Here is a 55,707-nt window from a genome sequence, read left to right on the forward strand (position 1 = left end):
TACATATACAGTGACTATAGATTTATCTAAAATAGGTAAGGATGGAGATATAGAACTTGATAATAAAGAGAAATGTAAGAGAGTAGTAGAATTTTTAGAAATAATAAAAATATTGAATAGAAATATTAGAGGTAGACAAGAAAATTTATCTCCTCTATTTGTAGTAGGAGGAGTATATGAAATAGCAAATCCATTTTTCTTAGGTAGAATTAAATTAAAAGGAGATAAAAATGGATTTAAAGTAAATAAGCAATCTATAGAAGAAGTAGTTCGAGGTACTTTTTTAGGAAAGGGTCTAAAAGAGTTTACCTATGTGGGTATGGTAGATGGAGCATTTACAAATAAAGAAGAGTTTAAAGAGTTATTTGAAGATAATTTTTTAAGTGTAGATAAATTTTTTGGGCAACTAGTTAAAGAAGTAAAGGACTATTATGAGGTGAATTAATATGAAGGTTTTGAAATTAGATTTATTTCAAGAAACTGCATGCTATAAAAAACCATTTGCTATGAAGATTACAGAGACTTATCCACTGCCACCATATTCTACAGTAAATGGATTAATTCACAAAATATTAAATGCTACAGAGTATATACCATTTAATATAAGTGTACAAGGAACATATGAAAGTATATTTAATAATTATCAGACAACATATTTTTATAAAAAGGATAGTGTTACGTCTATGCCAATGAACAGTCATATGTTATTGAATGTAAATTTGATAATTCATATAGGTGGAGATTTTGAATTATTAAAAAATTTATATGATAGTTTATTAAATTGTGGTGAGCATTTATCATTAGGTAGAAAAGAGGATTTAGTAAGAATTAATGATATTAGATTTGTAGAAGTTAATAAATTTGAAGTAGATGAGGACATACAGTTAGATGATTATGAAAATTATAGGTTATCAAAATATAATATAAGAATGCCTATATATATACCAAAGTCAAGTTTACAAGATGAATATATAGAGGGCATAAGTTACAGGCTTAATAATTACTATGATAATAATGCTAAGGAAGATAAAAAAAGAGTTTGGAATAAGGTAGATAGTTATTATGTTGATGATGGAATTCCTATATCAGTTGGAGATATATTATTAGATAATGAAGGAGATTTGTTATATTTTAATAATATAAATTGGGAGGAAGAGTATGTTATATGCTAAATCTAATCCAGTGGAAACGCTGAGAGAACACACTGATGAGCTTTTAAAACAAATGAACATGTTAAGAGAATACTATGGAACAAATATAAATAGTATAAATTTTCTCAAGAAAGATAAGTTTTGGCAATTACTTGATTTTGTTATAGAATTTCATGATATTGGAAAAGCATTTTCTCCATTTCAAAAACTAATAAGAAGTAGAATGTATATTGAAACAAATGAATCTAAAATAGTAACTCATTTAGAAAATAATATAGGTCATAATTATCTTTCTCCTGCATTTATTGATTATAGTTGTATAGACAGGTCAAAAGATAGAGAATTGAGAGCAGTATTAAATCAAGTTATTGTATATCATCATGAAAGAGATACATTTATAGATAAAGATTTTAGAAATTTAATACAAAAAATATTAGATGAAGATTTAATAAATAAAGTTTATGAGTTACAACATGAATTTAAAGTTAGATATCCAATAAGAACAGAACAATTAAGTAAAGCGTATCTACAGAGTGTAATAAAAAGAATAGATAAAAATCACAAATACTATCATTTATATATTATGTTAAAAGGTATTCTTCACAGGCTAGACCATAGTGCTTCTGCTCATGAAGTTGTGGAATGCAATAGTGTTATAAATATAGGAGAACACACAGAGAATTATTTAATGAAAGAATTTGGTAGTTTAAGAGAAGCTCAATCATTTACTAAATCTAATAGAGATAAAAATATAATATTGATAGCCTCTACAGGTATAGGGAAAACAGAAACCGCTTTAATTTGGATAGATAAAGATAAGGCATTTTTTACACTACCACTAAGGGTAAGTATAAATGCTTTATTTGATAGGACTAAAAATATAGCTGGATTAGAAAAGTCAAATGATACATTCTTAGGATTGTTACATTCAACAGCAATAGATTATCTGGAAGAAAGTAATCAGGAAGATTCAAATGAGATTGTAGATTTAGCAAAGCTATTATCTTGCAAGTTGACATTTTCTACAATAGACCAAATATTTAAATTTCCTTTTTTATATAGAGGGTATGAAAAAGTATACTCAACATTAGCATATTCAAAAGTAGTAATAGATGAGATACAAGCATATTCACCAGAAATAGCAGCTGTATTGGTAAAAGGTATAGAGATGATACATAAGATAGGTGGAAAATTTATGATAATGACAGCTACCATGCCAACTATATATATAGACGAACTAAGAAAAAGAGGTGTAATGGATAGTAATATAGCTAAATCAACATACAATACAAAAAAAATAAGACATTGTATAGCTATTGTAAAAAATTCAATAGATGAAAATTTAGAAAAAATAATACAAAGTGGAATGAATAAAAAAGTTTTAGTAATAGTAAATACGGTTAAAAGCGCTGTAGAAAAATATGAATCAATAGAAGAGATAGTTAAGTCAAAAGGAATAGATATTAATGTGAATCTTCTACATTCTATGTATATACAAGAAGATAGAGCAAAGTTAGAAAAATATATAAAAGAATTTGCAAGTAGTAATAGTAAAGGAATTTGGATTACAACACAATTAGTAGAAGCATCCCTTGACATTGATTTTGATGAGCTTCATACAGAGAATTCAACACTTGATAGTCTATTTCAACGATTTGGGAGATGTTATAGAAGCCGTGAGTATAAAGAAAATAGCCCAAATATATTTATATATACAGAAAAAGCTACAGGAATAGGCAGTATTTATGATAAGGATATTGTAGAAAAAGGACTTGAGTTATTGAAAGCTTCTATAAAGAACAAAGAGTTTTTTAAGATAACAGAAGATGATAAAGTAGAAATGGTTGATAAACTATATTCTAAAGAAAGTTTAGAAAAAACTGATTTTCAAGAAAAATTTAATCGTGCTTTAAATATATTAGATACTATAACACCCTATAGCTTAGGGTCTGATGAGGCACAAAGTATACTTAGAAATATTGAAGCATATACAGTAATCCCAGAGGATATATATAATAAAATTGAAGAAACTTTAATAAAAGATTATAAAGATTTGGGGCAAGAACTTACAGAGGCATATAGTAATGAAGACAGACAATTAATACATGAAATAAAATCTAAGAGAAAAAAAGTTAGAAGAGAAATAGTTAAAAAAAGTGTAAATATACCAAAATATAAAGCTAAGCAAAATATAGTGGACATAGATGTAAAAGGTCTGGAAGATTTAAAGATACTTTTATATAAATATGATATACATGAAAATGAACATACAAAACAGATATTTGGTAAAGGTGTGCTTATAGATAAGGAAATAGACCAAATTATTTGATTTTTATATTAACAATGTGGCTAAAATTTACTAAAGAAGGTGAGTTTGTGCCAATAGATTTAGAAGTATTAAAAGTTCAAGGTGTAAAGATAAATTATTATTATGTATGTAAAAGAAAACTATGGTTATTCTCTAAAGGAATAACTATGGAACAAAATAGTAATAGGGTATTATCTGGAAAGATAGTACATGAAGATTCATATAAAAGAATGAAAAATAAAGAAGTGCTGATTGATGATATTTTAAAACTAGATATATTAAAGGATGAGTATCTAAAAGAAGTGAAAATAAGTTCAAAGATGAAAGAAGCAGATGAAATGCAGTTATACTATTACTTATACTATTTAAAGAATAGTATGGGTATAGAGAAAAAAGGAACTATAAATTACGTTAAGGAAAAGAAGCAAGAAGAATTGATATTGACAGAGGAAAAAGAAAGAATTATTGAAAACACACTTATAAATATAAATGAAATAAATATGAAGTTATCTCCTCCAAAAATTGAAAAGAAATCTTATTGTACAAAATGTGCTTATTATGAATTTTGTTTTGTAAAGGAGGAGTAACAATGTATAGAGATTATTATATTATAAGTAATGGTAATATAAAAAGAAAAGAAAATACAATTTACTATTATAATTTGGAAGGTGAGAAAAAAATATTACCAGTAGAACAAGTTGATGATATTCATATATATGGCGAAGTTGATTTAAACACAAAACTGATAAATTATATAAGTCAATATGGGGTTATGCTTCATTTCTATAATTACTATGGATATTATTCAGGTACATATTACCCAAGGAAGAAAAATGTATCAGGATTCAGTTTAGTATGTCAATCAGCCTGTTATTTAGATAAAAATGAAAGACTATATTTAGCAAAATCCTTTGTGGAAAGTGCGTCATACCATATTTTAAGAAATATGAGGTATTACAAAGTTGATGAAAGCTTAATTGATACTATAAAAGATGAACTAAATAGTTTGAATGATGTCAAAGAAATATCAGAACTTATGGGTAAAGAAGGTAGAATAAGAAAAACATACTATAAATCATTTAATCAAATATTGAAAGATGATTTTGAGTTTTATAAAAGAGAAAAAAGACCTCCCAAAGACCCAGTAAATGCTCTTATGTCTTTTGGAAATAGCATAATGTATACGAATGTTTTAAGTGAGATATATAAGACACAACTTGACCCTACAATAAGCTTTTTACACGAACCATCAACAAAGAGATTTTCTTTAAGCTTAGACATTGCAGAAATTTTCAAGCCTATTATAATTGATACAATAATTTTTAGCTTGATTAATAACAAAAGAATTAATAAGAGTGATTTTGAATATCAGGACAAAATTTGTTATTTAAGTGAAAAAGGAAAGAAGAAATTTTTACAAGAATTTGAAAATAAGATGCAAACAACTATAAAACATAGAAATCTTAATAGAAAAGTTTCATATAGAATGTTTATAAGGTTAGAATGTTATAAATTGATTAAACATTTTATCAATGATGAAAAGTATAAAGTTTTAAAGGCATGGTGGTAGAGAATGTTTGTTATTGTTACTTATGATGTTGTTGAACCTAAATCACTAAACAGGATTAGAAAAATACTCAGAAAATATTTGACTTGGACACAGAATTCTGTTTTTGAAGGAGATATTACTGATGGAAAGTTACATAAATGTATTTCTGAAATAGAAAAGGTTATTGATAATAGTGAAGATTCTATTTATGTTTATGAGATAAAAAATCCTAATTCAATTAAAAAGAAATGTTATGGTATTGATAAGTATTCTGATGAAATGTTTATATAGGTTTGCAGTGAGCGAAATTTATGCTAAAATAGGGTTTAACAGTTGGAATATAAGGCATTGAGAGTGTGTGATAATTATTCTCAATTGCACTGCTGTTCGCTCACTGCAAAATTTGATATTTTTATTTAATTGTAATTGCTTGAGTATAGTATTTTCAATGTACTCAATTAGACCTATTTTGGGGTTTTATATTAACTAAGTGGTATGTAAAGATGGAAATGTAAGAGGGGGAGTATTAGATGATTTCAAGTTTTATATTAACTAAGTGGTATGTAAAGATAGAAGTTAACCCTATTCTAAAACGAATATTAAAGTTTTATATTAACTAAGTGGTATGTAAAGACTTCTGATTTGGTGACTGACTCCATGTCAAGTCTCGTTTTATATTAACTAAGTGGTATGTAAAGAGGAGCATCAAAATCAGATGTAGAGAAAAAATTTCCGTTTTATATTAACTAAGTGGTATGTAAAGAAACTACTGACAACATAAAAAGACCTCTAAACGTTGGTTTTATATTAACTAAGTGGTATGTAAAGTCGTTTGCGAGGAAGTTTATCATGTTAAAGTTGTGCGTTTTATATTAACTAAGTGGTATGTAAAGGTTCCACCAAAACCGGAACAGGTAGTCAATCCGGAGCGTTTTATATTAACTAAGTGGTATGTAAAGATTATTAAAGTGTTGGAAATTAAAAAACGCTCTTTTGGTTTTATATTAACTAAGTGGTATGTAAAGTAGCTTGCAACATTTTCTCATAATCACTTATTTCTCGTTTTATATTAACTAAGTGGTATGTAAAGACAGCAAAAAAAGGTTTAAAAAAATCAGAGAATAAGGGTTTTATATTAACTAAGTGGTATGTAAAGACGAGTCAAAAAAAGATGAAGCTAAAAATGTAATGGTTTTATATTAACTAAGTGGTATGTAAAGGCTAATAAATATTTTAATAAATTAGGAGAGCATAAGGTTTTATATTAACTAAGTGGTATGTAAAGCCCTGCATACGCCCAATTAATCTTTGAAATTTCAAGTTTTATATTAACTAAGTGGTATGTAAAGAAAATGCCGACATACTGGGCAAAGGAAGTTATCCTAGTTTTATATTAACTAAGTGGTATGTAAAGTTAATATCACTCAACGCACGTGTACTTTCTTCTTGTGTTTTATATTAACTAAGTGGTATGTAAAGTGTATAGAGTGTAGATATTCAAGCAAATGTTTTGGAGGTTTTATATTAACTAAGTGGTATGTAAAGTCACTTATATACAGTTTAAATCCATTTATAAGCTCAGTTTTATATTAACTAAGTGGTATGTAAAGTTGATATACTTTATAGTAACTTACATCTTTAACGTCGTTTTATATTAACTAAGTGGTATGTAAAGTAATTAAATCCTTTTAAATCCGTTCCTCCGGAATAAGGTTTTATATTAACTAAGTGGTATGTAAAGTTATGTTTACTGTAATTATATCTGTAATATCTTTGTTGTTTTATATTAACTAAGTGGTATGTAAAGGGGGAAAATCTATCCAGGCTTTGCTATTTACAAGGTTTTATATTAACTAAGTGGTATGTAAAGTGTCCCCTTCTGTATTAAAAGAATAATACATGACTTGTTTTATATTAACTAAGTGGTATGTAAAGAAGGATTATTTTAATTATATAGTTTTTTTAGATGAGTTTTATATTAACTAAGTGGTATGTAAAGTGGATTGGAAAGTAGAAGAAGTTTCAAAGCTATTAGGTTTTATATTAACTAAATAATATCTAAATAAAACATACATATTCTATAAATAATAATAAGAAAGCAATAAAAAAATGAGGTGAAATAAAATTTATGATAAGAAAATCAAATAACAAAGATATAGAAAAAATAATGGAAATATGGGAAGAAAGTACAATCAAAGCACATGATTTTATAAATAAAGATTATTGGAAAAATAACTACAATACTGTCAAAAACGAATATATGCCTATATCTGAAACTTTTGTATATGATGACGAAGAAGAAATAAAAGGATTTATAAGTATTATAGACAATGAATTTATAGGAGCATTGTTTATAAGTACAAATTATCAAAACTTAGGAATAGGAAGTAAACTTTTAGACTATGCACTTAAAGAATATAAAAATCTAAGTTTAGCAGTATATAAAGATAATAAAAAGGCAGTTGTATTTTATAGCAAAAAAGGTTTTAATATAGTAAAAGAACAAATAAATGAAGATTCAGGATTTAAAGAATATATAATGGAATATAGTAAACAACTTTAGTATATTCACATTAGAATAGTAATAAAAGAATTTATTACTCGAATAGATGTATTTTTATAATAGTAAACTTTAAAATCATGAATTATATATGCTTGTAATTTAATCAATATTACAAAATATATAACTATGGGAGGATAAAATAATGAATAAAAGAGCATTTATGTATTATTTTAGAATAAGAGGATAGTGCACAAATTGTGGCTATTTTACAAAAACCTATAACATAATTTTATATAAGATAGAAAAATATACCTTATATAAGTAGCCATAATTTCGTGCTGTTTAAATTGAATAGTAATACTAAAACTATTTATGATAAAGAATTATTTGAATCAAGACATGAAATATATAATTCTAAAGTATATGATAATTTAATAGAAGAAACAAAGTATGTAATGCATAACCACATTTTAGATGCTGGATGTGGAGAAGGATATTTCTTAAATAAATTATATGAAGATAAAAATATTAAATATAATTTCTCCTGCAAATTATAAGGAATTTACAAGGGCTTTAAATGATGATGGAATAATAGTAAAGATTGTCCAATAATCAAATTATTTAAAAGAAATAAGGAAAAGTATACAGGGAAATATAAAGAATAATGATTATAATAATAAAAACATTGTAGTTGGATTTAAAAAACACCTTGATGTAATTTATGAAAATAGAATCAATTATAAAACTGATATCAATATATTAAATTTAATGAACTTAGTTAAAATGACTCCTTTAACATCAACATCAGATGAAGAAGAGATTTTAAGGTTGATAGAGTCAGGGATATCTAATATAACAATTGATTTAAGAGTTATGGTCGGTACATTAAAGAGATAGAAAATAAAATTTGTCCAAAATTAATAAAAATTATATTACTAAAAATTGCTATGAAATTAGTTTAATAATATCTAATTTCATAGCAATTTTAATTACTATTAAAGTGTCTATGCAAAAAGCATTTAAATTATATCTCCAAATATGTCCACAAAAATTTCTATAATAATATTTAATAACATAGTATTCTTATTTGAAATTATTTTTAAAATATAAAATATTAAAGCTTAAAATATTCTCGTTGAGAAGAATCTATTTCAGAACCACAATTGCTACAACAATAAGACGTTGAAACATACCCAAATTCTTCAGTATTCTCATTAAACTCCATTTTTTTCTTTGCAATAATTCCTACTTTAGTTAAGCTAGAACCACAATTATCACAGTTTTGAATTTTACATATACTATACAATTTGTCAGTAGTTACATTCTCTATTAATTTATCACAATTACAACATTTAATAGAAGAAATCTCATTAGATACTTCAATCGGTTCAGCATCTTGAAAAGAAAATTTATATGTTATATCATTTGACACTCTATAGCCTGTATCAAAAATATTTGTATTACAATTTGGACACATATATTTTGGAATATATACATCTTTTTTTTCAAAAGTGTCCTTTTCAGTATTGCGATTTGAATCATCTAAAGAGGAGTTTTCACCTATGGTATATTTTTTATTTAAGTTTAAAAGGTAATTGTAAATCTTTTTATCTTTATTTTGTTTTGCTGTGTATAAAAAATGACTCATTATATCTGGATAGTCTTTATTTTTTGATGGCATATTTAAATCTATATAATTGTTTTCAATTGCAAAAGATAGTATATTGTAATAATCATATTTTACTGCAAAAAATAATAACATTTCATCAAAAACTTTATCTATTATCTTATCAGAAATACTTATCCAAAAATCTGGGGATTCTAGATAAACTTTTTTACTAAGTTCATCTAGTTCTTTATCTATGTTGTTTAATTGATTTTCATTAGTTTTCATATTGTCACTTCCTTGTTAATTTATTATATGAAATAAAATCTCATATAAAATATATCATATTATAATTTACAAGTATAGGGCAAATAGATTTGTTTATAAGTAAAATTTTATAAATAACCATTAAAACATAAAGGATTAGAAGCAAGTTTACTTATAAGTTGAATGTAAACCTATACAATATTTTAGGTTGACAAAAAAACAGCTTTCTTTTATACTAAAACAAAGCTTTAATAGAAGATTTGTATATGTACATATAAACTAAATTGAATAAGACATATGAAGGGAATTATGAAAATGAAAAATAATAGAGTAAATATTCAAGATTTAACTAAAATGTCAATATGTGTAGCATTATTATGTATATCATCATACATATATATACCATTACCATTTACACCAGCAGGAGTAACAGCACAAACAATAATGATAAATCTAATAGCTTTAATATTAACACCAAGACAAGCATTTAGTACAGTTGGTGTATACATAATGATAGGTTTAATTGGAATACCTGTATTTGGAGGAGGAGCATCTGGAATTGGTAAATTACTAAGTCCAACAGGTGGTTTTTATTTTGGATTTTTATTTGCAGCACTAATTATTAGCTTATTAAAAGGTAAAAATAATGATATTAAGAGATATATACCAATAACAATTTTTGTTGGTATGCCTATTATATATTTTATGGGAACAGTATTTATGTGTTACTTTAATCAAATGACGGTAGAAGCAGCACTTTTTGCAGCTGTTGTACCATTTTTAATTGGAGATACAATAAAAGCAATTATTGCATCTTTTTTAGGTGTTAAATTAAATAACGTACTAAAAAGAAATCTATGATGAAGAGAGGATATAATGTATGGAAGATGTTTTTATACTAGGAGGATTAAGAAGTCATATTGGTCTAAAAAATGGAATTTTTCAATGTGTTCAACCAGAATTACTAGGAGCAAAGGTTTTAAAACACCTAATTGAAAAGTATGAGATTGATAAGATTGATGAGATTATATGTGGAAATGCAGTTGGTACAGGAGGAAATATCACAAGATTAATGACTTTAACAGCGGGAATAGAAAGTAAAGTTCCTGCTTTTACTGTAGATATGCAATGTGCTTCTGCTATGATGAGCTTAGATATAGCATTTTCAAAGATTAAATCTGGGCAATGCGATTTAATTATTGCAGGAGGTTTTGAGAGTAGTTCTCTACAACCAATGCGTACATATCATAAAAACGATAGGAGGTATAATATTAATAATCCAAGCTATGCAGTTGCTCAATTTTCTCCAGATAATAATAGTGAGAATAGTATGCTTGAAGGTGCAGAAAGAGTGGCAAAGTTATATAAAATTGAGAAAGCAGAATTAGATTATTGGGTGAAAGAAAGTCATAGAAGAGCAAAAAACACAAGAGAAGAAAAATTTCTTGAAGATATTATATTTCCTATAGATAGCAATACATATGATGAAGGTATACGTGATAAAATGAGCCAAAGATTATTAGATAGGATACCTTCAATTTTAGGAAAGGGAAGTATTACAAATGCAGCAAATGCATGTCTTATTAATGATGGGGCTTCATTTCTTATTCTGTGTTCTAAAAAATATTTAGAGAATACAAAAAAGAATCCAAAGGCTAAAGTTATCAATTCTTGTACAATAGGAACAGAGCCACAATTAAGTCCAACATCTGCTATAAAAGCTATGGAGAGGCTTTTGGATATAGAAAAGCTTAACTATATGGACATATCTGCTATTGAATTTAATGAAGCATTTGCAGTTATAGATGTTTTATTTCAAAGAAAATATCCAGAATTAATTGATAGATATAATATATTTGGAGGGGCTTTAGCATATGGTCATCCATATGGTGCTTCTGGTGCAATTATTGCGTTACATCTTTTAAAAGCACTTGAAAAGACTAATGGGAAGTATGGAATTTGCTCTATAGCAGCTGCTGGAGGATTGGGTTCTGCTTTATTGATTGAAAGGGTGTAGATTATGAATTACTATGAACTTTTAAAAGTAAAAAGAAACAACTATAAAGATAAAGATTTTTTGATTATAGATGGAGAAAAGTATACTTATGACAATATATTAAGAGATAGTGAGGAGATTGGGAGACAGATTTCTATAGGTGAAAATATTCCTGTTTTAATTTATTCTAAAAATATAAAGTTCCAATTAGTAAGTTTTTTAGGTGTTAACTATTCAAATAATGTTCCTATCATTTGTCATTATAATCTTTCTAAAATAGTATTAAGTGATATTTTAATAAAGAATAATATTTCAATTGTTATATCCGATGAGAATATAGATATAAATGATTTATCTAATGGTAGTTGCAATAGAATATTAAAGGTAGCTAATTCTTCTACAGAACATTATAGTATAAATGTATATCAATATAATAATATTTTAAACTATTTAGATAAAGAGATTTGTATGGGAGCTTTATCTTCAGGCTCTACAAATGTACCAAAAGTATTATATAGAACATATGAAAGCTGGGCTGGATTTTTTCCTATACAAAATGAAATTTTCCATATTTCTGAGGACTCTATTTTATTTATCAATGGAACACTTAGTTTTACAGGAAATCTAAATTCTATAATGTCAGTACTATATGAAGGTGGTAGTGTTGTAATAAATTCAGGTTTAAATTGTAAAACATGGATAAATGTAATAAAACAATATAATATAACTAATATATATCTTATACCTACAAAGCTTCAGTTACTGGTTAAATATTTAAGTGAGATAATAGTTAAAGTTAGAAGTGTTTTTACAGGTTCTCAATTGTTGTTTGAGGATACAGCAATAAAAATAAAAAAATATATGCCAGATTCTGAAATCATTTTATATTATGGAGCAAGTGAATTAAACTACATTACATATTTGTGTTATGATGAATTGATTGAGAAACCACTAAGTGTAGGTAAACCATTTCCAAAAATAGATGTATATATTAAGGATGGAATAATTTTTGTAAATACCAAATATGCAGTATATAATGCATCAGAGCCTTATTCTGTCAATGACATTGGATATTTTGATGATGATGGATATTTGATATTTGAAGGAAGAAGTGATGATGTTGTAAACATTGGTGGATTTAAAGTCAGTTCTATCAAACTTGAAAATATAGTAAAAAGAATTCCTCAAGTTGAAGATGCAGTTGCATTACCTTATTTAGATACTATAAGGGGAAGTCAAATTGCATTATTTGTAACAACCATAGGTAAGATTACAAAAAAGGATTTATTGATTAAGATTAGAAATTATTTAATTAGAAATGAAATTCCAAGAAAAATTATTTTTTTAGATTCATTACCATATACATCTTCTGAAAAGATAGATAGATTGGCACTATTAGAAATGTTAGAAGTATAATATTTAATAATTTTAGTGAACCAATATATTGATAAAAACATATTGTATATAGTAAAGGAGGCTTACAATATGTCAAATCAATACGATATAACTGTTATAGGCGGAGACCTGCGACAAGTGTACATGGTAAAAAAACTAATTAATAAAGGATATTCTGTAGTTATATATGGAATAGCAAATGAAATTATAAATGGAATCGCTGGAAAAGCAACTTCACTAGCTGAAGCACTATCCAAAAGTTCCATTATTTTATGTCCAATTCCATTTACAAAAAATCAATTTAGTATTGAAAATACTGATGGTTGTCTCGATGCTACTATTGATAACTTGTTAATTAACTTATCTCCTAATCAAATACTATTTGGAGGAAACATACCAACTAAAGTTTACAAATTTTGTGAGCAACACTCTATTCAGGTTTATGATTTTATGAAGATGAATGATGTTGCTATTTTAAATGCAGTTGCTACAGCTGAAGGAGCTATAGCAGAAGCGATTAAAAGAAGTCTAATCAATATGCACCAAAGTAACTGTCTAGTACTAGGCTTTGGAAGGTGTGCACAAATACTTGCTAAAAAATTATATGCTTTAGATGCAAATGTATGTGTTGGAGCAAGAAATAATGATGCAAGGAGTACGGCTAATGCATTTGGGTATTCTAGTATTTCTTTAAATCAACTTGATGAAAATCTTTCAAAGTTTGATTATATTTTTAATACCATACCAGAATGTATTTTAATAAAAGAAAAATTAGAAAAAGTATCAAGAGAAGTAACTATTATAGATATAGCTTCTTCTCCTGGTGGATTAGATTATTCTGTTACACAAAATTTAGGTATTAATGCAAATCTTTGTCTTGGGCTTCCTGGTAAATACTCACCAAAGACATCTGGTGAAATTCTTGTTAACGCTATAGAAAATATTATAAATGAAAGAAGGGATTAGAGATGAGACTTGAAGGACTTACAATTGGAGTAGGATTTACTGGTTCGTTTTGTACTTATGATAAAATATTTATAGAGTTAGAGAATTTGGTAAAAGCAGGAGCAAATGTACACACTATATTTTCAGATGTATCACAAAATATAGATTGTAGATTTGGAAATTCTGAGGAATTTATGAAAAAAGCATATGAACTGACAGGAAATAAACCTATTGTTACAATTGAAGAAGCAGAACCATTTGGACCTAAAGGAATTGCTGATATTATAATAATAGCCCCTTGTACTGGAAATACTGCTGCTAAGCTAGCAAATGGCATTACAGACTCTCCAGTATTGATGGCAGCAAAAGGTCATCTTCGCAATGATAAACCACTTGTAGTATCAATATCAACTAATGATGCTCTAAGTTTTAATTTCAAAAACATTGGAACTCTTCTTAACTCTAAAAACATATATTTTGTACCTTTTGGTCAAGATAATTGTAATGCAAAGCCTAATTCTATGATTGCACATACAGAGTTAATAATTCCAACAATAGAGCTTGCTCTTGATAATAAACAGTTACAACCTGTTATAAAAAGTCCACATCAATAGATTAATGATTGTAATATGATATACATGTATATTTAGTAATATTAACAAAGTCCAGCAATCTTATTTGCTGGACTTTAACTTGTAACATATTAAATATATTTTATTTCACAGTATATAAAAATTATCGGTGTATATATCTCTAATTATAATACATATTATAACTGTTTGTATATCTCAGAGTATTTAATTTACTCTTTAAGTCTTTATTTTCTTTTTAATGTATTTTTTTTTTATAACTTTTATACAATACTATACTTGAAAAAAATCTTTTAATTTTTTCATTAAAAAAATGAAAATATAAGTGTTAAAATAATAACGTTATCCTTAAGCGTTGAGATGAATTTATTCACGATTTATATAAAAAATAAAGTAATATATAATTAATCTAGATATTTGTAAAGTATATTATTATTAATATAAATAATATAATACTAAACAAAAAATAAAATGTTAAAAAAATAACTTGAAAATGCAAAGATAACATGCTATACTGTTAATAAATTAACAGAAAAAGAAGATTATACTATTCTAGGAGGGCATTGAAATGGCTAATAAAGAACAGACTATAATAGAAAATAAAAGGGGAGAAGAAGCTATGGCAGATAATGCATGCGTTGTAAATAATGTTGAAAATTTAGTTAAAAAATTAGCAAAAATTAGAGAAGCTCAAAGAATCTTTGCTACATACACTCAAGAGCAAGTAGATAAGATTTTTTTAGCAGCATCTTTAGCAGCTAATAAGCAAAGAGTTCCTCTAGCTATAATGGCACAAAAAGAAACTGGTATGGGAATTGCTGAGGATAAAGTTATAAAGAATCACTATGCATCAGAATATATATACAATGCATATAAAGAAACTAAAACTTGTGGTGTTATAGAGAGAGATGAAGCCTTTGGTATGACTAAAATAGCTGAACCAATAGGAGTTGTTGCAGCAGTTATACCTACAACTAATCCAACTTCTACTGCTATATTTAAATCACTTTTAGCTCTAAAAACTAGAAATGGAATAATATTTTCTCCACATCCAAGAGCAAAAAATTCTACTATAGAGGCAGCAAAGGTAGTTCTTGAAGCTGCTGTTCTGGCTGGAGCTCCTGAAGGTATAATCGGATGGATTGATGAGCCATCTTTGGAATTAACTACGACTGTTATGAAGGAAGTTGACTTAACTCTTGCTACAGGAGGCCCTGGAATGGTTAAATCAGCATATTCATCTGGAAAACCAGCTATTGGAGTCGGTGCAGGTAATACACCAGCAATAATTGATGACAGCGCAGATATAAAAACTGCTGTAAATTCAATTCTTGTATCTAAGACATTCGATAATGGTATGATATGTGCTTCTGAACAATCAGTTATAGTATTGGAAAATATATATAATGAAGTTAAAAAAGAATTTAAAGAGCGTGGTGCTTACTTATTAAATAAAGAAGAAACAGAAAAATTAAGAAATGTAATTTTAGTAAATGGGGGATTAAACTCTAAAATCGTTGGTCAAACAGCTTGCACAATAGCAACATTAGCAGGTTTTGAAGTTCCAGTTGATGCTAAAGTTTTAATAGGTGAGGTTGAATCAGTTGAAATAGAAGAAGCTTTTGCTCATGAAAAACTTTCACCAGTACTTGCAATGTATAAAGCAAACAACTTTGATGATGCAGTTAGTAAAGCAGAAAAATTGGTAGAAGATGGAGGGTTTGGTCATACATCTTCATTATATATTGATGATGTAAATCAGAGAGAAAAGCTTGATAGATTTACTAAAGCTATGAAAACTTGTAGAATTTTAATTAATACTCCTTCTTCTCAAGGGGGTATAGGTGATTTATATAATTTTAAACTAGCTCCTTCTCTTACTTTAGGATGTGGTTCTTGGGGAGGAAATTCAGTATCTGAAAATGTAGGAGTTAAGCACTTACTTAATATTAAGACAGTAGCTGAGAGGAGAGAAAATATGCTTTGGTTTAGAGCACCAGAAAAAGTTTATTTTAAAAAAGGTTGTTTAGGAGTGGCGTTAAAAGAACTTAAAGATGTAATGAATAAAAAGAGAGCTTTTATTGTAACAGATACATTCCTTTACAATAATGGATATACTAAGACAGTTACTGACCTATTAGATGAAATGAACATCAAGCATACTACTTTCTTTGAAGTTGAACCAGACCCAACTTTAGAATGTGCTAAGATAGGTGCTAAAGCTATGAGAGAGTTTAATCCAGATGTAATAATATCTATAGGTGGAGGAAGTGCAATGGATGCAGGTAAGATAATGTGGACATTATATGAGCATCCAGAAGTAGATTTCCAAGACCTAGCAATGAGATTTATGGATATAAGAAAAAGAGTGTATACGTTCCCTAAAATGGGTGAAAAAGCTAGTTTTGTAGCTATACCAACATCAGCAGGGACTGGTTCAGAAGTAACTCCATTTGCAGTTATAACTGACCAAGATACAGGTGTTAAATATCCATTAGCTGATTATGAGTTGATGCCAAATATGGCTATAGTTGATGCGGATATGATGATGAATATGCCAAAAGGATTAACTTCTGCTTCTGGTATTGATGCTTTGACTCATGCATTAGAAGCATATGTATCTATGCTTGCAACTGACTATACAAATGGTCTAGCTTTACAAGCTATTAAGAGCATATTTGAATATCTTCCACGTGCATACGATAATGGAGCAAAAGACTCAGAAGCAAGAGAAAAAATGGCAAATGCTTCTACAATGGCAGGAATGGCTTTTGCAAATGCATTTTTAGGTGTTTGTCACTCTATGGCTCACAAGTTAGGTGCTTTCCATCATGTACCACATGGTGTTGCAAATGCTCTTTTAATAACAGGTGTTATGAAATTTAATTCTTCTAATGCACCAAAGAAAATGGGAGCTTTCTCTCAATATAAGTATCCAGAGGCATTAAAGAGATACGCTGAAATAGCTTCATTCTTGGGATTAAAAGGAAATTCTGATGAAGAAAAATTCCAAAGTTTATTGATAGCTATTGAAGATTTAAAGAGTAAAGTTGGTATTCCTAAAACTATAAAAGAATTTGGTGTTGAGGAATCTAAATTTATAGATTCACTAGATGAAATGGTGATTCAAGCTTTTGATGACCAATGTACAGGTGCGAATCCAAGATATCCTCTTATGAATGAAATAAAAGAAATGTATTTAAATTCATATTATGGAAAATAAATTTACTATAAAACTTACTATAAAATAAATAAACTAAAATCCTGTATACATTAGATATATAATATCATTGTATATGGGATTTTTCATTTAAAAAAACATAAATAGTTTTGAAACTTTAATTCAAAATTCAATTAAATAATGTTATTATAATAATTAGAATGAATCTATATGTAATATTTGGGTATATTTGTATGTAAGATAAGTAATAAATTTGTATTAATAAAGATATAAATAGGGATATAAAGTGTTGACTAATTAAGGGAGGGGTAAGATGACTAAAAGAAATAAAAGTGTTACATTAATTATAATTCTTTTAATGGCATCATTATTTCTGATATTAGGATATCTATATATAGAAGATACAAGAAAACTTCTTATATCAGAGGCAGAAGTACATATAAAAGAAGTTGCGATACAAGGTTCTCAGTTAGCACAAAGACAAATTGAAAAAGATTTAGATATTTTAAATATTTTTTCAAGTTATTATACTTCAAATCCTAACATGTCTAATGAAGAAAAAATAAAAAAGCTTTTAGATGAAATGGAAAACCAAAAATTTTATACTATGGCAATTGTTGATATAAATGGGAATGCAGAAAATACTAAGGGTAATAAGTTTTCTGTTAAGGATAGAGAATTCTTCAAAAATTCAATTAATGGTAAAAAGTATGTTTCAAGCCCATATATTGATGAAGTAAATAAGTCTGTAAAAAAGATTACTATCTCAGTACCAATATTAAATAATGATAAAGTAGTTGGAGTTTTGTATTGTACTTATGATGTCAATACTCTAATGAAACTTATAAATGTATCTTTTTATGAAAATAATAGTATATCTTATGTTGTAAAAAATAATGGGACAGTTATACTTCATCCTCAACAAGATAGATTATCAAGAAATATTTATGAATTGTTAAAGCAGGATAATGATATTAAAGATGTAAATCAATTAAAAAAACAATTAGAAGAAAATAAAACAGGTGCTGCAATCTTAAATATGTCAGGAGAAAGACGATACCTAGGATATGCTACTATGGATAATGGAAAGAAAAAAGATAATTATATAAAGGATTGGAACTTGATTTTTTCAATTCCAGAAAATGTTATATTCCGTAATTCTGAGCAAATTATTAAGAGAGCTGTATATGCAGTATTATTGATTATATTTGTGTTTATTGCAATTATTTTCTATATAATGTACATAAAAAAATCTAATGAAAAAGAAATATTAAGTTTAGCATATGAAGATAGAGTTACACATATAGGAAATCAAAATAAATTTTATAGAGAATGTAGTAAGTATCTTTTAAATAAACCATCTTTAAATTATATTATAGTATATTTTGATATTGATAATTTTAAAATGATTAATGATACTTTTGGATATGAATTTGGTGATAATCTATTAATTACTATAGCAAGTGCTTTAAAAGAGGAACTAACAGAAGGTGAAATATATGCACGGCTTTCAAGTGACTATTTTGCTATTTTTTGTGAATATAAAAATGGAAGAAATAAAATTATAAAAAAAATTGATAGTATACGAAGTAATATTGAAAATAATCTAAATACAGTATTTGAAATTTCTCTTTGTGTGGGTATTTACTTCGTAGAAGAAGGAGAAGTAGATGCTCAAAAGGCTGTAAATAAAGCTAATATGGCAAGGTCTGTTGCCAAAGGTAAAAATATAAACTATGCTATTTATAATGAAGATGTTAGAAATAAGCTTAGTGAGGAATCTATAATTTTAGATGATATAAAGACAGCATTAGTAAAGAATCAATTTGAAGTTTATTATCAACCTAAGTTTTCACTTGTAAATGGTGAGATGATAGGAAGTGAAGCACTGATAAGATGGAATCATCCTGAACATGGGTTTATAAGTCCAGCTATATTTATTCCAATAGCAGAAAAAAGTCAATTGATTTTAAAAATAGGTAGATTTGTATTTGAAAGAGTTTGTAGCGATTTATCTAAATGGGAAAAACAAGGGAAAAAATTAGTACCAGTTTCAGTAAACCTATCTAGAGTTGAGTTATATCAACCAGATATTGTAAAATTTATCAATAGTACTATCCAAACATATAACATACATTCAAATTTAATTGAATTAGAGATAACAGAAACTGTAGTTATTAATGAATTAAATATACTAAAAAGTGTTTTAAATGAATTAAGGAAGCATGGATTTTCAATTTCTATGGATGATTTTGGAACAGGTTATTCTTCTATTAGTTGTCTAAGGGACATGCCAATTGATGTATTAAAATTAGATAAGTCTTTTCTTAATGGTATTGAAAATGATGAGAAAAGTCGTAATATAGCAAAGTCTATAGTATCTCTAGCAAAATCATTAGATTTAATTGTAATTATAGAAGGCGTTGAGAGTAAGAAACAGGCTGAGTTAATGAAGCAATTTGGATGTGATTTAGTTCAGGGGTTTTATTTTGCAAGACCAATGCCAGTTCAAAATTTTATGAAATTACTTTAAAAATAAAATTTATTTTTTCATATAAAACACTATTATATATGCTTGGATTTAATAAATGCTTGCTAGATAATTAGTGTTTTTATTTTGTAAGATTCAGATATGAGGAAAGTAATTATCTTTTATAAAAATCTGTTAAAAATAAATTATTTTGGATATAAATATGTTATTAACAAAAGAATAGTACTATAATGTATAGATGATAAAAAACTTAAATAAAAATTTAATGATAGGAGTTGTTTGAGTATGATAGATATAAGCATTGATAAAAAACTTAAGGACAAATGGCCTGATGCAAAATTAGGATGTATCCAAGCAAAAGTAGTAGTAAATAAAAGCTCAGAAAAGTTAATAAATGGGATAAATGAGTTTTGTGATATTTTGAATCAAAAGCTAGAAATTGAAGATATTACGAAATTGGATAAGATTAAAGATGCAAGAGATGCATATAAAGAACTTGGTAAAAATCCAAGTAGATATAGAACGTCTTCAGAAGCATTAGTTAGAAGAATTGTTCAAGGTAAGGGTCTATATACAATAAATAATATAGTTGAAATAAATAATCTAATATCTATAAAATCATTATATCCAGTTGGTACATATAATGTAAGTAAACTACATCCACCAATATGTTTTACTGTAGGTGATGAAGGCGAGCAGTATAAAGGTATTGGAAAAGAGTTGATAAATATAGAAAATCTACCTATATTATCTGATTCATTAGGTAAATTTGGAAGCCCAACTAGTGATTCCGAGAGAGCTATGATAACAACAGATGCAATTGAAATACTAATTTGTATATTTTCATTTAGTTCGGAATCAGATATTGAAGAGTACTTTGGATACGCTAAGGATTTACTTAAAGAGTATGCAGATGGAAAGGATATAGAAACTAAAATAATTAAATAATAATTATATAAAATGTATATAACAACGTTATGTTAAGTTGGAGACTAATATATAAGAATGAATCAAAAAAGGAAACTAACAAGATATTAGTTTCTTTTTTTGGAAATAGTAGTTTAATGTAACAAAAATAGACAGATAGCCACACTGATGCTTAAAAGTATGGTAATATATTATTATAGCAGAGGTTATATTTAAGGGATTTTGAAAGGGGGAATTGACAATAATCATTTTATCTGAAATATAAATTGATATCATGTAAATAACTCTATCTTTAAAAATATAAATTAATAATATAATAGTTTGGGTATATAGAAGAAATAAGGTTTTTTAAAACTAGTAAAGTACATAGGTAATTATAATGAAGAAAGGATTTAGTTATGATTGAAGGAAAAGAGGCAAAACAAGAAAGTGGGCAAAAAAATCTAAAAGTTAAGATAGCTATAGTAGTAGGTGTTTTGATTGTAGCTTATATAGGGATGGCAATCTTTTTTAGAAATCATTTTTACTTTGGTACAACTATTAATGGTGTGAAAGCTTCAGGAAAGACAGTTGAACAAGTAAATGATTTATTAACATCAAGTACTAATTCTTATACTTTAAGTCTAGAGGAAAGAAACAATAAAAAAGAACAAATAAAAGCAAAAGATATAGATTTAAAGTTTACACCAGATGATAAGGTTCAAAAAATAAAAGATAGCCAAAGTGCGTTTGGATGGATTGGTGGAATATTTAAATCTAAAGAGTATAATAATATGGTAACTCTTTCATATGATAAAGATTTACTAGAAAAAGGGTTTAATGCTTTATCTTGTTTTGATAGTAAAAATGTTGTAGAGCCTAAGAGTGCATACCCTAAGTATGATAGCAGTAAAAATGCTTATGTTATAGTACCAGAAGTACTTGGAAACAAAGTAAAAAAAGATGATTTTTATAAATTAGTAAAAAAATCAATTAATTCTGGTGTTACTTCTGTTTCTTTAGAGGAGAGTAAATTATATGAAGTTCCAAACAATACAAAGGATTCAGAAAAGTTAAAAGAGGCTATTAAGACATTAGATAAATATGTCAGTGTAGTTGTTACATATGATTTTAGTGACCGTAAGGAAACTTTAGATGGTTCTGAGATTAATAAGTGGTTAAAGGTAGACTCAGAAAAAAATTATGACATAACTTTCGATAATGATGTGATGGTAGAGTATACAAGAGGATTAAGCAAAAAATATAGTACTTTTGGAGATTCAAGACCATTTAAAACTGCAACTGGCAAAGAGATTACTATTTCAGGTGGAATTTATGGATGGTTGATAGATAAAAAGAAAGAAGCAGAAGCTTTAGTTGATGTTGTAAAAGCTGGAAAAAATGTTACAAGAGAACCTATCTACATACAAAAAGCTGTATCTCGTAATAAAGATGATATTGGTAATACATATGTTGAGATTAGTCTTTCTGACCAACACATGTGGTTCTTTAAGAATGGAGAAATGCTTGTATCAACAGATGTTGTAACAGGCGATTTAGGTAGAGGATTTGCTACCCCATCAGGGATATATCCTCTTAACTATAAAGCTAGAAATGTTTCTTTAACTGGTCAAGGCTATAGTTCACCTGTAAGTTATTGGCTTCCATTTAATGGAAATATAGGAATTCATGATGCTACTTGGAGAGGTTCTTTTGGTGGAGGTATATATAGATCTTCAGGTTCACATGGATGTGTAAACACACCTTTTTCTAAGGCAAAGAAAATCTATGAAAATATAGAACCAGGTACACCAATTATTTTATACTAGTAAAAATATTGTTTATAACGATTAAGTGAAGTCATCTTAGTTTTTTTAGATGGCTTCTTTTTTATATAGAAAGGAATGTATATAATGAATGAAAAATTAATTAAAATTTTAGATGAAGCAAAGAACGATTCAGAGTTTAAGAAAGAGATTATGGAAACAAGAAAACAACGTGATGTTATGGATTCATTTTGTAAAGTAGTTACATCTAGAGGATATGATATAACGATAGGTGAACTTTTTTCTATAGGAGAAGAATATACATCCAATCTTTTAAAAAGCGTAAATGGAGGAGCTGCATATCCTATTGAAGGTTGGAGTGATTGGTTCGAGGATTTTTTCAGCATGTTGGCGAATATATAATATATAAACTAATTAGTGGTATTACTTATTTAAAGTTAAGATAATGATTGAGGGACTAAAGTATTTAAAAATAAGTGTAAATTTTATCAATCTTAAAAAAGGATTAACTTATATCTAATAAATTTAGAAAAAATTAAACTAAAATAAGCTGACAAAAATCGATATGAGCTGATGATTTATAAAAGTTAGATGAAAAAATATAAGATATTTCTAAAAATTCAAAAAAAACAATAAGTTTTATCATTCTATGTGTTGAAAAAAAAGATAAAAATAATTTATATGGAATAAATAAAATTATATGTAAAAAAAAATTGAAATAAAAATTGAAAATGTCGATAAACCGTTAATTTCAAAACAAAATAACGCTATTGACAAACCATATTGCTTTAAATTATAATTATTGAAAATAATGATATTTAAAAATCATACTCATGTCATAGTCTAAAAGTAAGTCAAAAAAGAATGTAAGTCTAAGCAAGTACTACTCTAAAATATGTTTTATTAAAAAATAAATGTTGAAAAAAATTAATTATTATATAAAAATGCTGTTTATACTTTAACAATGAGGTAGTAATCTAATTAGAATAAAAAACTCTAATTAGTTATATACATAGTAAAAAGGTAAGAGAGGTGATTTGGATGGCTTTTGAAATAATAAAAAGCATTGTTGAGGCAGAGCAGACAGCAGACAGTATTAAAGTAAAAGCTGTTACTGATGCAGAGTCTATCAGAGCTGATGCTGTAAACGAATGTGAAAGCATCTTGACTGATGTAAAAAAGCAAGCAAAGCTTATGGAAGAAACTCTTGTTGAGAAGGCAGTCACCGACAGTAAAGCAGAGGTTGATAAAATCTTGGCAGATGCTAAAAGTGAATGTCTGAAAATTGAAAAAACTGCGACAGAAAGACGAAGTAAGGCAATCGAAGCGGTTATTGGAAAGGTAGTGAGATAATATGGCAATAGTTAATATGAACAAGATATCTATTGTTGGCTTAGAAGCTCAAAAAAGCCAAATTTTAAAGCTACTTATGAACCGTGGATTTGTTCAGATTGATGATAGTGCCTTTCTTACTGAAATGGATGAGTTAAAAAATCATCTTACAAAAGATGGTGAGGAGTCAGAGGTTATAATGCTAGAACAGAAGATGGCACATGTGAATCAAGCGATTGACATTGTTTCTTCACTAGTGAAACAAAAGAAAGCTATGTTTGCACCAAAAAGAGAATTTAACAAAATTGACAGTGAAAAAGAAGATGAAATTTATGCTGAAGTTTTGGAGTTAAATAATCTAAATAAAGAGATAGGTACAATAAGGAGTAACATAAATTTATTAAATAATAATAAAAGTATGTTAGAGCCATGGGTAAACTTTGATGTTCCTTTTGAAAAGATGGAAACTAAGTATACAAAAACTATTCTAGGAACTATACCCACAAATGCAAATATTGATGCTTTAAGAGTTAGACTAGAGGATGAAGTGCCAGAAAGTGTTCTTGGAATTATTGATTCTGACAAGTTAATGAACTATGTTTATTTAATTACTTTAAAAGAAACTTTTGATAATGCTACAGAAGTTCTTAAAGAATTTAATTTTGCAATAGTTACATTACCAAGTGAGGAAGGGACACCATCACAAGCTATCAAGAAATACAATGAAATGATAATTAGACAGGAAAACGTTTCTAAAAATAAGACAGAAGAAATCAAAAATCATGGAAATAATATACACATGCTTGAAAATCTATATGACTTTTACACTATAGAAAGAGACCAGAAAAAGATTATAGAGAGACTTGTAAAAACAAAAACAACATTCTGTCTTAATGGTTGGTTACCAAGTAAAAGTGCAAGCGACCTAATTAGTGAAATCACAGAAAAGTTTGATTGTTGTGTTCAAACAGAGGAAGGAAACAAAGAAGAAGGTTTCCCGATTCTACTTGAAAACAATAAACTTGTAACACCTTTTGAAAGTGTAACAAATATGTACAGTTGTCCAAGCACAAAAGATATTGACCCAAATACGATTATGACTTTTTTCTATGTTGTATTCTTTGGAATGATGCTAAGTGATGCTGCATATGGGATAATAATTGCCCTAGCTTGTGGATTTATTGTATACAAATCAAAAATGAAAAAGGGTGAAGGAAATTTAATTAAACTTATTGGTATTTGTGGAGTTTCAACTACTATATGGGGTCTTATATTCGGGGGTATTTTGGGGGATTTAGTTCCTATAAAAGCTTTAATTAATCCTTTAGAGGATGTTATGGTACTTATGGGGATGTCATTACTGTTCGGTATTATCCATATATATGTAGGTTTGGGAATTAAAGCATATACATTAATAAGAGATGGAAAGGTAATAGATGCAATTTTTGATATAGGGTTTTGGTATTTATGTATAACAGGGGTATGTCTACTTATAATACCTTTTGTTGCAGGAGATATTGGCGTATTTTCTGAAGTAGGAAAATATTTAGCAATTATAGGTGCTATAGGTCTTATCCTTACTCAAGGAAGAAGCTTTAAAGGTGTTCCTGTTAAGCTTTTTAAAGGATTTTCAAGTCTTTATGGTATAACAAGTTATTTTGCTGATATATTATCTTATACAAGAATTATGGCTCTTTGTCTAACAACAGGAGTTATAGGGCAGGTTATCAATCTTTTAGGAGCTATAGCTGGTCCAATATTTGCAGTTGTAATTGGTGTTGTAGGACACACAATAAACCTTCTTATAAATGCACTAGGTGCATATGTTCATACAAGTAGGTTACAGTATGTAGAATTTTTCAATAAGTTTTATGAAGGCGGAGGAGTTCCTTTTGTTCCGTTTAAGTATAAAACAAAATATACAAGCATTAATAAAAAGGAGATGTAAATATGGAATTTTTAAACGCGTTAGGAAATGGTCAATTTTTGGCAATATCAGGAGCTGCTATAGCAGCGTTATTTGCAGGTATGGGTTCTGCTAAAGGTACTTCAATAGCAGGTCAAGCCGCAGCAGGTGTTGTAACAGAAGACCCTAGTAAATTCGGTCAACTTCTAGTTTTGCAACTTCTTCCTGGTACACAAGGTCTATATGGATTTATCATAGCTTTCCTTATTTTATCAAAAGCAGGAATTATTGGTGGAGATGCGATACCAACATCAGCTCAAGGTTTACAACTTCTTATGGCAGGACTTCCAATTGGTCTAGTTGGCTTAGTATCAGGTATTGCACAAGGTAAGGCAGCAGCAGCAGGGGTTGGAATAGTTGCTAAAAGACCTGAAGAACTTGGTAAAGCTATAACATTTGCAGCGATAGTTGAAACATATGCTCTTTTAGGACTACTTGTTTCTTTCTTAGCTTACAATGGAATTGCAGTTGGTTAATTATAGAATATAATTCATAAGTAAAAAAAATGAAAAGGAGGAAGCACTCCTATGGGTAATGAACAAAAAATGATTGACAGAATTATAGCTGATGCCAAACAAGAGGCACAAGAAATATTGGATAAAGCTAAAAGTGAAGCAGATTTAAAGATAAGTTCAGCTAATGAAAAAGCTGAAAAGGAAATGGCTTCCTATACAAAGCTTGCAGAGGCAGAAGCAGAGAAAGCAGCTTCTAAGGAAATATCAGGAGCTTATATGGAGGCTAAGAAACAAATATTATCAAAGAAACAACAGATTTTAGAAGCAGTAATTTTAGAAGCTAAAAATAAACTTCTAAATCTTAAAGATAGTGAATATGAACAAATTATATTAAATATGATTGAAAAAGCGAATTGTACAGATGGATCTGAGATAGTATTATCTAAAAAAGATAGAAAAACATTAAAAGATGTATTATCTAAAAAAGGCATTAAAGTATCTGATGAAACTAGAGATATTACTGGAGGTTTCATAGTTAAAAAAGGTGACATTGAGTATAATTATTCGTTTGAAGCTATAATTGCAGTAGAGCATGAAGATATTGAGCAAATTGCAGCAGAAATTTTGTTTAATTAAGGAGGGGGGTTAAAAGATGGCAGAAGAAAAAACTTATCCCTATGCCGTGGCACGAATAAGAGTGCTTGAAAAACAGCTTCTTAACAGACAAATGTTTATTCAAATGGCAGAAGCTAAAAGCCCTGAAGACTCTTTAAGAATTATAGCAGAAGCGGGTTATACGGATTCGTCAAATAATAATGTTCACAATTTTGAGAATGTTTTGACTCAAGAATTATCTAAAACATATGAAATTCTTAAAGGTCTAGCCCCTGAAGAAAAATTTGTTGATGTATTCCTTTATAAAAATGATTATCATAACTTAAAAGTTTTGATTAAAGAAGAAATTTCTGGTGTAGATGGTGAAAAGTACTTAATTGATGGAGGTACAATTTCACTTGCGAAGCTTAAAGAATCTTTAGCAAATCGTAGTTTTAGTGATTTACCTAAGATAATGGCAGGAGCAATAATAGATGCATTTGATATTTATAGTAAAACACAAAATGGTCAGATGGTTGATATTGTTTTAGATAAAGCAACTTTTTCAAGTATGAAAGAGACAGCTACAGAAAGTCAAAATAAATTTGTAATAGATTATGTTATGAAAGTTTGTGATTTAACAAATCTAAAGAGTTTTATAAGAGTTAAAAACATGAAGAAAGATTTTGATATGTTTATGAATGTGTTTGTTTCAGGTGGCTCACTTGATAAAGAAAAATTCTTAGAAGCTTTTTCTTCAGACACTCCAGCATCATGTTTTAAATCTACTTCTTACTCTGATGTCTGTAAAAATGGCATGGATAGTGGATTTACTGTCTTTGAAAAACTTTGTGATGATTATCTTATGGAATATGTTAGAGATGCAAAATTTAAACCTCTTACACTAGAACCGCTAATTGCATATTTATATGCTAAAGAATCAGAAATAAAAACAATTAGGATTATTATGACTAGTAAGCTTAATAATATAGACGCAGATACTATAAAAGAAAGGCTAAGGGATGCTTATGTATAAGGTAGGAGTAGTTGGAGATAAAGATAGCATCATGGGATTTTTAGCTCTTGGAATAGATATCTTCCCAGCCTATGATAGTGACGAAATTAAAAAAAGTATACATAAGTTGGTTGAAGATGAATATGCGATAATTTATATTACAGAACAGGCGTCATTGCTTGCAAAAGAATCAATAGCAAAATACAAAGACTATCAACTTCCTGCTATTATAGTTATTCCAGGTATTGGAGGAAGTATGGGATTAGGTATGAATGAAGTAAGAGAATCTAGTAAACGTGCTATAGGTGCAGATATATTATTTAAAAAATAGATGCAAATTGAATAAGAGACAATCTCAAATTTTGTTAATGCTAAAAAATGTATTGATAAAATATAGGAGGGAATATTTAAATTTTGATAAAGTATATGATTGCAGGTGAGAGAATATGAAAACAGGCACAATTGTAAAGGTGTCAGGACCGCTTGTTGTAGCGGAGGGCATGAGAGATGCGAATATGTTTGACGTCGTAAGAGTTTCTGATAAACATCTTATAGGCGAGATTATTGAAATGCATGGAGATAAGGCTTCTATACAGGTTTATGAGGAAACTTCTGGTCTAGGACCAGGAGAAGAAGTGGTTTCTCTTGGAATGCCTATGAGTGTTGAACTTGGGCCAGGTCTTATTTCAACTATTTATGATGGTATTCAACGTCCACTTGAAAAAATGTATGAAATTTCAGGTACTAATATAACTAAAGGTGTTGAAGTATCTTCACTTGATAGAACAATTAAATGGGAATTCAAACCTAAAAAATCTGCGGGTGATAAAGTCGTAGCAGGAGATATAATTGGGGTAGTTCAAGAAACTGCTGTAGTGGAATGTAAGATTATGGTTCCTTATGGCGTAAAAGGTACTATAAAAGAAATATATTCTGGAGAATTTACTGTTGAGGATACAGTTTGTGTTATCACAGACGAAAAAGGTAATGATATAGCTGTAACTATGATGCAAAAATGGCCAGTTAGAAAAGAAAGACCATATAGGGAAAAGAAAACACCAGATTCACTTCTTGTTACAGGTCAAAGAGTTATAGATACATTTTTCCCAATTACAAAAGGTGGGGTAGCAGCTATTCCAGGACCTTTTGGAAGTGGAAAAACTGTTACACAGCATCAGCTTGCTAAATGGGCAGATGCAGATATAGTTGTATATATAGGATGTGGAGAACGTGGAAATGAAATGACAGATGTTCTTCTTGAATTCCCTGAACTAAAAGACCCAAGAACAGGTGAGTCACTTATGCAAAGAACAGTACTTATAGCTAATACATCAGATATGCCAGTTGCTGCACGTGAGGCCTCTATATACACTGGTATTACAATAGCTGAATATTTTAGAGATATGGGATACAGTGTTGCACTTATGGCAGATTCTACATCAAGATGGGCAGAGGCTCTTAGAGAGATGAGTGGGCGTTTGGAAGAGATGCCAGGTGAAGAAGGTTACCCAGCGTATTTAGGTTCGCGTCTTGCTCAATTCTATGAGAGAGCAGGAAAAGTAAACTGTCTAGGTATGGATGATAGAGAAGGAACTCTTACAGCAATTGGTGCTGTTTCTCCTCCTGGTGGTGATACATCAGAACCTGTTAGCCAAGCAACACTTCGTATAGTAAAAGTATTCTGGGGACTTGATGCTTCATTAGCATATAAACGTCACTTCCCAGCAATTAACTGGTTAACAAGTTATTCACTTTATCAGGAGAAAGTTGATGTATGGGCAGATAAAAATGTAAATGATAATTTCTCAGCTCAAAGAGCTCAAGCTATGAAACTTTTGCAAGTTGAATCTGAGCTTCAAGAGATAGTTCAATTGGTTGGTGTTGACTCACTTTCAGATGGAGATAGATTGATACTAGAAGTCACTCGTTCTATAAGAGAGGACTTCCTTCATCAAAACTCTTTCCATGAAGTTGATACTTATACATCACTTCACAAACAGTATAGAATGATGGGGCTTATTCTAAAATTCTATAAGTCAGCACAAGATGCTATTAAGCAAAATGTTACTATAAATGATATTATCAAGCTTTCAGTTCTTGAAAAGATTGGTCGTGCTAAGTATGTAGAAGAAGATAAACTAGATGCTGCTTACGATGCAATTGAAGATGAAATAGACAACGAGCTTGCTGACCTTATTAAGAAGAGGGGGGCTGAAGAACTATGATAAAGGAATATAAGTCAATACAAGAGGTAGCTGGTCCTCTTATGTTAATAAACGGCGTAGAAGGTGTAAAATTTGATGAACTTGGAGAAATTGAGCTTTCAAGTGGAGAAATTCGTCGTTGTAAAGTTCTAGAAGTAAATGAAGATACTGCACTTGTTCAACTTTTTGAAAGTTCAACAGGTATAAACCTTGCTGAAAGTAAAGTACGTTTTTTAGGAAAGAGTCTTGATTTTGGAGTTTCACCAGACATATTAGGTCGTGTTTTTAGTGGGATGGGTAAACCTATTGATGGTGGACCAGAAATTATACCAGATAAAAGACTTGATATAAATGGTGCACCTATAAATCCAGCAGCACGTGATTATCCAGCTGAGTTTATACAGACTGGTGTTTCTGCTATAGACGGGCTTAATACCTTGGTTAGAGGGCAAAAACTTCCTATATTCTCAGGTTCTGGTTTGCCACATGCTAATCTTGCAGTTCAAATTGCAAGACAGGCAAAAGTTCGTGGAACTGACTCTAAGTTTGCCGTTGTATTTGCAGCTGTTGGTATAACTTTTGAAGATGCAGATTTCTTCATAAGTGATTTTAAAGCAACAGGAGCAATTGACCGTTCTGTGGTATTTGTAAACCTTGCAAATGACCCAGCAGTAGAGCGTGTATCTACACCTAGAATGGCACTTACAGCAGCAGAATACCTTGCTTTTGAGCAAGATATGCATGTACTTGTTATAATAACAGATATTACAAACTATGCAGAAGCATTACGTGAAGTTTCCGCAGCCAAAAAAGAAGTTCCAGGACGTCGTGGATATCCAGGTTATCTTTATACTGACCTTGCTACAATGTATGAAAGAGCAGGAAAAATGAAAGGACATGAAGGGTCTATAACAATGATTCCAATACTTACAATGCCTGAGGATGATAAAACACATCCAATTCCTGACCTTACAGGATACATTACAGAAGGACAAATTATACTTAACCGTGAACTTTATAAAAAAGATATACAGCCTCCTATAGATGTTTTACCATCACTTTCTCGTCTTAAAGATAAGGGAATTGGTAAAGGTAAGACTCGTGAGGACCACGCAGATACAATGAACCAGCTTTTTGCAGCATATTCAAGAGGTAAAGATGCAAAAGAACTTATGGCAATATTGGGTGAATCTGCACTTTCTGAAATTGATTTAATGTATGCAAAATTTGCAGATGAATTTGAGAAAGAATACGTTTCACAAGGATTTAGAACTGACAGAACTATTGAGCAAACATTAGAAATTGGATGGAAGCTTCTTAGTATGTTACCAAAAAGTGAACTTAAACGTATTCGTGATGAATATTTTGAAAAATATATGCCTAAGGAGTGATATCTGTGGCTAGATTAAATATAAATCCAACACGTATGGAAATGACTAGACTTAAGAAACTCCTTAAAACTGCGACAAGAGGTCATAAGCTTCTTAAAGATAAGCTTGATGAACTTATGAAACAATTTCTTGAAATTGTAAGAGAAAATAAGCGATTACGTGAAGAAGCAGAAAATGCTCTCGATGCTGCTTATAAAAATTTTATAATTGCAAGGGCAGTTATGAGTCAGGAGTATCTAGGTTCAGCACTTATGATGCCAAAACAATCTGTTTCTGTAGGTATTTCTACAAGAAACATAATGAGTGTTGATGTTCCTGTGTTTGACTTTAAAACTGAAAACAATCAAAGTGATATTTATCCTTATGGTCTTGCTTTTACATCAGGTGAATTAGATTCTGCTATGGAAGCATTTTCAGATGCAATGGAACCACTTTTAAGACTTGCAGAAAGTGAAAAAAGTGCACAGCTTCTTGCACAAGAGATAGAAAAGACACGTAGACGTGTTAATGCTCTTGAAAATGTAATGATACCAAATTACATTGAAACTATTAAGTATATTGCTATGAAGCTTGAAGAAAATGAGAGAGCAAGTACTACTAGACTTATGAAGGTTAAGGATATGGTGCTTAAAAAAGCACTTGAAGAAAAAAAGAAAAATGATTTGGTTGGATAATTAAATACTTATAAAAATAAGCCTAACATCCTAGTTTATAGGAGTTAGGCTTTTTAGTGCAAGTAAGCACATATTCGGAATTGGCGGTATCAATTAATTACCTATTAATCTCTCAATATTCATTTCAATACTCCAGATGTAAAAGTTATGTATATTCTACCTTGTATATAAAAAAGCTCAAATAAAATCATACTCATATGGGTAAAAGGGTGTTTTTTATAAGAATTTTTATGAAGATATAATGGTCTATATGCCTAGAACTTTGTAAAAAAATAATAAATTTAACAAAAATTTCTAAAAATTAACGAACTGTTAATTTACACTTAACTTCGTATTAACAAATTAGGTGTATTATATAAACATAAGCAAAAACAATAAAAAACAATTAAAAAAAGACAAAAACACAAAAAGGGGGAAGATATGAAAGAATTTATATTTACTTGTCTGTGTATTGTAGTAATTGCATTTATGACAAGTTGCATATCAACAACACCACAAACTACTCAAGGAAAAGGAAATAATAAACTTACAATATATGCAGCATTAGAAGAAGAGCAAATAGCTTACTATATGGAAGGATTTAGAGAAGAGTATCCTAATATTGATGTAGAAATAGTTATGGATTCTCATGGTGTAATAGCTTCAAAATTATTAGCAGAAAAGGATAATCCACAAGCAGATGTTATATGGGGATTATCAGCAATGAATATGATAGAACTAAAAGAAGATGGGGCACTTGAAGCATATAAGCCTAAAAATTATGACAAGGTAGATAAGAGATTTAAGGATACTGGAAAAGATGTATCATGGGTAGGTATGAGTGTACCAGAGACAGCAATAGTAGTTAATTACAAAGAACTTGAAAAATTAGGCCTAGATGTTCCAAAAGGATATAATGATTTAATAAAACCAGAGTACAAAGGTCTTATAACAATGCCAAATCCAGCATCATCTGGTACAGGTTATCTTACAGTATCAGGACTTATTCAAATGATGGGTGAAAAAGAAGCTTATAATTACATGGATAAACTACATAAGAATATAGCTACATATACACATTCAGGTTCGAAACCTGCAAAACTAGCTGGTTCAGGAGAATACCCAATAGGCATTACACTTGGATATAGAGCTACACAGCAATTGTCTAGTGGAGAACCTATAGAAGTAGTATTTCCAAAAGAAGGTTCAGGTTGGGATTTAGAAGCAAATGCTTTGGTTAAGAAAGATAATATAAAAAAAGAAGCAAAATTGTTTTTAGATTGGGCAATAAGTGATTCAGCTATGGACAGATATGCACATGAAGTAGCAGTGACTTCTATAAAGACAGATAATCCTGTACCAAAAGGTTACTCTAAACGTCCATTAGAACAGCTGATTAAAGAAGTTGATTTAAACTCTGCATCAAAAAATAGAAGTGCAGTGTTAAAAACTTGGGAATCGAAGTATGGTTCAAAATCTGAAAGTAAGTAAAAGTTAAATGGATTTTTTAATAGAAATAGAGAAAAGAAATTTATAAGAAAAATTAAAATATAAAATTAAAAAAACAAATATAATTGTATAAGGGGAGATTAGATATGAGTTACTTAAAAATAAATAATGTGTTCAAGAGTTATGACCAAAAAAGAGTGTTAAACAATATTAGTTTAGATATTGAAGAAGGTGAGTTTCTATGTTTACTTGGACCTAGTGGATGTGGAAAAACTACATTACTTAGAATAATAGCAGGGCTTGAAGATGTAAATAGTGGAGCTATAATTCTTCAAGATAAAGATATAACAGAGTTAGAGCCATCAAAGAGAGGTTTTGGGATAGTATTTCAATCATATGCATTATTTCCAAATATGACAGCATATAATAATATAGCTTTTCCGCTTAAAGAAAGAAAGGTACCAAAAGAAAAGATAGATAAGAAGGTTAGAGAAGTGCTTGAAACAGTTGGATTGAGTAATGAAGCTCATAAGTATCCTAAAGCATTGTCAGGAGGTCAACAACAGAGAATTGCAATAGCAAGAGCATTAGCACTTGAGCCAAAGTTTTTACTTTTAGATGAGCCAATGTCTGCACTTGATGCAAAAGTTAGACACAAACTTAGAATGGATATTAAAAAACTACAGAAAGAATTAAATATAACAACAATAATGGTAACACATGACCAGGAAGAAGCTATAACTATGGCAGACAAAATTGCAATCTTAAATGGCGGTGACATAATGCAAATAGGGACTCCAGAAGAAATATATCAAAATCCTCAAAACCTATTTACAGCTCAATTTATAGGAGATACAAACTGTTTTGATAGAGGAGATTCTATATTAACTGTAAGACCAGAATATGTTCAAATAGAAAAGTCAACAAAAGAAAATTGTCATGGAACAATATCTAATATAGAATTTAGAGGGAATCTATTGAGAGTGGAAATAAAAGATAAATTAAATGAAAATTTTATAATAAGTGATGTTTCTATAAAAGAATGGGTTAATTTAAATTTAGTAGAGGGTGACTTTGTAAGTGTAAGTATAGATGAAAAATACTATTTAAAGTATCCAAAAGTTAAAGGAGCATAAATATATGAATAATAATGCTATAAGTTCTAAAAGTTTAAATATTAAATCTAAAATAAATTTAGATATAAAAAAATGTATGCTTACAGTATTAGTTATGTCTTTGGTAATATTTTTATTGGCACCCATAATCTATCTGTTTGTACAAGCATTTTTAGATAAAGATGGAGTTTTTGTTGGATTACAAAATTTTAAAGAGTATTTAGCTTCTGAAGCACTGTTAAATTCTCTGAAAAATACAATATTTGTATCTGTTATATCAACTGTAATATCTTTAACTCTCGCACTAGTGTATGCATATGCACTAACAAGAACAAAGATTAAGTTTAAAGGACTTCTTAAATCTATAGCGATGTTTCCTATGTTTGCCCCTACAATGATGCATGCTATAGGTTTGGTATATTTATTTGGAAATCAAGGGGTAGTGACTAATTTACTTGGAATAAATATTCCGATATATGGTTCAATTGGAATAGTATTAGCACAAATTATATATGTATTTCCTCAATCATTTCAGATACTTTATATATCACTAAATTCAACTGATTATAGATTATATGAAGCTAGCAATGCTATGGGAATAAGCAAGATAAGAGAGTTTTTAAGTATAACGATACCTAGCATTAAGTACTCTTTAATAAGTTCAGCATTTGTATCATTCACATTGTGCTTTACAGACTTTGGAGCTCCAAAAGTTATTGGAGGAGATTTCAATGTATTATCAATAGATGTATACAAGCAAATTATAGGACAGCAAAATATGCCTATGGGAGCAACTGTATCAATATTACTTTTGATACCTGCAATAATATCTTTTATAGTAACTAAAAAAATCGAAAAAAATCAAAATTCATATATAAATTCAAAATCAATCCCATATAAGGTTAAATTTAATAAGTTAAGAGACAGTATATTTGGAGTCATTGTAGGAATTATTGCATTTGGAATAATAGCTGTAATGTTGACTGTAATCTTATCTTCACTAATATCTGTTTGGCCATATGATTTAAGACTCACACTTGAACACTTTTCTATGAAAAGTAGTATTGATGGAATTAAGCCATTTATAAATTCAATAGAAATGTCATTACTGACAGCTATTCTTGGGACAAGTTTTGTTTTCTTATTTGCATATCTAAACGAAAAAACAGAAAAAGCTCCATATTTAAAATCATTTGGGTATTTTTTAAGTACATTGCCTATGGCATTACCAGGGTTAGTGTTAGGTATAGCTTATGTACTATTCTTTAATAAATTAGAGTTTAATCTAATGGATACAATATACATTAAGAACTTGTTTAATGGATTGTATGGAACATTATTTATTATGGTTATATGCAATGTGGTACATTTTTTCTCAGTAGCTTTTATAACTGCAACTACAGCTATTAAGAAAGTGGACAAAGAATTAGACATGGTGGCAAAATCAATGGGAATAAATAGTGCATCAATTCTTAAGAATGTAACAATACCACTTTGTTTACCAGCAGTTTTAGAAAACTTTATGTATTTTTTCTTAAATTCTATGGTAACAATATCAGCACTAGTATTTATATATACAGCAAGTTCAAAGGTAGCAGCTATATCAATTGTACAGTTAGATGATAAGGGAAGTACAGCACAAGCAGCAGCACTAGCTGTATTGATATTAATTACAAATGTACTAGTTAAGGTAATACATGAATTTATAAAAAATCGTTTGGAAAAAAGAGCAAATTTTAACTAAAGAAGTTATTGTATAAAAATACACATATTAAAGAAGTCTATTCTTATAATTTATTGTTTATAGAATAGACTTTTTTATATAAATTTAAAATAAATATTAATCGTTTTTATTAATTTTTCTTTTGTTACAATACATTTCAGAATCTGCACGATGGTATGTATCAAATAAAGAGTTGTCTAAGTTTTCATCGAAAACTGCATATCCAATAGACATGGATAAATTTAATTCATTAGTAGCGTTTTCTTCAATTATTTTTAAATTAATCTTATTGACAATACTATCTATTTCTTCATGATAGGAATCTTTTAAAATAATTATATACTCATCTCCACCAACGCGATAAACTATATGTTTTTTATTTATTACATCTTGTATAATTTTACTTGCATTTTTAATGTATAAATCTCCTGTTTGATGGCCAAATTTATCATTGATTTTTTTAAGGCCATCTAAATCTATTGACATTATAGAAATTGGTTGTTTAAGATTTGAATTGTTTAAGTTATTCATATCTATTTCAAAAGCGTTTCTATTTTTTAATCCTGTTAGATAATCAGTATTGGCAAAATCAGTATATGTAGGATTAGATATACGTTTAAACAGGATTACTGCTACTAATGCTGATATTAAACAGGTTAATAAAGCTATAAAAGGAGTAACTATACTTATAAATCTAAAGGTATTGTATTGATGTTTTGCTTCAAATTCAATTCCCATTACTCCAACGACTTTACCAACATCATTATGGATGGGAAAGTACGATATAAATATATGTCCCCAAGATGTTTTTTTTATTTTTTTAGGTAGCAATATATTATTATCTAGTGCTTTGTTAAGGTCACCCCAAATCTCTTTTTCTATCAAATCACCAGCATTTCTAAAATCGCTTCTAGATGAATCTAAACTATCAACAACATATACTAATGAGCCATCTTTTGTTTTTTTTGCAGTGTATAAGTACATAACTCCAGTAGTATTTTTTACAGATTCCAATAGCACTTTAGCACTTTTATAAGACTCTTTTGAGTGGTCTTTTTCAGAATTAATTTCAATAAAGGTATCTTTATCAAGATTTTTTTCTACATACTTATATATATGTCTTGACCTCTCACTTAAAGTATAAATCATATCATTATAAGTGAGTGCATAATTAAAAAAATAAACACATGAAGAAGAAATTATTACAATAATTGCAGTAAGTATTGAAACTTGCATATCAACTCTATTGAATTTTTTATTTATTTCCATATCCCAAATTTTTTGTAAAAAAATATTTCACAAAATCTCCCCATAATTAATGTATATCTATAAATATTACCATAATATACATCTATATTATCAAAATCATCTAAAAATTACAATCTATAATTTAGCTTAAAAGATTCAAATACAAGGCTTTTTAAAATTACACTATACTTTAATAAATAAACATTATAATATAAATACTATTTATATTATAATTATTTTATTTATTAATACCTGCTAATATATCACATACTATGTCAATTCTTTTAAATGGTGTAATAATATAATAACCATCTACATAAGGTTCAATTTCTTTTGCTATTTGAGTTGATATATTGATAGCAAGTTTAGTAGATTGTTCTTTTGAAGCATCTTTGTACATGTCTATAATGTCTTGTGAAACAGTAATTCCTGAAATTTCATTATTCATAAAACAAGCATTTTTGTAACTTACTACAGGTATAATTCCACCTAGTATCTTTGCAGGAAGTATTTCCTTAGCTTTTTTTAAGTTTAATAAAGCTTGCTCTGTTAAAACTGGTTGAGTTAAAAACATAGTAACCCCATTTTCTATTTTAATCTTAGCGTGCTTAAGTTGAGAATCAAAGTTTGTTGCATTTATATTTAAAGCTCCAAATATATTAAATGGAGTATTAAAGGTATCTTTATTTAAAGTTTTTATGTAATTTGCTAGTATAGAAGAGTTAAAACTGAACATGGCCTTTATTTCATCTCTTTCAGCAGAAGGTATAGGGTCTCCAGTTACTACTAACACGTTGTTTATGTTTTCAATATTTAATCCTAAAAGAAGAGCTTTTGTAGCATTAATATTTCTATCTCTACATGTCATATGTGGAATAGGAGTGATGTCTAGCTCTCTCTTTATTTTACAAGCTAATAAACTACTATCAACTCTTGCTCTTGCTATAGGGCAGTCAGCAATTGTTATTGCATCAACTCCGTAGTTTTTTAGTTTTTCAGCACTATTCATAAAAAATTCAATATCTGTATCAATAGGAGGGTCTAATTCAACTGCTATAATTTTTTTACCTCCATCAAGCTTTTCTAAGAGTTCGTTTTTTGCCACAGATTTAATTTTTTCTTTTGGAGAAATATCATTTTTTATGGCAACATTGCCTTTGTATAAAGAATTTATTATTTCAACAGTTTTTTTAATAAATTCAGGTGTTGTACCACAGCATCCACCTAGTATATGAACCCCTTGATTTAATATTTCTAGCATCTGTTCTGAAAAATAGTCTGAGTTATCTTCAAAAAATGTACGATTATTGATAATAGTTGGATAGCCTGCATTAGGCATAATAGAAACTATATTGTCATTAATATCAAGTGTCTTTATAAAATGTAATAAATGGTGTGGGCCAGAGATACAATTAAATCCTAATGCATCAATATTTTTGTCCTTGGAAATAGATTTAAAGATGTTAGTTCCACTTTTTCCAAGTCTAGTAAAGCCCTCTGGATTAACTGCAAATTCTGTTAAGATAAATGCATTTGGTTGTTTTTCTTTTATATAACTTGAGATTTCTGGTAAATATTCATCACTACTAAATGTTTCAAATAGAAAATTAGTTGCTCCAATTTCTAAAAATACATCTACTATTTTCTTATAGTCAGGTAACAAATTTCTATCATTTAGAGCAGGTATTGGACCAATATCAGCAAATATAAATACATCTGTATTTCTTGTTGCCTCTAATGCAATTTCATACCCACTTTTTATAATATCTTTGACAGTTTTAAAATCACACTCTAGAAGTGTTTCATTTGCTGCAAAAGTATTTGTCTTAATAGCCATACATCCAGCTTTTATATATTCCTCGTGGATAGACAATATTGTAGATGCATCATTTATATTGGCTATTTCACAATTGAAAGGACTATTTTTTAGTTTGGAATAGTATGTACCCATTGCACCATCAAAAACTAAAACAGAGTCTTTGATATATTCATTTATGTTCATTGCTTCACCTCATACGAATTTAAAATATTTTAAGTATTAGTATATCAACCCCAAAAAAACTTGTCAATATTTGGGAAATATAGTGGAATATATTGGCTTATATAACAAGTTTGTTGGAGATTTTGATATATTTACTTAATGGTATTAAAATAAGAACCATAGGCGTGAGATAGTTATATAATTATATCTATTGCTGAAAATCAATGATAAACATTACCATATTTTATTATAGTTAACACAATTTGAAACTACATAGACAGGTAATATATATTAAATAATCTAAAAATGCTATATTATAAGTAAATTCTTGTAAATGGGGTATATTGTACAGAGTAGAATTTGTATTAATGACTGGGAAGAATAATATAGATATTCAAGGTGTTAAATGTACTGTTACAGAGAAATAATATATGGTAGATTAGAAAAGTAGAAGCTAAAAATCATTTTAAATTAGTAACTTTATTTCAACTTATTGAGTTTAAATATAATAAATTTATTTATAATGGTAAATTTACTTAAATAAACATAGTAGTTGATTTAAGTGTACAATTAAAGGGCTTTTTAATTTTATAATTATAATATAAAAGAGGTGGAAAATGAAAAATAGACTTGATTTAACAGAAGGAAGTATTACTGAAAAGTTACTTAAACTATCACTCCCAATAATGGGGACTTCATTTATACAAATGGGATATAACATGATAGACATGATATGGGTTGGTAAAGCTGGAAGTAAAGCAGTAGCTGCAGTTGGGACAGCGGGATTTTTTCCATGGCTTGCAATGGCATTTATTATGATTTCAAAAGTAGGTGGTGAAGTAAAGGTAGCACAAAGTATAGGAGAAAATAATATAAGCACTACTAAATCATATATAAAATCAGCAATAGAAATAAACCTTATGTTGGCAATAATATATACTATGGTTTTGATAGTACTCAATAAACAACTAATAGGTTTTTTCAGATTGGGAGATTTAGAAGTTATATCTATGTCCAGACAATATTTAATAATAGTAGCTTTAGGTATGGTATTTTATTTTATCAATCCAGTATTTACTGCAATTTTCAATGGACTTGGGAATAGTAGAACACCTTTTTGCATCAATACAATAGGGCTAATAACTAATATTATACTTGACCCTGTGCTAATTTTTGGATGGGGACCTGCTCCAAAACTTGGAGTTGCAGGGGCTGCTATTGCTACTGTATTTGCACAAATAGTAGTTACTACATGTTTTCTATATATAATACTTAAGAGTAAAGAGGAGTATTTTAAGATAAAAATCTTCAGAAAAATAGAACTTAAATACTATAAAGTGTTATATAAGTTAGGTTTTCCTGTAGCTATACAAAGTGGAATGTTTACAATATTTTCAATGTTACTTGGTGTAATAGTGGCTTCATGGGGGCCTGTTGCAGTTGCAGTGCAAAAAGTAGGGTCACAAATAGAAGCAATATCATGGATGACTGCTGAAGGATTAGCTGTTGCATTAGGAAGCTTTGTTGGACAAAATTATGGAGCCAAAAAGTATTCTAGAATAAATAAAGGATGTAAAATAGCTATAATTGTATCTTCTATACTTGGAATAATGACAACCTTAGTATTGATATTTGCAGGTGGAAGTATTTTTTCTGTTTTTATAGATGAAAGTGAAGCAATAGAAAAAGGAGCTATGTATCTTAAAATATTAGGATACTCTCAATTTTTTATGTGTCTAGAAATAATAACAACAGGAGCTTTTAAAGGATTAGGTAGAACCTATATACCTTCTATAATAGTTACTGTATTGACTGGTGCAAGAGTACCATTAGCTTATTTTATATCTAGACCAGAAATATTAGGATTAAATGGTGTTTGGTGGAGTATAACACTATCAAGTATATTAAAGGGAATATTAATGATAAGTTTATTTATATATCTGCTTAAACTTGGGAAATTATATAAGGTATCTAAATAAAATTTAATTTATATTAAATGTATAGACATTTTGTTTATTTGTATATAAAATTAACTTATCATATAAAAGTTCGAATTGATGAGGAGTGAATTAAATGAAAGAACCAATTTATAAAGTTATAGAAAATCATGTAAGAGAACTAATAAATTCAGATAGTTTGAAAGAAGGGGATTTAATCCCATCTGAAAAGCAATTAAGTGAAGAATTTAATGTGACTAGAATGACTGTAAGGTCAGCATTAAATAATTTAGTTAAGGAAGGTTATATAACTAGGCAAAGAGGTGTAGGAAGTATAGTACTCGCAAATAAAATATACGATAATATATCTTCTGTAAGTGGATTTACTAAGGAGATGGAAAGTAAAGGCTATAAAGTATCTAATATATTGGTATCTCTTGAAATAGTTCAAGCAGATGAAGAATTATCAAGTAAATTGAATATTAGCTTAGGAGAAAATGTATGGGAGATAAAAAGAGTAAGATTGGCAGATGAAACGAGGGTTTCATATATGATTACATATATGCCAGTTAAGTTATTTCCAAATTTAAATAAAATTCATTGTGAAAATTCACTTTATAATTTTGTGGAAGAAGTATGTGGATATAAAATAGCTATGTCAGAGAGAGAAGTACAAGCTGTAATATCAAATGAGGAATGTATGACTAATTTAGAAATTGAAGAACCAGAAGCACTTTTATATATAAATCAAGTTTGTAAGTTGCAAAATAGTGAGGTTTTTGAATACTCACACACATATCATCATGGATATACTTTAACTTTAAGTGCTGTTGTCGAATAAAAATTAAGAAAAAATGAAAAAGTTTTCTTGAAATGTATATACATTTGATATATAATAATATCAAGAAATAAATGTATATACATTTAAAAATAAAATATATACATTAAAATAAAAATTAATAAATAAGGACACTTTAAATGTATAGTTTAAAGATATTGTGACTTAAAAAGATACTTAATAAATTCTAATTTGGAGGTAAGAAAATGATAAAAATAATGTTAGCTTGTTCAGCAGGGATGTCAACTAGTTTATTGGTTACAAAAATGGAGAATGCCGCGAAGGAAAACGGTATAGAAGCAAAAATATGGGCTATATCAGAAGTGAACTTAAAAAATGAAATAGAAAATTGTGATGTCTTACTTTTAGGACCTCAAGTTAGATATGTATTAGGAAAAGCAACTGAAATGGCAAAACCATATAATATTCCAGTAGAAGTTATAAATATGATGGATTATGGAAGATGTAATGGGAAAGCTGTCTTAGATAGAGCAGTGGAATTAAATAATTCAAAATAAAGTTGTACTGGAGGATGTAAAATGGAAAAATTCATGTCATTTATGGATAAATATATAGTGCCTGTAGCTGCAAAGGTAGGAGCTCAAAGGCACTTAGTAGCAGTAAGGGATGCATTTATAGCAATGATACCTATAACTATGGTAGGTGCATTGGGAACATTGATAAACAACTTGCCATTAGAAGCATATAAAAATCTGATGGCAAGTATATTTGGAGAAAATTGGACTATGTTTGGAGGAGACCTTTGGTGGGGAGCTATAGGTACGATGGCAGTATTTTTAGTAATAGGTGTTGCCTATTTCCTAGCAAAGTCTTATGAAAGTGATGGATTACAAGCTGGTCTTATAGCACTATCTATCTTTTTTATAATGGCTCCACAAATTGGTAAGATAGTTCCAGAAGGTGGTACTAGCGCAGTTGAAGGATGGGGAATGATACAACAGACTTACTTAGGAACAGCAGCACTATTTTCTTCTATATTAATAGGGTTGTTGTCTGCTGAGATATTTGTAAGATTATCTAAAGTAAAGAAATTAACTATAAAAATGCCAGATGGAGTTCCACCAGCAGTTTCAAGATCATTTGCAAAGTTAATACCAGGAATGTTGACTATAATGATATTTACTGTAATAGGAATATTTATAAAAATGCTTTCAGATGGAAATTTCTTAACAGATATTTTGAATACTTACTTAGGAGCACCACTATCAAATGTAGCTGATAGTTTAGGTTCTACAATGCTTATTGCATTTATAATTCATATACTTTGGACTGTTGGTCTTCATGGCGCAAATATAGCACTTCCTTTTACAGAAACAATACTTATGAAATTAGGTGGAGAAAACGCTGCCTTAGCTCAAGCAGGTGCAACTGAAGGCTATCATGTACTTGCAGGTTCATTCTTTGATGCATTTGTGTATTTAGGTGGTTCAGGAATGGTATTAGGATTAATTGTAGCTTTATTAATAGCAGGAAGAAGACGTAAAGAGATGATATTGTTAGGGGGACCTCCAGCAATATTTAACATAGGAGAACCATTAATATTTGGGCTTCCAATAGTTTTAAATCCTATTTTTATGATTCCATTTGTACTTGCACCAGTAGTATGTAGTGCTGTATCATATTTAGCAATAGATTTTGGATTAGTAGCACCAGTAATTTTACCTAAAATACCTTGGGTAACACCTCCTATATTAGGTGGGGCAATGGCTACAGGTGATTGGACTGGAGGAGCTTTAGCACTATTTAATTTAATATTGTCAATATTAATATATATTCCGTTTGTTATAGCATCTGAAAAAATGGAAGCTAAAAAATTAACAAAAATTGACAACTAGGTAATTTTATTCGACAATAAACAGATAAAGTTCTGTAATATATACTAAATTATAAGTAAGGATGGTATAATGAGATGAAAAATGGGCTAAAAATAGTTACAATTGGGGGAGGTTCAAGTTATACTCCTGAACTTGTAGAAGGTTTTATAAATAGATATAAGGAGCTACCTGTAAAGGAGTTATGGCTTGTAGATATAGAAGATGGAAAAGAAAAACTAGAGATAGTAGGAAATCTAGCTAAAAGAATGGTAAAAAAAGCTGGAATAGATATGAAAATAAATCTTACTTTAGATAGAAGAGAAGCTTTAAAAGACGCAGATTTTGTAACAACACAACTCAGAGTAGGTCTTTTAGATGCAAGAATTAAAGATGAAACTATTCCTTTATCTCATGGAGTTATGGGACAGGAAACTAATGGTGCAGGTGGGTTGTTTAAAGCTCTTCGTACAATACCAGTTATATTTGATATAATAAAAGATGTGGAAGAATTATGTCCAAATGCATGGATGGTGAACTTTACAAATCCAACAGGAATAATAACAGAAGCTGTATTCAAATACACTAACTTTAAAAAATATATAGGTCTATGCAATGTACCAATTCATTTAAAAAATGATGTAGCTAAACTATTCAATGTAGAAAGTGATAGAATAAGTATGGATTTTGCAGGTCTTAATCATATGGTTTATGGTCTTAATGTAGCTTTAGACGGAGAAGATGTTACAAAAGAAGCAATAGATAAATTTGTTAAAGCAGATATAAGCATGCAAAATATAAAGGCAATTGATTTTAATGCTGATTTTATAAAATCTTTAGGTGCTATACCTTGCCCATATCATAGATATTATTATAAAACTAAAGAAATGCTTGAAGATGAGTTAATAGAATTTAAAGAGGGAAAAGCTAGAGGTCAAGTGGTTAAAGAATTAGAAGAACAATTATTTGAACTATATAAAGATGAAAAGCTAGATATAAAACCACCTCAACTTGAAAAAAGAGGAGGAGCTTATTATAGTGATGCTGCTTGTAATCTAATAAGTTCTATCTACAATGATAAAAAAGACATCCAAGTAGTTAATACATTAAATAATGGGGCTATAAGAGACTTTAAAGATGAGCAGGCGGTAGAAGTAAGTAGTGTAATAACAAAAAATGGACCAAGACCATTAAGTATAGGCTATTTACCAGATTCTGTACATGGGTTAGTAAGTCAAATTAAGTCATTTGAAGTTTTAGCAGCCAAAGCAGCTGTATATGGAGATTATGAATCTGCTTTATTGGCACTTTGTATAAATCCATTGATTCCATCGGATGATTTGGCAAAAACTATATTAGATGAAATGTTAGAAGCTCATAAAGATTATCTTCCTAGATTTAATAGATAGTTTATAGAAAGTAGGTTATGGTATGACTAAAATTATAATAAATGCAGATGACTTTGGATATTGCGAAGCTGTGAATTATGGTATAATATCAGCTCATAATAATGGAATAGTTAAGTCCACATCTATGATGGCAAATATGCCTGGTGTAGAACATGGAGTAAAGCTACTTAAAGAAAATAGAGATTTAAATTGTGGAGTTCATATGACTTTAAGTTGTGGTAGACCATTATTGTCTAACTTAAAAACTATTGTTGATAAAGAAGGTTTTTTTATTAGAAGAATTACAGACGAAATTATTAAAAAAATGGATTATGATGAGATTTATGAAGAACTTTGTGCTCAAATAGAGAGAGTAAAAGAACTTGGAATAGACATATCTCATTTAGATAGTCATCATCATATTCATACTTTAGTAAATTTAAAACCAGTAATAGAGAAAATTGTAAATAAGTATAATCTTCCAATAAGAGGAGGGTTTGAATACGATTTAGAGTATTCAAAAATAGTTCCATTAATAGATAGCTTTTATAAAGAAAATGTGAGTGAAGAGTATTTTATAAAAAATATAGAAGAAATAATGAAGTATGATGTAGTGGATATTATGTCTCACCCAGCTTTTTTAGACGATTATATTTTAAATTCTACATCTTATGCAATTGATAGAACAAAAGAGCATAAAATACTTACATCTAAAAAAGTCAAAGAGTTTTTGAGAGAAAATGGATTAGTCATATCAAGCTATAGAGATATTTAGGAGGTATACAGATGGATGAGAAGATGATAGAAATATCTTTTGGAATAATTGGATTTGCAGGCGATGCAAAAGGTCTAGCTTTTGAAGCTATAAAAGAAGCAAAGAACGGAAATATAGATGAAGCTAGAGAGTGTATTGAAAAGTCAAAAGAGTCAATTCATAAAGCACATAAGTTCCAAACAGAGTTAATACAAAATGAAGCTAGTGGTAATAAAACTGAAATGAGTGTTATATTAGTTCATGCACAAGACCATTTAATGACATCTATGAACTTTCAACAACTAGCAGAAGAATTTGTAGATTTGTATGAAAGATTGGAAAGCAAGTAGTCTAATTTAACTATTATGAAAGAGTGTTTTTAATAATTTCTATAATTATTAAAAACACTCTTTTTTATTAAAATATGTTAAAAAGTTATAACTTAGCAATTTATTATTCTTTTATTAATGTTCTAAAATTTAGATTTCTCGTAATTGTAAGGTATACTAGTACCTACAACTACATCTTCAATTTTTTCAATAATAAGCCAATCATCCATATTTCCTTGATGGTCGAAATCAAGAGGTGTTATTTCTTGAACATTTTCAAATTCAGCTAAGCATAAGCATTTTTTATGCCAACGAACTTTTTGCTTATCAGATAAATTTAGTTTTGGTTGATTTTCATCTAGAACTTTGCAAATTTCGTCTTCTGTTAATTTAATATAGTTGTCTACTTTTTTAACAGTAGCTTTTGCAGAAATTCTTGAAGTTCCTTTTTCCATAAAATAAAGTAACTCTCCTTGAAATACTCTGCTATGTGGTATTTTTCTACCAGCAGCACCTCTAATTACCATTGTCTTCGTTCCAGCTAAAATTTTATCTAATACCTTTTCTCCTTTTTTACCTGCATTATCACAATATACTAAATGTACCACGCTTTAAATCCTCCTTACTAAATTACTATTCTGTATCTTGCATTTTATCATTGTTTAACTGAAAAGTCATTCTATTTATTATATTTACATAAAGAACAGATATAAAATTTATTGTTCAATGAAAGAAAACCTTATCTATAGTATATTTAATTAAGATTAATTAGGAATTTTTATCCTTTTGCAAAATAATATTGACTAAAACTAGAAAAATGCTATAATAAATATGTGCTTATGATAATCAATATCATATAAGTATAATAAACAAGTAGGAGAAATAATCATGAAAAAAATAAAATCATTAGCAATATTTATATCTATTATAACTACGTTAGTACTTGTTACGGCATGTTCAGATAGTAACACAGATAATAAAGAAAAATCAGATACAAGAGTTGTACAATCTGTTAAGGGAGAGGTGAAGATACCATCAAATCCTAAAAAAATAGTTGATATATCAGGAAGTAGTGAGGAATTGTTAATAGCTGGTCATAAACCTATTGCAACGGCAAATGTAGACTCATATGAAACTGATAAATTGCCAAGTTACATAAGAGAAGAACTTAAAGATGTAAAGATAGTAGGTCACTCTATGATGGATACTATGGATATGGAAGCTATATTAGAAGCAAATCCAGATTTAATAATAATGAGTCAAAGACAAGAAAAAATCTATGACCAATTAAAAGAAATAGCTCCTGTAGTCATGATGAAAGATTATGCAAATGACTGGAGAAGTAAGTTAACTGATGTTTCAAAAATATTTGATAAAGAAGACGAAGCTAAGGATTGGTTACAAAAGTATGATGAAAAAGCTACAAAACTAGGTAAAGAAGTTGTAGAAAAAAATGGAGAAAAAACTTATTTACCAGTATTAGCAAGTTCGGGACAATTTATGGTGTTTAGTGATGGAGGAATTGGAACTTTAATTAATGATGATATGAAATTAGCTAGACCTAAAAATATGCCAAAGCAAGATGGAATAACATTGCCAATGGTAAGTATGGAGGGTCTTACAGATATAGATGCAGACCATATAATTGTGATAGCTACAGAATCAGATAAAAAAGATTTAGAAAATAGTGCTATATGGGCTCAAATGAGAGCAGTAAAAGATGGAAACGTAACAATACTTGATGCAGCTCCATTTTTCAGCCAATCATATAATCCAATTGGAAAAGAGTTGTTATTAGAATCAGTTAAAAATGAATTAACAAAGTAATTCTTAACTTATTAGGTGTGAGATAATGATGTTCATTTTTCACACCTATTTTTAATAAGTTTAAAATCATAAAATACTTAATAAATATATTACTGCACTAGAATTAAAAGGGAAAAGGAGGTAGGATAATTGACTACACTTAGTAAAAAAAATCTGACTTATTCGTTGATATTAATAAGTATAGTTGCACTTGTATTTGGAATTGTATTATCCATAACTATTGGGGCTAAAGATATGAATCTATCGACTGTTATAAGTAGTTTAATAAATATGGAAGATGGAATAAATATGAGAATAGTGAAGGATGTTAGACTTCCAAGGGCAATAGCAGCAGCACTTGTTGGAGGATTTTTAGCAGTTTCAGGTGCTATAATGCAAGGAATAACAAGAAATCCTATAGCTGAACCTTCTGTTATAGGAATTACACAGGGAGCTACATTTGCTATTGCAATATCATTAGTACTTCAACAAAAATTTCCTAAACTTATACATGGGAACTTTAGTGTAATGATATTTGCATTTATTGGAGCAAGTATAAGTGGTTTATTTATATATTTTGTAAGTTCAAAATCAAGAGGAAGAGTTAATAATGTAAAATTAGCTCTTGCAGGGGTAGCTCTTGGTACATTGTTAATTTCTTTGGCCTCTGCAATATCTATGTACTTTAATCTATCTCAGCAATTAAGTTTTTGGATATCAGGAGGACTTGTAGGCGTAACGTGGGAAGGGATAAAACTATTATTTATAGTTGGAGGTATTGGATTTATCCTATCTATGATTATGGCCCCAAGAATAACTATCCTAAGTCTTGGAGAAGAAGTGGCAATAGGGTTAGGGCAAAAAACTGACATTGTTAGATTTATATGTATAGTATTAGTAATATTAATGACTGGAGCATCTGTTTCAGTATCAGGTAATATTATTTTTATAGGTCTTATAGTTCCTCAGATAGCTAAAGGAATAGTAGGCTCAGATTATAAGTATATAATACCAAGTTCTTTGGTTCTAGGAGCTGTGCTACTTGTATATACGGATATATTAAGTAGAATGATAAATCCTCCATATGAGACTCCAGTGGGCTCTATAACAGCTCTTATAGGAGTTCCAATATTTATATATCTTGTTAGAAAGGGGAATAAATAGGTGCTATGAAAAATATTATAAAAACAAATTCTAAAACTTTACTTGTTATTTCAATTTTAATGGTACTTATTTTTATTGCTTTTCTAGTTAGTTTAAATTTAGGTTCATTTTCTATAGAACCAATGGATGTCATAAAGACTTTTATAGGACAAGGTCAACGTAATCATGAAATTGCAATATTTAAACTGAGATTGCCAAGGATAATAATAGCTTTATTGGTTGGTTCAGCATTATCAACAGCAGGTGTAATACTTCAAGGAGTTACAAAGAATGATTTGGCTGACTCTGGAATTTTGGGTATAAATTCAGGAGCAGCATTATTTGTAGTAGTTTATATATATCTTATGAATGGTAATGTTTATGAAGGTATGAGTAATCTCACTGTATTTACAATGCCAGTTGTTGCACTTGTAGGAGCTTTGTTTGGAGCATTTTTGATATATTCTCTTGCATGGAAAGGTGGAATAAATTCATCAAGGTTACTACTGATTGGTATAGGTGTAAATATAGCTTTTACTTCAATTTTGACGATATTTCAATTGAAATTTACAACACAAGAATTTAATAGAGTTATGGTATGGACATCAGGTAGCATTTGGGGAACTAGTTGGAAATATGTAATAGCTGTACTTCCATTTATAGTGATTTTTATGGGAATAACTATATATAAGGCTAAGTATATTGATGTCTTGAACTTAGGTGATGAAGTGTCTACAAGTCTTGGTGTAGATGTGGAGAAGCAAAGAAGAAGACTCATAATATATGCAGTAATTTTATCTGGTGTATCAACATCAGTAGCAGGTAGTATTTCGTTTTTAGGTTTAATAGCACCACACATAGGAAGAAAGATAATAGGTCCGAGACATAAAAGACTAATACCAGTATCAGCACTGATAGGTACATTATTACTTTTGGTGGCAGATACTATATCTAGAAATCTTCTTGCTCCTATAGAAATACCAGTAGGTATAGTTGTATCCATAATAGGAGTACCATACTTTATTTATTTAATGTTGTCAAATGATTAGGAAAGGGTGTTACTATGAATTGTATAAATACTAAAAATCTAAATGTATCATATGGAAATACAGATATTATAAAAGATTTAAATTTAAATATACCAAAAGGAAAAATAACTACTATAATAGGGGCTAATGGTTGTGGAAAGTCTACAATACTTAAAACAATAGGGAGAATTATTAGTCCTAAAAATGGAAGTATATATATAAATGGAGAAGATATATATAAGAAGAAATCTAAGGAGATAGCAAAGAGTATGGCTGTACTTCCACAAAGCCCTCAAGCTCCTAGTGGGCTTACTGTTTCAGAACTAATTTCATATGGAAGATTCCCTCATAAAAGTGGATTTGGAAATTCTAGTAGAGAAGACAGAGATATTGTAAATTGGAGCTTAGAAGTTACTGGAATTTCAGAATTTAAGGATAGAAATATGGAAGATTTGTCAGGCGGACAAAGACAAAGAGCATGGATAGCTATGGCTTTGGCACAAGAGACTGATATACTTTTGTTAGATGAGCCTACAACATATTTAGATTTAGCTCATCAATTAGAAATACTAAAATTATTAGAGGAATTAAACAAAAAACAAGGAAGAACTATTGTCATGGTAATACATGAACTTAATAACGCAGCACGATTTGCTGACCACATGATAGGTATTAAGAAAGGTAAGATAGTTTGTCAAGGTAATGCATACGATGTTATGACAAAAGACAATCTGAAGGAGTTGTTTAATATCGATGCAGAGATAGCTACAGACCCAAGGACAAATAAACCAATTTGTATAACTTATGACATGGTATAAATGGTGACAACATGGAAAATCAAGAAGCATTAAGACATGAAAAAATATGGATTTTATTATTTAGATACTCAATACCTGCAATAATAGCTATGATGGTAACATCGCTTTACAATGTAGTAGATAGAGCCTTTATTGGTTCTATGGAAGGAGTTGGGTCTATAGCTATTGCAGGACTTGGTGTAACTATGCCAGTGTTTACACTGATAATAGCTTTTGGAATGTTAGTATCAGTAGGTGCTAGTACAAGCTTGTCTATAAAGCTAGGAGAAAGAAATAAAAAAGAAGCAGAAAAAATATTGGGTAATGCCCTTACACTATCTATAATTATTTCTATAATTATAACTGTATTAGGATTAGTTTTTTTAGAAGACATACTTTTTCTTTTGGGAGCAAGCAAAGATTCAATATCTTATGCAAAAGACTATATGAGTGTTATATTGGTTGGAACTCCATTTAATCTAATTGCATTTTCTTTAAATAATGCAATTAGAGCAGAGGGAAATCCTAAGTTAGCAGCTAGAACAATGATAGTAGGTTGTATACTAAATTTGATATTAGACCCAATATTCATATTTGTGTTTAACTTAGGTATAAAAGGAGCAGCTATAGCAACTGTACTCTGTCAAGTAGTGGTGTTTACTTGGGTAGCACATTATTTTATAAGAGGAAAATCTAATTTAAAATTAAAAAAATACAATTTAAAATTAGATACAAATATAATAAAAAAAATATTTGCAATAGGTATGACACCATTTGCAATGGAAGTAGCTATAAGTATAACTCATGTATTTACTAATAACTCTCTAAAGGCTTATGGTGGAGATTTAGCTATTGGAGCTATGACAGCTCTTACATCTATTTTATTGATGTTTATGATGCCAGTATTTGGTCTAAATCAAGGTATGCAAACTATAATATCATATAATTATGGAGCAAAGCAATTTGAACGTGCAAAGAAAACCTTAATATTGTCTATCATAGTATCTATAGTTATATTATCTTTTGGATTTTTAGTAGTGCAGGTATACCCTGAAGTATTTATTGGCATATTCAATAAAGATTCAAATCTAATGGAAATAGCTGTAAGAGGTATAAATATAAATTTAATCACCTTACCTATAATGGGGATTTCTATTGTTGGGCCTGTGTATTTTCAATGTGTGAGTAAAGTTAAACATTCTATGTTTTTGACTCTTTTGAGACAGTTTATCTTATTTATACCATTAATTATTGTACTTCCAATTCGATTTAATTTAGATGGAGTTTGGTTAGCACAGCCAATTGCAGATTTTATTGCTATGATAATTGTATTATTGTTCTTAAGACGAGAATTTAAGATGAATCAAGCATAAAATGTTGAAAAATAAAAAGTCCTGTCTCAAAATGATTAAAATCATTTTATAGAGACAGGATATTATTTTACAGCATCGTTTGTATTGACTTCATCTAGTGTTTTTCCAAAAGTCATTTTTTCAAATATTTCTTGAGGTATAGGTTTAGAAAAAACATATCCTTGTATCATATCACAATTAATTTTCTTTAGATATTCCATCTGTAAGATTGTTTCAACACCCTCTGATACACTATTCATATTTAATTTTTTTGCTAGCTCAACTACAGATTCTATTACATAATTTTCAGATACATTATCTGCGTTGGGAGAACTAAAAAATGCTCGGTCAAGTTTTAGAGTATCAACTTTTATTTCTTTTAGCATGTTAAGTGAAGAATATCCACTTCCAAAATCATCTAGTGAACATTGAAAACCTTCCTCATGGATTTGGTCTATTACATTGAGTAACATTTGTAAGTTATCAAAGATGAGTGTCTCAGTTAATTCGATTTCCAAAAGTTTAGCAGGGACATCGTATTTATCACGAATTGTTTTGTATTTTTCTAAAAAATCTTTATTATTTAAATGAGCACGTGAAAAATTAACTGAAATAGGTATTGGAGTTTCCCCATTATCTATCCATTTTCGTATCATGGCACACGATTTTTCAAACACATAATGGTCAAGTTTGATGATGAAGCCATTTTTTTCAAAAAAAGGAATAAAATCATTTGGTGGAATAAGACCTCTATCTGGGTCTTGCCATCGCACTAATGCTTCTGCACCTACAATATTATTGTTTTTAAGGTTTACTTTAGGTTGGAGATAGACTACAAATTCATTATTATCTAATGCTTCTTCCATTCTATTTTCCATTTCTTTTTCTTTAAGCATTCTCAAACGTTCTAAATCACTATAAAATACACATGTGTAAAGTGGATGAGTTACAGTATTTCCTTTAATGTTTTTTCGTGCTACATTTGCACGGTCTTGAATTGATACTAATGGTATATTTGGGTCATCAATTTTATAGACACCTATAGAAAGAGCTATAAAATATTTACATTCTTTATCTTTGTTAAAACTGTTAATATCATTTGTAATATTTTCTATGTACTTAAGAATTTCTTTTTGTGAAATAGTTTTAATAAGAATATTAAACTGGTCATTAGAAACTCTACAAAGTAATTCTTCTCGTTCCAAATAATTAGCAATTACATCATGTATATATTTTAATGTTTTATCTCCAGCATTACTACCAAAAGAATCATTAATAAGTTTGAATTTATTAATATTTATAGATACTAATGAATAGGTTCCTGCTGAAGTTGATTCTATGATTGCTTTAGCTTCCATATCAAAACGTGCCTTACTATAGCCTTTAGTTACAGGGTCTACATAGGCGATTTTTATAAGTTGCTCTCTATTTTTGCGATTTATAAATATAATTAATATGATAAGTAATAAAAATAATATAATAATTAAAATGTTGATAAAGACTGCTTTTTTTAGAAGTAAATCAAACTGTGCATTTGCTACCTTTACTGGAACAATTGAAAGTAGATATAGGTTTTCCTCTTCCAGAGGAACATAGTGCATAGCTTTATAAATACCATCATCCAATGTAAAGTACATAGAACCTTTTTTGTTCTCTTTTAAATTTGTCTTCATTTCTCTAAGAGTATCTTTACCAGTATAGCTTCCATGTTTTTTAATTGTGTCAAAAAAGTTCACAACATTTTTTGGTGCGTTTTTGTTGTCCGAACTTACAATGAAATTTCCATTTTTGTCAATGATTTGAGAAAATCCTTCACCACCAAAACTCTCCACGCTTAGTAACGTTCTCATAGTATCAAGAGTATTCCAAGCAGTAATAGCTCCAGTTATTTTATCATCTTTATAAAGTGGTACAGAATATAAAATTCCATATATACCAGATTGAGATTTGATTGGAGTAATTGTCTCTTCACCTTGAAGAGCTTTTCTATAAAAATACTGCCCTCTAACATTACCTGTACTTTCATCAGTGCCTATAAAATTTCCACTAGAATCAGCAACACCTAACCAATCAAACTTCAGTAATTTTGATTTTTTAGATAAATATTCAGTGACATTTTTATTGTTATCACTAAACTGAAAGTAAGTATCTCCTATAGAGTATAATATTTTAAATATACTTTTACATTTTTCATTAATTGTAGTGGAGACACTCTCTGAGATTTCTGTAAGATACCGCTCTGTTTCACGATGAGTTACTTTACGCAGTGTCATAACAAAAGAAACACAAACTAAGGACACAATTATAAGGAGTGTTAGTAATAGGGTAATTATTATTTTTTTATTTTGTACGCTTTTAGTATACATTTTTTATGTTCCATCCTCCATCCTTTATTGGCTTACAAAGAAGACTCCTCTCAGACATATTATACCAAATATTTCTATCTGTGAAGGTACTAAATTTTATCTTTACGTCTATTCTTATGTAAATTATTCTAAAAAGTAGAGGAGCTATTCTTATAATTTATACTGGAATTTAATTAAATAATATTGTTATGAATTAGAATATTTTATAAATAAAAACCTGCTAAGTAAAATCAAGTGTTTTTAGCAATTTTTTATTAATTATTTTTGTTAGTTTTTTGCACTAAAATTAAGACTAAGCAGATTTCTCTTTTTTAGCCCTGTAGTCAATAAACACTA

General features: G+C 28.9%; 48 protein-coding genes and 1 CRISPR repeat array (1 of these 49 only partly in view). Of the genes, 43 read left to right on the forward strand and 5 right to left on the reverse strand.

The genetic code is table 11. The features are described from left to right. The 9 genes from cas7i to IR151_RS20170 form a co-directional block, all read left to right on the forward strand. Window positions 1–445: the 3' end of a type I-B CRISPR-associated protein Cas7/Cst2/DevR gene (cas7i, locus tag IR151_RS07740; protein ID WP_227433946.1), read on the forward strand. It extends 470 nt beyond the left edge of the window; the window shows 445 of its 915 coding nt (coding positions 471–915); its start codon lies beyond the left edge, outside the window; it ends in the stop codon at window positions 443–445. A gap of 1 nt (window position 446) precedes the next feature. Further along, window positions 447–1,172: a type I-B CRISPR-associated protein Cas5b gene (gene cas5b / locus IR151_RS07745; RefSeq protein ID WP_227433947.1), complete on the forward strand. Its 726-nt coding sequence runs from the start codon at window positions 447–449 to the stop codon at window positions 1,170–1,172. Next, on the forward strand, window positions 1,159–3,480 hold the full coding sequence (gene cas3 / locus IR151_RS07750; protein ID WP_227433948.1) for a CRISPR-associated helicase Cas3': 2,322 nt from the start codon (window positions 1,159–1,161) through the stop codon (window positions 3,478–3,480). The genes cas5b and cas3 overlap by 14 nt, the downstream gene beginning before the upstream one ends. A 47-nt stretch (window positions 3,481–3,527) precedes the next feature. Then, window positions 3,528–4,046, forward strand: coding sequence for a CRISPR-associated protein Cas4 (gene cas4 / locus IR151_RS07755; protein ID WP_413927170.1), 519 nt, complete (start codon window positions 3,528–3,530; stop codon window positions 4,044–4,046). A 2-nt stretch (window positions 4,047–4,048) separates the two neighbouring features. Then, entirely contained in the window at window positions 4,049–5,029 is a 981-nt protein-coding gene (gene cas1b / locus IR151_RS07760) for a type I-B CRISPR-associated endonuclease Cas1b (RefSeq protein ID WP_227433949.1), read from the forward strand. 3 nt (window positions 5,030–5,032) lie between these two features. Then, entirely contained in the window at window positions 5,033–5,299 is a 267-nt protein-coding gene (gene cas2, locus IR151_RS07765) for a CRISPR-associated endonuclease Cas2 (protein WP_227433950.1), read from the forward strand. A 183-nt stretch (window positions 5,300–5,482) separates the two neighbouring features. After that, a CRISPR array of direct repeats spans window positions 5,483–7,072; the repeat unit is 29 nt; unit sequence GTTTTATATTAACTAAGTGGTATGTAAAG. A gap of 64 nt (window positions 7,073–7,136) precedes the next feature. Beyond that, the gene (locus IR151_RS07770) at window positions 7,137–7,571 is read left to right on the forward strand and encodes an N-acetyltransferase (protein WP_227433951.1); all 435 of its coding nucleotides are present in this window, start codon (window positions 7,137–7,139) and stop codon (window positions 7,569–7,571) included. A 275-nt stretch (window positions 7,572–7,846) separates the two neighbouring features. Then, window positions 7,847–8,068 (forward strand): hypothetical protein, encoded by a 222-nt coding sequence (locus IR151_RS07775; protein WP_227433952.1) that lies wholly within the window; start codon window positions 7,847–7,849, stop codon window positions 8,066–8,068. A 211-nt stretch (window positions 8,069–8,279) separates the two neighbouring features. Beyond that, the gene (locus IR151_RS20170) at window positions 8,280–8,408 is read left to right on the forward strand and encodes a hypothetical protein (RefSeq protein ID WP_255613285.1); all 129 of its coding nucleotides are present in this window, start codon (window positions 8,280–8,282) and stop codon (window positions 8,406–8,408) included. Window positions 8,409–8,625: 217 nt separating this feature from the next. Here the strand turns inward: IR151_RS20170 and IR151_RS07780 are convergent, their stop codons facing one another. Continuing rightward, complete coding sequence (locus tag IR151_RS07780; protein ID WP_227433953.1) at window positions 8,626–9,405, reverse strand: hypothetical protein; 780 nt, start codon at window positions 9,403–9,405, stop codon at window positions 8,626–8,628. 294 nt (window positions 9,406–9,699) lie between these two features. On the opposite strand from IR151_RS07780, the gene IR151_RS07785 reads away from it, so the two are divergent. The 22 genes from IR151_RS07785 (at window position 9,700) to IR151_RS07890 (ending at window position 36,593) form a co-directional block, all read left to right on the forward strand. Next, the gene (locus IR151_RS07785) at window positions 9,700–10,245 is read left to right on the forward strand and encodes a biotin transporter BioY (protein ID WP_227433954.1); all 546 of its coding nucleotides are present in this window, start codon (window positions 9,700–9,702) and stop codon (window positions 10,243–10,245) included. Window positions 10,246–10,264: 19 nt separating this feature from the next. Next, window positions 10,265–11,401, forward strand: a complete 1,137-nt coding sequence (locus IR151_RS07790) for an acetyl-CoA C-acyltransferase (RefSeq protein ID WP_227433955.1) — start codon at window positions 10,265–10,267, stop codon at window positions 11,399–11,401. Window positions 11,402–11,404: 3 nt separating this feature from the next. After that, window positions 11,405–12,796, forward strand: coding sequence for an AMP-binding protein (locus tag IR151_RS07795; protein ID WP_227433956.1), 1,392 nt, complete (start codon window positions 11,405–11,407; stop codon window positions 12,794–12,796). A gap of 69 nt (window positions 12,797–12,865) precedes the next feature. Further along, a complete protein-coding gene (gene dpsA / locus IR151_RS07800; protein WP_227433957.1) occupies window positions 12,866–13,741 on the forward strand; it encodes a dipicolinate synthase subunit DpsA in 876 nt (291 codons plus the stop codon). A 2-nt stretch (window positions 13,742–13,743) separates the two neighbouring features. Continuing rightward, window positions 13,744–14,334 carry a dipicolinate synthase subunit B gene (locus IR151_RS07805; protein WP_227433958.1) on the forward strand — a complete coding sequence of 197 codons (591 nt, stop codon included), beginning with the start codon at window positions 13,744–13,746 and terminating at the stop codon, window positions 14,332–14,334. Between the two features lie 595 nt (window positions 14,335–14,929). Continuing rightward, on the forward strand, window positions 14,930–17,533 hold the full coding sequence (gene adhE / locus IR151_RS07810; RefSeq protein ID WP_227433996.1) for a bifunctional acetaldehyde-CoA/alcohol dehydrogenase: 2,604 nt from the start codon (window positions 14,930–14,932) through the stop codon (window positions 17,531–17,533). 271 nt (window positions 17,534–17,804) lie between these two features. After that, window positions 17,805–20,024, forward strand: coding sequence for an EAL domain-containing protein (locus tag IR151_RS07815; protein WP_227433959.1), 2,220 nt, complete (start codon window positions 17,805–17,807; stop codon window positions 20,022–20,024). 243 nt (window positions 20,025–20,267) lie between these two features. Then, window positions 20,268–20,930 (forward strand): B3/4 domain-containing protein, encoded by a 663-nt coding sequence (locus IR151_RS07820; protein WP_227433960.1) that lies wholly within the window; start codon window positions 20,268–20,270, stop codon window positions 20,928–20,930. A 377-nt stretch (window positions 20,931–21,307) separates the two neighbouring features. Further along, the gene (locus IR151_RS07825; RefSeq protein WP_227433961.1) at window positions 21,308–22,717 is read left to right on the forward strand and encodes a L,D-transpeptidase family protein; all 1,410 of its coding nucleotides are present in this window, start codon (window positions 21,308–21,310) and stop codon (window positions 22,715–22,717) included. A gap of 84 nt (window positions 22,718–22,801) precedes the next feature. After that, complete coding sequence (locus IR151_RS07830) at window positions 22,802–23,077, forward strand: Nif11-like leader peptide family natural product precursor (protein WP_227433962.1); 276 nt, start codon at window positions 22,802–22,804, stop codon at window positions 23,075–23,077. A gap of 639 nt (window positions 23,078–23,716) precedes the next feature. Beyond that, window positions 23,717–24,028: a hypothetical protein gene (locus IR151_RS07835; RefSeq protein ID WP_227433997.1), complete on the forward strand. Its 312-nt coding sequence runs from the start codon at window positions 23,717–23,719 to the stop codon at window positions 24,026–24,028. Between the two features lies 1 nt (window position 24,029). Next, a complete protein-coding gene (locus IR151_RS07840) occupies window positions 24,030–25,955 on the forward strand; it encodes a V-type ATP synthase subunit I (protein WP_227433963.1) in 1,926 nt (641 codons plus the stop codon). Window positions 25,956–25,957: 2 nt separating this feature from the next. After that, entirely contained in the window at window positions 25,958–26,449 is a 492-nt protein-coding gene (locus tag IR151_RS07845; protein ID WP_021385913.1) for a V-type ATP synthase subunit K, read from the forward strand. Between the two features lie 51 nt (window positions 26,450–26,500). Continuing rightward, window positions 26,501–27,064 (forward strand): V-type ATP synthase subunit E, encoded by a 564-nt coding sequence (locus IR151_RS07850; RefSeq protein ID WP_227433964.1) that lies wholly within the window; start codon window positions 26,501–26,503, stop codon window positions 27,062–27,064. A 16-nt stretch (window positions 27,065–27,080) separates the two neighbouring features. Beyond that, window positions 27,081–28,058, forward strand: coding sequence for a V-type ATP synthase subunit C (locus IR151_RS07855; protein ID WP_227433965.1), 978 nt, complete (start codon window positions 27,081–27,083; stop codon window positions 28,056–28,058). Beyond that, window positions 28,051–28,368 carry a V-type ATP synthase subunit F gene (locus IR151_RS07860; protein WP_413927355.1) on the forward strand — a complete coding sequence of 106 codons (318 nt, stop codon included), beginning with the start codon at window positions 28,051–28,053 and terminating at the stop codon, window positions 28,366–28,368. The genes IR151_RS07855 and IR151_RS07860 overlap by 8 nt, the downstream gene beginning before the upstream one ends. 115 nt (window positions 28,369–28,483) lie before the next feature. Beyond that, entirely contained in the window at window positions 28,484–30,262 is a 1,779-nt protein-coding gene (locus IR151_RS07865; protein WP_227433967.1) for a V-type ATP synthase subunit A, read from the forward strand. Continuing rightward, window positions 30,259–31,632: a V-type ATP synthase subunit B gene (locus tag IR151_RS07870; RefSeq protein WP_227433968.1), complete on the forward strand. Its 1,374-nt coding sequence runs from the start codon at window positions 30,259–30,261 to the stop codon at window positions 31,630–31,632. The genes IR151_RS07865 and IR151_RS07870 overlap by 4 nt, the downstream gene beginning before the upstream one ends. Window positions 31,633–31,637: 5 nt before the next feature. After that, on the forward strand, window positions 31,638–32,306 hold the full coding sequence (locus IR151_RS07875) for a V-type ATP synthase subunit D (protein ID WP_227433969.1): 669 nt from the start codon (window positions 31,638–31,640) through the stop codon (window positions 32,304–32,306). 420 nt (window positions 32,307–32,726) lie between these two features. After that, the gene (locus IR151_RS07880) at window positions 32,727–33,776 is read left to right on the forward strand and encodes a putative 2-aminoethylphosphonate ABC transporter substrate-binding protein (protein ID WP_227433970.1); all 1,050 of its coding nucleotides are present in this window, start codon (window positions 32,727–32,729) and stop codon (window positions 33,774–33,776) included. 104 nt (window positions 33,777–33,880) lie between these two features. Further along, window positions 33,881–34,870, forward strand: coding sequence for an ABC transporter ATP-binding protein (locus IR151_RS07885; protein WP_227433971.1), 990 nt, complete (start codon window positions 33,881–33,883; stop codon window positions 34,868–34,870). A 4-nt stretch (window positions 34,871–34,874) separates the two neighbouring features. Then, window positions 34,875–36,593: a putative 2-aminoethylphosphonate ABC transporter permease subunit gene (locus IR151_RS07890; protein WP_227433972.1), complete on the forward strand. Its 1,719-nt coding sequence runs from the start codon at window positions 34,875–34,877 to the stop codon at window positions 36,591–36,593. Between the two features lie 96 nt (window positions 36,594–36,689). On the opposite strand, the gene IR151_RS07895 is transcribed toward IR151_RS07890, so the two are convergent. After that, the gene (locus IR151_RS07895; protein ID WP_227433973.1) at window positions 36,690–37,841 is read right to left on the reverse strand and encodes a GGDEF domain-containing protein; all 1,152 of its coding nucleotides are present in this window, start codon (window positions 37,839–37,841) and stop codon (window positions 36,690–36,692) included. Between the two features lie 217 nt (window positions 37,842–38,058). After that, window positions 38,059–39,822: a bifunctional homocysteine S-methyltransferase/methylenetetrahydrofolate reductase gene (locus IR151_RS07900; RefSeq protein WP_227433974.1), complete on the reverse strand. Its 1,764-nt coding sequence runs from the start codon at window positions 39,820–39,822 to the stop codon at window positions 38,059–38,061. Window positions 39,823–40,418: 596 nt separating this feature from the next. Here IR151_RS07900 and IR151_RS07905 point away from each other — a divergent pair. The 7 genes from IR151_RS07905 (at window position 40,419) to IR151_RS07935 (ending at window position 46,900) form a co-directional block, all read left to right on the forward strand. Further along, complete coding sequence (locus IR151_RS07905) at window positions 40,419–41,780, forward strand: MATE family efflux transporter (RefSeq protein WP_227433975.1); 1,362 nt, start codon at window positions 40,419–40,421, stop codon at window positions 41,778–41,780. 94 nt (window positions 41,781–41,874) lie between these two features. After that, complete coding sequence (locus IR151_RS07910; protein ID WP_227433976.1) at window positions 41,875–42,579, forward strand: GntR family transcriptional regulator; 705 nt, start codon at window positions 41,875–41,877, stop codon at window positions 42,577–42,579. A gap of 203 nt (window positions 42,580–42,782) precedes the next feature. Beyond that, window positions 42,783–43,094, forward strand: a complete 312-nt coding sequence (locus IR151_RS07915) for a PTS sugar transporter subunit IIB (RefSeq protein ID WP_227433977.1) — start codon at window positions 42,783–42,785, stop codon at window positions 43,092–43,094. Window positions 43,095–43,115: 21 nt separating this feature from the next. Further along, window positions 43,116–44,432, forward strand: coding sequence for a PTS transporter subunit EIIC (locus tag IR151_RS07920; RefSeq protein ID WP_227433978.1), 1,317 nt, complete (start codon window positions 43,116–43,118; stop codon window positions 44,430–44,432). A 74-nt stretch (window positions 44,433–44,506) separates the two neighbouring features. Beyond that, window positions 44,507–45,817: a 6-phospho-beta-glucosidase gene (locus tag IR151_RS07925; RefSeq protein ID WP_227433979.1), complete on the forward strand. Its 1,311-nt coding sequence runs from the start codon at window positions 44,507–44,509 to the stop codon at window positions 45,815–45,817. 22 nt (window positions 45,818–45,839) lie between these two features. Further along, on the forward strand, window positions 45,840–46,571 hold the full coding sequence (gene chbG, locus IR151_RS07930; protein ID WP_227433980.1) for a chitin disaccharide deacetylase: 732 nt from the start codon (window positions 45,840–45,842) through the stop codon (window positions 46,569–46,571). Window positions 46,572–46,582: 11 nt separating this feature from the next. Then, window positions 46,583–46,900: a PTS lactose/cellobiose transporter subunit IIA gene (locus IR151_RS07935; RefSeq protein ID WP_227433981.1), complete on the forward strand. Its 318-nt coding sequence runs from the start codon at window positions 46,583–46,585 to the stop codon at window positions 46,898–46,900. 122 nt (window positions 46,901–47,022) lie between these two features. On the opposite strand, the gene IR151_RS07940 is transcribed toward IR151_RS07935, so the two are convergent. Continuing rightward, window positions 47,023–47,487: a hypothetical protein gene (locus IR151_RS07940; protein WP_227433982.1), complete on the reverse strand. Its 465-nt coding sequence runs from the start codon at window positions 47,485–47,487 to the stop codon at window positions 47,023–47,025. 280 nt (window positions 47,488–47,767) lie between these two features. Between IR151_RS07940 and IR151_RS07945 the strand changes: the two genes are divergently transcribed. The 5 genes from IR151_RS07945 to IR151_RS07965 all read left to right on the forward strand — a co-directional run bounded on the left by IR151_RS07945 (window position 47,768) and on the right by IR151_RS07965 (window position 53,026). Next, window positions 47,768–48,706 (forward strand): ABC transporter substrate-binding protein, encoded by a 939-nt coding sequence (locus tag IR151_RS07945; protein ID WP_227433983.1) that lies wholly within the window; start codon window positions 47,768–47,770, stop codon window positions 48,704–48,706. Between the two features lie 129 nt (window positions 48,707–48,835). Then, on the forward strand, window positions 48,836–49,849 hold the full coding sequence (locus tag IR151_RS07950; RefSeq protein ID WP_227433984.1) for a FecCD family ABC transporter permease: 1,014 nt from the start codon (window positions 48,836–48,838) through the stop codon (window positions 49,847–49,849). Between the two features lie 5 nt (window positions 49,850–49,854). After that, window positions 49,855–50,877 (forward strand): FecCD family ABC transporter permease, encoded by a 1,023-nt coding sequence (locus tag IR151_RS07955; RefSeq protein ID WP_227433985.1) that lies wholly within the window; start codon window positions 49,855–49,857, stop codon window positions 50,875–50,877. Between the two features lie 14 nt (window positions 50,878–50,891). Then, on the forward strand, window positions 50,892–51,674 hold the full coding sequence (locus IR151_RS07960; protein ID WP_227433986.1) for an ABC transporter ATP-binding protein: 783 nt from the start codon (window positions 50,892–50,894) through the stop codon (window positions 51,672–51,674). Between the two features lie 11 nt (window positions 51,675–51,685). Next, on the forward strand, window positions 51,686–53,026 hold the full coding sequence (locus IR151_RS07965) for an MATE family efflux transporter (RefSeq protein ID WP_227433987.1): 1,341 nt from the start codon (window positions 51,686–51,688) through the stop codon (window positions 53,024–53,026). A 62-nt stretch (window positions 53,027–53,088) separates the two neighbouring features. Here the strand turns inward: IR151_RS07965 and IR151_RS07970 are convergent, their stop codons facing one another. After that, window positions 53,089–55,278 (reverse strand): EAL domain-containing protein, encoded by a 2,190-nt coding sequence (locus IR151_RS07970; RefSeq protein WP_227433988.1) that lies wholly within the window; start codon window positions 55,276–55,278, stop codon window positions 53,089–53,091. Window positions 55,279–55,707 lie beyond the last annotated feature (429 nt).

Origin of the sequence: Clostridioides sp. ES-S-0006-03 (assembly GCF_020662275.1) — a bacterium.
Classification (GTDB): domain Bacteria; phylum Bacillota; class Clostridia; order Peptostreptococcales; family Peptostreptococcaceae; genus Clostridioides.

Bases quoted from the DNA above. Each gene is read 5' to 3' on its own strand.
- cas5b (WP_227433947.1), top strand. From the start codon at position 447: ATGAAGGTTTTGAAATTAGATTTATTTCAAGAAACTGCATGCTATAAA.
- cas3 (WP_227433948.1), top strand. From the start codon at position 1,159: ATGTTATATGCTAAATCTAATCCAGTGGAAACGCTGAGAGAACACACT.
- cas1b (WP_227433949.1), top strand. From the start codon at position 4,049: ATGTATAGAGATTATTATATTATAAGTAATGGTAATATAAAAAGAAAA.
- cas2 (WP_227433950.1), top strand. From the start codon at position 5,033: ATGTTTGTTATTGTTACTTATGATGTTGTTGAACCTAAATCACTAAAC.
- IR151_RS07770 (WP_227433951.1), top strand. From the start codon at position 7,137: ATGATAAGAAAATCAAATAACAAAGATATAGAAAAAATAATGGAAATA.
- IR151_RS20170 (WP_255613285.1), top strand. From the start codon at position 8,280: ATGAACTTAGTTAAAATGACTCCTTTAACATCAACATCAGATGAAGAA.
- IR151_RS07780 (WP_227433953.1), bottom strand. From the start codon at position 9,405: ATGAAAACTAATGAAAATCAATTAAACAACATAGATAAAGAACTAGAT.
- IR151_RS07785 (WP_227433954.1), top strand. From the start codon at position 9,700: ATGAAAAATAATAGAGTAAATATTCAAGATTTAACTAAAATGTCAATA.
- IR151_RS07790 (WP_227433955.1), top strand. From the start codon at position 10,265: ATGGAAGATGTTTTTATACTAGGAGGATTAAGAAGTCATATTGGTCTA.
- IR151_RS07795 (WP_227433956.1), top strand. From the start codon at position 11,405: ATGAATTACTATGAACTTTTAAAAGTAAAAAGAAACAACTATAAAGAT.
- dpsA (WP_227433957.1), top strand. From the start codon at position 12,866: ATGTCAAATCAATACGATATAACTGTTATAGGCGGAGACCTGCGACAA.
- IR151_RS07805 (WP_227433958.1), top strand. From the start codon at position 13,744: ATGAGACTTGAAGGACTTACAATTGGAGTAGGATTTACTGGTTCGTTT.
- adhE (WP_227433996.1), top strand. From the start codon at position 14,930: ATGGCAGATAATGCATGCGTTGTAAATAATGTTGAAAATTTAGTTAAA.
- IR151_RS07815 (WP_227433959.1), top strand. From the start codon at position 17,805: ATGACTAAAAGAAATAAAAGTGTTACATTAATTATAATTCTTTTAATG.
- IR151_RS07820 (WP_227433960.1), top strand. From the start codon at position 20,268: ATGATAGATATAAGCATTGATAAAAAACTTAAGGACAAATGGCCTGAT.
- IR151_RS07825 (WP_227433961.1), top strand. From the start codon at position 21,308: ATGATTGAAGGAAAAGAGGCAAAACAAGAAAGTGGGCAAAAAAATCTA.
- IR151_RS07830 (WP_227433962.1), top strand. From the start codon at position 22,802: ATGAATGAAAAATTAATTAAAATTTTAGATGAAGCAAAGAACGATTCA.
- IR151_RS07835 (WP_227433997.1), top strand. From the start codon at position 23,717: ATGGCTTTTGAAATAATAAAAAGCATTGTTGAGGCAGAGCAGACAGCA.
- IR151_RS07840 (WP_227433963.1), top strand. From the start codon at position 24,030: ATGGCAATAGTTAATATGAACAAGATATCTATTGTTGGCTTAGAAGCT.
- IR151_RS07845 (WP_021385913.1), top strand. From the start codon at position 25,958: ATGGAATTTTTAAACGCGTTAGGAAATGGTCAATTTTTGGCAATATCA.
- IR151_RS07850 (WP_227433964.1), top strand. From the start codon at position 26,501: ATGGGTAATGAACAAAAAATGATTGACAGAATTATAGCTGATGCCAAA.
- IR151_RS07855 (WP_227433965.1), top strand. From the start codon at position 27,081: ATGGCAGAAGAAAAAACTTATCCCTATGCCGTGGCACGAATAAGAGTG.
- IR151_RS07860 (WP_413927355.1), top strand. From the start codon at position 28,051: ATGTATAAGGTAGGAGTAGTTGGAGATAAAGATAGCATCATGGGATTT.
- IR151_RS07865 (WP_227433967.1), top strand. From the start codon at position 28,484: ATGAAAACAGGCACAATTGTAAAGGTGTCAGGACCGCTTGTTGTAGCG.
- IR151_RS07870 (WP_227433968.1), top strand. From the start codon at position 30,259: ATGATAAAGGAATATAAGTCAATACAAGAGGTAGCTGGTCCTCTTATG.
- IR151_RS07880 (WP_227433970.1), top strand. From the start codon at position 32,727: ATGAAAGAATTTATATTTACTTGTCTGTGTATTGTAGTAATTGCATTT.
- IR151_RS07885 (WP_227433971.1), top strand. From the start codon at position 33,881: ATGAGTTACTTAAAAATAAATAATGTGTTCAAGAGTTATGACCAAAAA.
- IR151_RS07890 (WP_227433972.1), top strand. From the start codon at position 34,875: ATGAATAATAATGCTATAAGTTCTAAAAGTTTAAATATTAAATCTAAA.
- IR151_RS07895 (WP_227433973.1), bottom strand. From the start codon at position 37,841: ATGGAAATAAATAAAAAATTCAATAGAGTTGATATGCAAGTTTCAATA.
- IR151_RS07900 (WP_227433974.1), bottom strand. From the start codon at position 39,822: ATGAACATAAATGAATATATCAAAGACTCTGTTTTAGTTTTTGATGGT.
- IR151_RS07905 (WP_227433975.1), top strand. From the start codon at position 40,419: ATGAAAAATAGACTTGATTTAACAGAAGGAAGTATTACTGAAAAGTTA.
- IR151_RS07910 (WP_227433976.1), top strand. From the start codon at position 41,875: ATGAAAGAACCAATTTATAAAGTTATAGAAAATCATGTAAGAGAACTA.
- IR151_RS07915 (WP_227433977.1), top strand. From the start codon at position 42,783: ATGATAAAAATAATGTTAGCTTGTTCAGCAGGGATGTCAACTAGTTTA.
- IR151_RS07920 (WP_227433978.1), top strand. From the start codon at position 43,116: ATGGAAAAATTCATGTCATTTATGGATAAATATATAGTGCCTGTAGCT.
- IR151_RS07925 (WP_227433979.1), top strand. From the start codon at position 44,507: ATGAAAAATGGGCTAAAAATAGTTACAATTGGGGGAGGTTCAAGTTAT.
- chbG (WP_227433980.1), top strand. From the start codon at position 45,840: ATGACTAAAATTATAATAAATGCAGATGACTTTGGATATTGCGAAGCT.
- IR151_RS07935 (WP_227433981.1), top strand. From the start codon at position 46,583: ATGGATGAGAAGATGATAGAAATATCTTTTGGAATAATTGGATTTGCA.
- IR151_RS07945 (WP_227433983.1), top strand. From the start codon at position 47,768: ATGAAAAAAATAAAATCATTAGCAATATTTATATCTATTATAACTACG.
- IR151_RS07955 (WP_227433985.1), top strand. From the start codon at position 49,855: ATGAAAAATATTATAAAAACAAATTCTAAAACTTTACTTGTTATTTCA.
- IR151_RS07960 (WP_227433986.1), top strand. From the start codon at position 50,892: ATGAATTGTATAAATACTAAAAATCTAAATGTATCATATGGAAATACA.
- IR151_RS07965 (WP_227433987.1), top strand. From the start codon at position 51,686: ATGGAAAATCAAGAAGCATTAAGACATGAAAAAATATGGATTTTATTA.
- IR151_RS07970 (WP_227433988.1), bottom strand. From the start codon at position 55,278: ATGACACTGCGTAAAGTAACTCATCGTGAAACAGAGCGGTATCTTACA.